The organism is Streptomyces sp. NPDC043952 (assembly GCF_056435325.1).
In genome coordinates this window covers 76,936-132,009 of the sequence record NZ_JBWKES010000001.1, presented here as the reverse complement: position 1 = coordinate 132,009, position 55,074 = coordinate 76,936, and the positions used below count along the sequence as shown (strand labels likewise).

Here is a 55,074-nt window from a genome sequence, read left to right as displayed (position 1 = left end):
CCGTCACAACGGACGTGTGCGTCATCGGCGCGGGCCCCGCGGGCCTGGCCCTCGCGCTGCTGTTGCTGCGTTCGGGGTGCCGCGTCACCGTGGCCGAGCGCTCGGCTTCGTTCGAGCGTGAGTACCGCGGCGAGATCATCCAGCCGGGCGGCCTGCGGATCCTCGACGAGATCGGCGTCCTGTCCGCGGCGCGGCAACGGGGCTCGCACGTCCTGGAGCGGTTCCGCCTCACGGAGGGCAGCCGCGTCCTCATGGACATCGACTACGGCCGGCTGCCGCCACCCCACGATCACATGCTCAGCCTTCCCCAGCGCCACATCCTGGAGGAACTACTCAAGCGATGTGAGGAGTTCGAGGGGTTCCGGCTGCTCTTGGGGAGCCGTATCTCGGGCCTCGTGATCGAGAATGGTGCCGTCGTCGGCGCCGTACTCGACGGCCGGGCGGGTGTCGACCGCGTGCGGGCCCTGTGTGTCGTGGGCGCCGACGGCCGCTACTCGAAGACACGGTCCCTGGCCGGGCTCAAGCATCGTCGAAGCGAGGACTTCGCCCTCGACGTGCTGTGGTTCAAGCTCCCCGCCCTGGAGCGGCCAACGCGCATGGCACGCATCCATCGGTCGGAGGCGGGACCGGTTCTGGTGTACGACTCGTACCCCGACGCGGTGCAGATCGGCCTGACTCTTCCGCACCAGGGTTACCAGCGGTTCGCTCAAGCCGGTTTCCCGGCGGCCAAGGCGGCGGTCAAGCGCGCCCTGCCGGAGTACGCCCACCTGGTGGACGATGCCATCCGCTCGCTCAGGGATCTGACCCTCCTCGACGTGTTCGCGGCCCAGGCCGGCCAATGGGCCAGAGACGGGCTGGTGCTGCTCGGCGACAGCGCGCACACCCACAGCCCGTTGGGGGCCCAGGGGATCAATCTCGCCCTCCAGGACGCGGCCGTGCTCCATCCCGTGCTCGTGGCGGCGGTCCGGTCCGGAGAGGCCGGCAAGAACCGCCTCGGTGAGTTCCAGCGAGCCCGCTCCGCCGCTATCCGCTCGGTCATGCAGACCCAGATCAGGCAGAGCCGCGGGATGCTGGCACAGTCGGGAGTCGCATCCTTCCTCCAGCCCAGGCTCGCCGGTCTTTTGGCGCGGACTCCCCTCGGAGCCCACATGACCAGGCGTATCGCCCTCGGCGGCGAGAACGTGCGGGTTCACTCCGAACTCTTCGCCGCCTCCTGACCTCTCCTCAACACGGTTGATCGCTCGAAGGGATCGCCATATGCGCTTGATCGACCTGTCCACCTCCATCGATGCGTCGAGCTGGGAGCCCGAGCCGGTCTCGCACGAGGTCACCACGCCCGCCGAGGGTGCCCGGCACATGGCGAAGGAGATGCGGGAGCACTTCGGGACGGTCTTCGACCCGGCCGATCTTCCGGACGGGGAACTGCTGTCGATCGACACCCTGTCGCTGACCACACACACCGGCACGCACGTAGACGCCCCTTCCCACTACGGCTCGCGCGCGAGCTACGGGGACGGCCGCCCGAGGCACATCGACGAGCTCCCGGTGCACTGGTTCTTCCGCCCCGGCTTCCTGCTCGACATCAGCGGCGCGGACGGACACGTGGTCGACGCCGAGTTCCTGGCGAAGGAGCTTCAGCGTATCGACTACCGGCCCCAGCCGCTCGACATCGCGCTGCTCACCACCGGGGCCGAGAGCCGAGCCGGCTCCATGGGCTACTTCACCGACTTGGTGGGTCTCGACCGATCGGCCACCGACTTTCTGCTGGACCTTGGCGTGCGGGTTATCGGAACCGACGCGTTCAGCCTGGACGCGCCCTTCCCGGACATCCTCAAGCGGTACGCGGAAACGGGTGACAAGTCCGTGCTCTGGCCCGCCCATTTCCGAGGCAGGGAGCGCGAGTACTGCCAGATCGAACGACTGGCCAATCTCGGGTCCCTGCCCAGTCCGCACGGCTTCCAAGTGTCCTGCTTCCCCGTGAAGATCCGAGGCGCCGGCGCCGGTTGGACCAGGGCTGTCGCTCTGCTCGACATGTGACCGGGTCTTCGCGCCACTCCCCATCCCAGGAGGAAACACGATGACAAACCTGACCGAACTTCCGGCGGACCGCCAGACGTTCGCCGAGGTCTACACGGAAGTCCAGCAGTTCTACGCGCGCCCTTTCCACTTGCTGGACAGCGGCCGGGCGGACGAATGGGCGGCCACGTGCACCCCGGACGGCTGCTTCGCGCCGGAGACCCTCCCGGAGCCGGTACGGGGCCGCGAAGCCCTTGCGGCCGGGGTCGCCAAGAGTTATGCGGAGCTCGTCGCGGCGGGTGAGCAGCGTCGGCACTGGCACGGGATGGTGGCCATCGACGAGGTCGCCGACGGTTCGCTGCATGTGCGTTGCTACGCGCTGATCTTCGCCACGAAGCTCGGCGGCCGTCCAGAGCTCCGACTCACCTGCGTCTGCGAGGACGTCATGGTCAAGGTCGACGGCGAGTGGTTGGTGCGCTCGCGCCATGTGACTCGTGACGACCTGGCGCCGAAAGGGGGGCGATCGCAAGCATGATCTCGGCCGCCGCCGTACCGGAACCCGTCCGGGCCGGTCGGCGGGCCGCTGCGTCCGTCCGGGCTGTCGACCAGCCCATCACAGAGCGCCCCCGGCAGGACTCGAACCTGCGGCCAAGCGCTTAGAAGGCGCCTGCTCTATCCGCTGAGCTACGGGGGCCTGGTGGCGCGTTCAAGGATAAAGCTCCCTGCTCGCCGACCCTGTCGCTTCGCCTCCGTGGCTCGATGTGGAGGTTCGGTGAAGCGGTCCTGATAATCGCAGGCAGGTGCGAATCGTGCAGCGCTTTTGGCGTCCGGCGCCGCCGGGTGTTGTGCACTCGTTATGCCTGGCCCGCGCCCATGTCCCAGTCGCCCCATCCGCCCTTTCTGTTCCGTCGGCGCGCAGACATGTCCATATGCTTCAGAATTCCCCTAAAATTGGGCATTCTTCACATGTGGTGACCTTGGACGTACGGCCTCAGCTGCTCGACACACTCTCCGCTCTGCGCGACCGTGTCGCCGCCGCACGCTTTCCGCTGCCCCTCGCCGGTGCCCCACGCGCGCGTGCCAACCGCGACGAACTCCTCGCCCAGCTGGACGACTACCTCATGCCCAGGCTACGGGCCCCCGAGGCGCCGCTGCTGGCCGTCGTCGGCGGCTCCACCGGCGCCGGGAAGTCGACCCTCGTCAACTCCCTCGTCGGGCGCCGGGTGAGCGAGGCGGGCGTGCTCAGGCCGACGACCCGCACCCCGGTGCTGGTCTGCCATCCGGCGGATCACCACTGGTTCAGCGGCATGCGCGTCCTGCCCGACCTGGCGCGCGTCTGGATGCCGCACCACGCCTCCCGCGACGACGACCTGCTGCTCCCCGGCGAGCAACCCGGCGACCAGCCCGTGCGCGCCCTGCGCATCGAGACCGCCGACACCCTCCCGCGCGGCCTCGCCCTCCTCGACGCGCCCGACGTCGACTCCCTGGTCGCCGAGAACCGCGTCCTCGCCGCCGAACTGCTCTGCGCCGCCGACATCTGGGTCATGGTCACCAGCGCGGCCCGCTACGCCGACGCCGTCCCCTGGCACCTGCTGCGCACCGCCAAGGAGTACGACGCCACGCTCGTCACCGTCCTCGACCGCGTGCCCCACCAGGTCGTCTCCGAGGTCTCCCGGCAGTACGCCGCCCTGCTCACCAAGGCCGGCCTCGGCGACGTACCCCGCTTCACCGTGCCCGAGCTGCCCGAATCCGTCTGGAGCGCGGGCCTGCTGCCCGCCACCGCCGTCGCGGCCCTGCGCACCTGGCTCATCCAGCACGCCCAGGACCCCGGCGCCCGGCAGTACGCCATGGCCCGTACCGCCCACGGCCTCCTCGACTCGCTGCGCACCCGTATGCCCGAGCTGGCCGCCGCGGCCGCCGCCCAGTACGCGGCGGCGCTCCGGCTCACCACCGCCGTGGACAGCGCGTACGACAGGGAGCACGCGCGGCTGCGCCACCGCCTCCAGTCCGGTGCCGTACTCGCCGGGGGCGCCCTCAAGCGCTGGCGCGCCTTCCCGCTGGACTGCACCGCCGGTGAACTGCTCGACGCGCTCGTGGAGAGCCTCGGCGCGCTGCTGCTGTGCGCCGTCACCGCCGCCGACGAGCGGGTGGCCGAGGCCTGGCGCCGCGAACCCGCCGCACAGGCTCCGGGCCTCGCCGGGTGCGATCCCTCGCCGGAGAGTACGGAGCACCGTATCGGCCTCGCGGTCCGGCGCTGGCGGCGCGAGCTGGAGGAGTACGCCGAGGACGAGGTGCGGGAGCTGGACCGCAGCGTCGCGCCCGACTCCGAGGCCGTGGCCGCCCTCGCCGCCACCGCCCTGCTGGGCGGCCGCCGGGCACGCCACGCCGGCGAACGGCTCGCCGACCGGGTCGGCGCCCATGGCGCGCTGCGCCTGCGCGACCGTGCCGAACGGCTGCTCACCGAGCACGTGGACCGCGTCGTCCACCGCGAGCGCGAGCGCCGGCTCGCCCCGCTCGACGCCCTCGACATCCATCCCGAGCCCCAGGCCGAGCTCATCGCCGCCCTGTCCGTACTGCAGAAGGAGAGGTGACCGGTGGCCGCCGTCACTGACCAGGAGCACATGGACCACACCGATCGCGTCGAGGCCACGCCCATGGATCACGTCGAGAGCATCGACCCCGTGGATCACAGCGACAACGGCGACCACGGTGACCACGCCGGACGCAGCGGCCGCAGTAGCCGCTCCGGTGACAACGGCCGCACGCGGGCGGACGCGCAGACCATCGACATCGTCAAGCAGGGGGAGAGGTCCCAGGTGGCCCAAGGAGTGAGAGAAGCCCAGGGGGGCCAGGGGGCGGCGGAGGACGACGGGGGGGACGGAGACGGTACGACGATCACCCCGGCCCCCGCCGCGGGGGACCGGGGCGAGGAGGGGGCGCCGATGCCGGGTGCGGGCGGGGTCGTAGCGGAGGACGGGGTACGGGAAGGCGGTGGCGACGGGCGGAAGGCCGCTCCGGGTCCGGCGGGAGAAGAGGGAAGCGGGGACGGCGAGCCCGGCGGCGGACCGGCGCGCGCCCCCCGCGCCGACCGCGCCCCCCGCGCCGACCGCACCTCCCGCGCCGACCGCACCTCCCGCGCCGAGCGCCCCTCGGCCCCCGCACCGGTGGCCCCCGCGCCCGCCCCCTCCGCGGCCCCCGCACCCGCCGCACCCGCCGCCCCCTCCGCGTCCCCCGCCCCCTCCGCGGTTCCCGAGCCCTCCCGCTCCGCCCGCTCCTCCGAGTCCGCCGACTCCTCCGGTGCCTGGGACGACGGCCTCATCGCCCGCCGCATCGCCGACGCCGCCGCGCTCGCCGCCCCCCTGGAGCCGGTCCCGGCCCGCGGCGGGGCCCGTACGATCGTCCCGCTCGCCTACGAAGGCCCCCTGCGTGCCCGCCTGGACGCCCTGCGGGAACTCGTCGGGCTCTCCCGGACGCGGCTGGACGGCCAGACCCTCGCCGAGGCGAGCCGGGTCCTGGACGAGGCCGCGGACCGGCGCAAGCTGTCCGGACGGCACACCGTCGTCGCGATCGCGGGCGCCACCGGCAGCGGCAAGTCGCAGTTGTTCAATTCACTCGCCGGAGTGGCCATCTCGGAGACGGGGGTACGGCGCCCGACCACCTCCTCGCCGATCGCGTGCAGTTGGAGCGACGGCGCCGCGGGCCTCATCGACCGGCTCGGCATTCCGGGCCGGCTGCGCCGCCGTCCGCTGCACCACCCGGAGTCGGAGGAGCAGTTGCGCGGGCTGGTCCTGATCGACCTGCCCGACCACGACTCCGCCGCCGTGCAGCACCGTGAACAGGTCGACCGGATCCTGAAGCTGGTGGACGCGGTGATCTGGGTGGTCGACCCGGAGAAGTACGCCGACGCCGTGCTGCACGAGCGCTATCTGCGGCCCATGGCCGGGCACGCCGAGGTCATGTTCATCGTCCTCAACCAGGTCGACCGGCTGCCCGGAGAGGCCGCCGACCAGGTCCTGGACGATCTGCGGCGGCTGCTGGACGAGGACGGCGTGGCGCTCGGCGAGCACGGGGAGCCCGGCGCCACCGTGCTCGCGCTGTCCGCGCTCACCGGCGAGGGCATCGGCGATCTGCGCGAGGCGCTCGGCGAGTTCGTGGCCGAGCGGGGCGCGGCGGCCCGCCGGGTCGCCGCCGACGTGGACGCGGCCGCGGCCGGACTGCGGCCCGTCTACGCCGCCGGGCGCCGGGTCGGGCTCAGCGAGGAGGCGCGCGAGGAGTTCGCCGCGCGGCTCGCGGACGCGGTGGGCGCCACCGCGGCGGGCGAGGCCGCGGAACGCGCCTGGCTGCGCAACGCCAACCGGGCCTGCGGCACCCCCTGGCTGCGGCTGTGGCGCTGGTACCAGAGGCGCGGTACGGCACCGACCGGCCGCCATCAGGTGAACGCCCAGCCGGACGAGGAGGCGACGGCGCGGCAGCGCGTGGAACAGGCGGTCCGTACGGTGGCCGACCGGGCCTCGGCCGGGCTGCCGGTGCCGTGGGCGCAGGCGGTGCGCGAGGCCGCCGTACGCGGTGCGCAGGGGCTGCCGGAGGCGCTGGACGAGCTGGCGGAGCGGGCCGGGGGTCCTTCCGGGCGCCCGCCGCGGCCGGGCTGGTGGCCGGTGGCGGTGCTGGTCCAGGCGGCGATGACGCTGCTCCAGATCGCGGGCGGGCTGTGGCTGGCCGGGCAGATCGCCGGGGTGATGGCGCCTGATCTGGGCGTTCCGGTGCTGCTGATGGTGTGCGGGATCGTCGGTGGGCCGCTGGTGGAGTGGGGCTGCCGGATGGCCGCGCGGGGGCCGGCCAGGCGCTACGGCCAGGACGCGGAACGGCGCCTGCGCGAGTCGGCCGCGAGCTGCGGCCGGGCGCGGGTGCTGGACCCCGTGGCGTCGGAGTTGCTGCGGTACGGGGAGGTGCGGGAGCAGTACGGGAGGGTGGTGCGGCCGGAGGCCGGGATGGAGGAGTCGGGGGTGTACCGGGTGAGTTGACGGGGTGCCGGGTGGGGTGGTGCCGGGTGAGGCGGTGCCGGGTGGGGCGGGGGCCGTACGCCGTGGGCGGGCGCTGTACGCCCTGGCAGGTGCCGACGCCGGCCGGTGCCGAACGCCGTAGGCCGGTGCCGTACGTCTTGGATCGGTGCCGTGGGCCGGGGTGGCTCGCCGGTGGTGCTCACTCGTGTGGGTGGCGGAGTTTTCCACAGGCGCGGGGGCCGTCCACAGCGCTCGGCGGGACCGGTCCGGCGCGGGCACTCTGAGGCCGTGGCAGACGCCGCCGTACGGGACGGACCCGTACGTCCGCCCGCCCGGCCGAGCGCGCCGGGCGGGGGAGGGGAGCGAGACGATGAACGAGACCGTGATCTGTGTGGTGGGCAACGTGGCGACCGCGCCGGTGTACCGGGAGCTGGCGGCGGGGCCGTCGCTGCGGTTCCGGCTCGCGGCCACCGCGCGCTACTGGGACCGGGAGAAGAGTGCCTGGACGGACGGGCACACCAACTTCTTCACGGTGTGGGCCAACCGCCAGCTCGCCGCCAACGCGATGGCGTCGGTGGAGGTGGGGCAGCCGCTGGTCGTGCAGGGCCGGCTGAAGGTGCGGACGGACGGGCGCGAGGGACAGCAGCAGTGGGCGTCCGCGGACATCGACGCCACGGCCATCGGCCATGACCTCTCCCGTGGTACGGCGGTCTTCCGCCGCGCGGCCAAACCGGAGCCCCCCGCCGCGGCGAACCGGGCCGAGCCCGACTGGGCCACCCCGCGTCCACCGGACACCGGCGAGAGCACCGACCACCAACAGGTTGCGGAACCGGCCACGGTGACGTGAAGTCAGCCTTCCAGCCGGGTTGATTTATCGATAAGTGCTGCTCAAAGGCGGTCCGGCGATAACGATTCCGGATCGGAAACGCCATCGGATCATCCGACCGGCCAGGGAGGCAGGGCCCGAGTCCATAGGATGCCGGGCGTGCCCCTCGGGGCCGCCGATTCTGCTGGTGGGACCCGTCCCCCACATCCAACGGGTCCTGCTCGAAGGGGAATTCTGTGCTTGCTGCGCTCTCTGGGTTCTGCCGGTCCACCGCCGTGTCCCGCCTGGCCGCCACCGCCGCGGTGTCCGGGCTCGTGGCGGCCGGTGTGCTGTCCGGCGCGGGTACGGCCGCGGCCGATGTGGCGCCGCAGACCGAGGGCGGGGCGAGCGCCACCCTGGACGGCCTGAAGACCTTCGGCGAGGCCGTGGTCCATGGGACCGGCGGCGACCAGCGCGTGTCCGCGGGGCTGTTCGAGATGTCGGTGGACGGCGGCGGCACCCTCCAGACGTACGGCGTCGACCTGCACAGCCCGGTGCAGCGCGACGCCCGCTACCAGGAGACGTCCTGGAGCGGCACCTCGCTCGGCACCAACCGGGACGCGGGGAAGATCCACTGGATCGTCCAGCACTCCTACCCCCAGGTCAACGACCTCGCCGCGCTCGCCCACCAGGCCGGTGTACGGACCCTCACCGAGCAGGACGCGGCGGCCGGCACCCAGGTGGCCATCTGGCGCTACTCCGAGCACGCCAGGATCGACGCCGTGGCGCCGGAGGCCGAGAAGCTCGCCGACTACCTCCAGCGCAGCGCCCGCGGCAGCGCCGAGCCGGGCGCCTCGCTGACCCTGGACCCGCCCGCGGTCTCCGGCCGCCCTGGCAGCGTGGTCGGCCCGGTGACCGTGCACACGAATGCGGGCCCGGTCGCGGTGATACCGCCTGCGGACGCGGCCACCAGCGGGGTGCGGATCACCGACAAGACCGGCAGGGCGCTCACCACGGCGAAGGACGGCAGCCGGCTCTACTTCCGGATCCCGCGGGACGCGGCGGACGGCTCCGCCCAGCTGAGCGTGCAGGCGTCGACGACCGTCCCGGTGGGCCGCGCCCTCTCCTCCGACAGCCGCGGCCAGACCCAGATCCTGGCCGGCTCCAGCGAGTCCGCGGTCTCCGCGAGCGCGACGGCCGACTGGGCCGCGCGCGGCGCGATACCGGCGGTGTCGGCCCACAAGGACTGCGCCAAGGGCACCGTGGACATCACGGCCTCCGACAAGGGCGACCAGCCCTTCACCTTCAGCCTGATGGGCACCGGGCACACCGTCCCGGCCGGCACCACGCGCACCATCCCCGTCCCCCTCCAGGAGGACCAGGGCTACGACTTCACGATCACCGGCCCGAACGGCTTCACCCGCCGCTTCACCGGCGTCCTGGACTGCAAGATACAGGGCACGATCGTCGCCAAGACCGCCGTCCAGACCGTCGGCGAGCCGACTCCCCTCACCACGCCCGCCCCCGACGACACCGACCTCGCCGCCACCGGCGGCTCCGCCCTCACCCCTCTGATAGCCGGCGCCGCAATCGGCCTGGTCGTCATCGGCGGCGCGGTGCTGGTCGTGCTGCGCAAGCGGGAACAGCCCGGCGAGTGACCCCGGCGCGCGGCGGACGGGTCAGCGGTCTGCCCGGTGCCACGCCCCTGACGAGCGTGCAGACGAGGACGGTGGCGGCCAGGCTCCCGAGCGTGACCATGGCCACCCCGATCACGAAGAGACCGGTGGAGTCGTCGGACCAGTCCCACCAGGCGGCGCCGGCCAGCCCGGCCGTCGTCCCGGCCACCGGTCCCACGACCTGCCGCCGCGAGGCCGCCCAGCAGACCGGCATCAGCAGCGTCAGCACCAGCCCGGCCACCTGCCACACCGCGTACGGCCCGCTCCCCGTACCGTCGGCCCGCACGTCCTGGTGCTGATCCCACCCCAGCCACCCGGCCCAGAGCCCCGCCGCGACGACCCCCATCCCGAGCACCCACACCGACCGCCCGGCCGCCTTCTTCCACAGTCCTCGACGCATCCCCCGAGCGTGGCCCCGCCCACCCGGCCTCGCCCAGAGCACACGTACTCACTTCGGCCCGGTACTTCTCCTCACTGTCCGAGATCCACAGTCGCGGCCCGATCTCGGGAGGGTGACAGGCGAGCCGCGGCGGCCACCCGCGAAGCCCCAGGTCACAGCCCCCCCGCCCCGACGGGTTTCCGCGCAGGGGTGGCCGTACGGCAAGATGGGGTGTATCTGCCCACTGCCAGATTTCAAGTTGCCGGACGGTTTCTCTTGGCTGAGTTCATTTACACCATGCGCAAGGCGCGCAAAGCGCACGGCGACAAGGTGATCCTCGACGACGTCACCCTGAACTTCCTGCCGGGTGCCAAGATCGGCGTCGTCGGTCCGAACGGTGCCGGCAAGTCGACCGTGCTGAAGATCATGGCTGGGCTGGAGCAGCCGTCCAACGGCGACGCGTTCCTGTCGCCCGGCTACACCGTCGGCATCCTCCTCCAGGAGCCCCCGCTCGACGAGGACAAGACGGTCCTGGAGAACGTCCAGGACGGCGTCGCCGAGGTCAAGGGCAAGCTCGACCGGTTCAACGAGATCGCCGAGCAGATGGCGACCGACTACTCGGACGCGCTGCTGGAGGAGATGGGCAAGCTCCAGGAGGAGCTGGACCACGCCAACGCCTGGGACCTCGACGCCCAGCTGGAGCAGGCCATGGACGCGCTCGGCTGCCCTCCGGGCGACTGGCCGGTCGTCAACCTCTCCGGTGGTGAGAAGCGCCGCGTCGCGCTCTGCAAGCTCCTCCTGGAACAGCCCGACCTGCTGCTCCTCGACGAGCCCACCAACCACCTCGACGCCGAGTCGGTGAACTGGCTGGAGCAGCACCTGGCCAAGTACCCCGGCACCGTCGTGGCCGTCACCCACGACCGGTACTTCCTGGACAACGTCGCCGGCTGGATCTGCGAGGTCGACCGCGGCCGCCTGCACGGCTACGAGGGCAACTACTCCAAGTACCTGGAGACCAAGGCCGCCCGCCTCAAGGTCGAGGGCCAGAAGGACGCCAAGCGGCAGAAGCGCCTCAAGGACGAGCTGGAGTGGGTCCGCTCCAACGCCAAGGGCCGCCAGGCCAAGTCCAAGGCCCGCCTCGCCCGGTACGAGGAGATGGCCGCCGAGGCCGACAAGATGCGGAAGCTGGACTTCGAGGAGATCCAGATCCCGCCGGGCCCGCGCCTGGGCAACGTCGTGGTCGAGGTCGACAAGCTCAACAAGGCCTTCGGCGACAAGGTCCTGGTGGAGGACCTGTCCTTCACGCTGCCGCGCAACGGCATCGTCGGCGTCATCGGCCCGAACGGCGCCGGCAAGACCACGCTGTTCAAGATGATCCAGGGTCTGGAGACCCCCGACTCCGGCACCATCAAGGTCGGCGAGACCGTCAAGGTCTCCTACGTCGACCAGGGCCGCGCCAACATCGACCCGAAGAAGACGCTGTGGGAGGTCGTCTCCGACGGGCTCGACTACATCAACGTCGGCCAGGTCGAGATGCCCAGCCGCGCCTACGTCTCCGCCTTCGGCTTCAAGGGCCCCGACCAGCAGAAGCCGGCCGGCGTCCTGTCCGGCGGTGAGCGCAACCGCCTCAACCTGGCGCTCACCCTGAAGCAGGGCGGCAACCTGCTGCTCCTCGACGAGCCCACCAACGACCTCGACGTCGAGACCCTGTCCAGCCTGGAGAACGCGCTCCTGGAGTTCCCCGGCTGCGCCGTCGTCGTCTCCCACGACCGCTGGTTCCTCGACCGGGTCGCCACCCACATCCTCGCCTACGAGGGCGACTCCAAGTGGTTCTGGTTCGAGGGCAACTTCGAGTCGTACGAGAAGAACAAGGTCGAGCGCCTCGGTGCGGACGCCGCCCGTCCGCACCGGGCGACCTACAAGAAGCTGACGCGGGGCTGATCGGTCTTGCGCCACATCTACGCGTGCCCGCTGCGCTGGTCCGACATGGACGCCTACGGCCATGTCAACAACGCGGTCTTCGTCCGCTACCTGGAAGAAGCCCGGATCAACTTCATGGTCCGACCGGACAAGGAGTTCCAGCAGGGCTCCGTGGTGGCGCGCCACGAGATCGACTACAAGCGCCAGCTCGTCCACCGGCACCACCCGGTGGACATCGAGCTGTGGGTCACCGAGATCCGGGCCGCGTCCTTCACCATCGCCTACGAGGTGAAGGACGCGGACGCGGTGTACGTGCGGGCCTCGACCGTGGTCGTACCGTTCGACTTCGAGGCGCAGCGGCCGCGCCGGATCACCGCTCAGGAGCGGGAGTTCCTCGGGCAGTACCTGGAGCAGGCCGGAGCCGAAGAGGGCGAGGCCGTCGCCGCATGACGGTGCTGCACCTCGTGGACGAGACGGAGGCGGCGGACCTCGCCGCCTTCCTCGCCCGGCTGCTCCACTACGACCGCGGTGCCGCGGTGCGCCTCCAGGCGGCCGGCACCGCACTCGCCGTCTTCGGCCAGCCGCCGTCCTTCGAGGTGCTCGCGGTACGCGCGGTACGGCTCGCCAAGCCGTACGAGAACGGCCTCGACGTCACCCTCGACGCCACCGTCTCCGCGGGCGAGCTGCTGGAGTCGGTGGACGAGCGGGCCGCCACCGCGGCCGTGCCGGGCACGGTCACCGGGCCGCCCTGGGCCGGTGTGCTGCCGCCGCGCGGCGGCTGGCGGCCCGAGCCGGGGCTGCCGGCGCCGGACGCGCTGCGGGCGACCGTCGCCGCGGCGGTCGGTGAATTCCGGGCGCGTACCGAGGAGTTGCCGCCCGAGGGGCGTACCCGCGCGGAGCTGGACCGGATCGGGCGGGACATCTGGTCCCGCGAGATCGGGCACACCCAGCTGCCCGTGCGGGCCGTGCACGCGGCGCAGTCCCTGGGCTTCCTGCGGCCGGGCACTCGGGCGGCCGACACCGGGCTGCTGTCCTCGGGCGCGTGGCTGCGGCTGCGCACGCCGTACGGCTCGATCGCGGTACGGCGGGCGGGGGCGCCCGGCTCCCTCGGGGCGCTCGGCGTCAGCGTGGGCGGCTGAGCCGCCGGCCGCCCGAGGGCGGGCTCAGTCCGGGGTGTTGACCATCGACGCGGCGGCGTACGTCAGGTAGTTCCACAGCGTCCGCTCGTGCTCCTCGGACAGGCCCAGGTCGTCCACGGCCGCCCGCATGTGCCGCAGCCAGGCGTCGTGCGCCGCCCGGTCCACCGCGAAGGGGGCGTGCCGCATCCGCAGCCGGGGGTGGCCGCGGCGCTCGCTGTAGGTGGTGGGGCCGCCCCAGTACTGCATCAGGAAGAGCGTCAGGCGCTCCTCCGCCGGGCCCAGGTCCTCCTCCGGGTACATCGCCCGCAGCTCGGGGTCCCCGGCTACCCCCTCGTAGAAACGGTGGACGAGCCGGCGGAAGGTGTCCTCCCCGCCGACCTGCTCGTAGAAGGTCTGCTCCTGAAGCGTGCCGCGCCGAATCTCATTCACCCGTCCATGGTCTCAGACCGGGCGGCCCGGGTCTCCAGGCTTAGGACCGTCCTCGCCGGTGCTTACCGTGGGGGTATGGGCGGTGACGACGCACGGACCGGGGCACTGGCCGCCGCCGCGCGGGCCGGGATGGTGCGGGAGATCGCGGCGGAGGGTGCCTTCGCGGCGGACCCGCGGTGGCGGGAGCCGTTCGAACAGGTGCCCAGGCAGCTGTTCGTGCCGTACTACTTCGTCGCCGGGCCGCGCGGCTACCAGCGGCGCTGGGGCGAGAGCCCCGACCCGCGGGAGCGCGAGCGCTGGGTGCGCGGCGCCTACGCGGACGAGCCGCTGGCCACCCGGCTGCGCGACGGCGAGCTGCTGTCCTCCAGCAGCCAGCCCTCCCTGATGGCCCGGATGCTGGCCGCGCTGGAGGTCGAGGACGGCGACCGGGTCCTGGAGGTGGGCGCCGGCACCGGATACAACGCGGCCCTGCTGGCGCACCGGCTCGGCGACGACCTCGTCACCAGCGTCGAGCTGGAGCCGGAGATCACCGAGGCCGCGCGGGCGCATCTGGCCGCGGCCGGGTACCGGCCGGTGGTCGTCACCGGGGACGGGGCGCGCGGGGTGCCCGAACGCGCCCCCTTCGACCGGATCATCGCGACCTGCGCGCTGCCCACGGTGCCGCGCGCCTGGCTCGCCCAGTGCCGCCCCGGCGCCCGCGTCCTGCTCCCGCTGGCGACCGGACTGCTCGCGCTCACCGTGCGGGACGCGGAGCACGCCGAGGGCCGATTCCTCGCCACGGCCGCCTACTTCGTGCCGCTGCGCGGGCAAGGCCGGGCGGAGCCGGCGCAGACCGGCTTCGCGGGGCTGCCGCGCCGGGCCCGCGAGCAGGACACCTTCCGCTTCCTGCGGGCACTGAGCAGCGGCACGCTGGACCCGCAGGAGGCGTACGCGCTGTGGCAGCGCGAGGAGGAGCCGGAGCGCGACCGGTACGGCGTCACGCTCGCCGGCGGTCGCGGCTGGGCCTGGCTGGACGACCCGGAGGGGCCGTACGCCTGGCCCCTCCCGTGACCGCTTTGCCGCCGGAACTCAGCTCCGGCGGACGGTGATCGTCGTCCAGGCGCCCACGTGCACCCGGTCGCCGTCGCGCAGCGGAACCGGCACGAACGGCTGGATCGGCTCCTCCGACATGTTGACCGTGGTGCCGTTGGTCGAGTTCTGGTCGACCACCGCCCAGCTGCCGTCCGGCTGCTGCACCAGCATCGCGTGCTGGTGCGAGACGCCCGGATCCTCCGGCGGCACGGCCAGGTCGATGTCCGGGGTGTCGCCGGTGGAGTGCCGGCGGCGGCCGATCGTCACCTGGTCGCCGGTGAGGGTGCGCTGCTGCTCGGGGGAGTACGCGGGCAGGTTCAGGCCCGTGGCCTCGGGGCCGGAGCGCTGCATCATCGCCATGAAGTACTCGCGGTCCGGGCCGATGGTGGCGGTCCAGGTGGACTGCCCCGGCGCGTCCGGGAAGCCGGGGCCCGCGGGGGCCTTCTGGAAGCCCGGTCCCGAGGGGGTCCGGGTGTCGCCGGGCTGGGGGTAGCCGTAGCCGCCGCCCTGGCCGGGGCCGGAGGGGTCGGCGGACGACGGCGGGGAGATCACCCAGTCGTCGTCACCGCCGCCGAAGGAGGGACCGCCGGGCGGGCCGCCCGCCGGGGGACGGCCGGTCTCCTGCGGGAACGCGGGGGGCGCGGGCGGGCCACCGGCCGACGGGAACGCCTGCGGGGCGCCACCGGGACCGCTGGGGCCACCGGGACCCTGTCCGGGACCGCCGGGGCCCGCGGGACGGGAGGGGTCGCCGCCGAAGGGGCCCTGGCCGGGACCGCCGCCGAAGGGGCCGCCGGCCGGAGCGCCGGGGCCCCGGTCGCCGAAGCCGGGCGGCGGGGGCGGGGTCTGGGAGCTGCCGGGCTGGGGGTAGCCGTAGCCGCCGCTTTGGCCCTGGCCGCCGGGACCCTGGCCGGGACCCGAGGGACCGCCCGCCGGACCACCGGCGCCCGGACCCTGGCCCTGGCCCGGAGGGTTGCCGAAGGGGGAGGGGCGGCCGGCCGGAGCGCGGTCGCCGCCGAAGCCGGGCGGCGGGGGCGGGGCCTGGGTGCCACCGGGCTGGGGATAGCCGTAGCCGCCGTTCTGGCCCTGGCCGCCGGGACCCTGGCCGGGACCCGAGGGGCCGCCTGCCGGACCGCCGGCCGGAGCGCCGGGGCCCCGGTCGCCGAAGCCGGGCGGCGGGGGCGGGGACTGCGGGTTGCCGGGCTGGGGGTAGCCGTAGCCGCCGCCGGGGCCCTGGCCGGGGCCGGACGGTGCGCCGGGTGCGCCCTGGCCCGGAACCCGGCCGAAGGCGGGCGGGGCCGGCGGGCCGGGGGAGGTCGGAGGGCTCGGCGGGGTGCGGTCGAACGGGGTCGGGCCCGACGGCTCGCTGCCGAACGGCGGGATCGGCTCGGCGGGACGGTTCACCTGCGAGGGCCGCGAGCCCTGGTACTCGTACCCGTCACGGCCGCCGAACGGCGTGCTCGGCGGCTGGAAGTGCGGGCCGCCCGAGGGCCGCGGGGCCGCCGGGGTGTACGAGGTCGCGGTGTTGGTCAGGAAGTTCCACCGGCACTCCTCGCAGAAGGGCGCGCCGCCCTCGCGGGGCGTACGGCACTGCGGGCACAGCTCGGCCTCCCCGGCCGCGGCCGGGGGGCGCCCGCCCTGCCGGTCGCCGCTCGGGGGCGGGAAGCCGTAACCGCCGGGCGGCGGGGGCGGCGGGGGCGGAGGTACGGCACCGGCCATGCGGTGACCGCAGACCTCGCACCAGTCGTCGGAACCCGACTGGTGTCCGTTCGGGCAGGTCGGCATGTCGGTGCTTCCCCTTCTTCCTTTACGGGTCCAACTGGATCGCCAGGGACGCTTCCAGGGTCACTTCTTTACACGAACAGTCTTTGTGGACCGGGTCTCCAGAGTCATCTCGTCCGCCTCCGCGACCCTCGTCTTCAACCGCACAGTACCTGTCGCGGCGTCGACCACGTCCACCACCTTCGAAAGCAGTTTCGCAGTATCCGCGTTCCCCGAGGCGCTCGCCAGCTGAACCGCCCGCCCCAGTTTGGCCGTTGCGCCGTCGAAATCGCCCGCTTTGCGCAGATCGAGCCCTTGTTTAATGACATGTGCCAGTTCGGCCTGGCCGGTGTAGTGGGCGACCTGGGGGCTGATCGCGGTGGAGGCCGCCATGTCGTCGGTCCACACGGCCCGTACGAGGCCCTGCGCGCCGAGGTTCTGTGCCGTACCGTCCGCTTGCGGGACCACCAACGACACCCGCGCGGCCAGCATTTCGCGGCCCAGGCCGGCCGGGGGGACCTCCACGCACAGGTGGTAGTCGCGGGACTCGTCGCCCCAGGAACCGGTCGGGTAGTCCCCGGCGCGTGGTCCGGCCTCGGCGCGGCGGCCGGTCAAGTCCTCGACGGCCGGGGCGACTTGCTTGAGGAAGCGGATGGCGGTGCCGACCGGCGTCCACACCCGCAGGGCGACGTCGGCGACCTCCTTGCCCATCGCCGTCTCCATCATCCGCGTGAAGTCGGCGGCGAGGCCGGCCGGATCGGCGACGATGTCGGCGGTGCCGAGGAGCGCGGAGGCGAGCCCTGTGACTTCTTTCACTTCCCAGTCGGTGCCCACGCCCCGCGCGTCACAGGTGAACCGCCCGGCGCAGGCGTCCAGGGCGGCGCGCAGCTCCTCGGGCGACTCGTGCTCGTTGCGCCCGTCGGTGAGCAGGATGCCGTGCCGCAGGGTGGCGTCCGCCGAGGACAGCAGCCGGTCGGCGAGGCGCAGCCAGGTGCCGATGGCCGTACCGCCGCCCGCGGTGAGGCGGCTCAGCGCCTGCTTGGCCGCCGCACGGGTGGCGGGGTCCGCGATCGCGAGGCGGCCGCCGCCGGGATAGACCTCGGTGGCCACATGGGTGCCGGCGATCACCGCGAAGTGGGTGCCGTCGCGCAGGGTGTCCACCGCGGCGGCCGTGGCGTCCCGCGCGTTGCGCATCTTCGTCGGCGGGTAGTCCATGGAGCCCGAGCAGTCGACCATGATCGCCACGGCGGCGGAGGGTCGCCCCGCGGCGGCCGGGACCAGGCCCCCGCCCAGCGTGCCGCCCCCCGTCGCCGTCACCGTGACGATGGCGTTGACCTCGCGGCCGCCCTCGGGCAGGTACTCGTTCTGGTACACGTCCACCGAGAACCGTGGCACGCTCGGTTTCGCAAAATTGGCCATACGAACTCAAATCCCCCTCCACCACCCCGCTTACGCGCGGCGGTGCCGTGTACGGGCCGGTCCCCTCCGGCCCGTGGCCCCGTGGCCTCAGGCCGATCCTGCCCCCCGCGGCGGTGCCGGGAACGGCAGCACGGCCACTGTTACGTTGTCGTGGCCCCCGCCGTCCAGGGCGTGACCGACCAGGACGCGGGCGCTGTGCAGCGGCCGGACGGCGGCGTCCGCCGGGATCGTCTCGGCCATCTCCTGCGCCGTCTCGGCGTAGTTCCACAGCCCGTCGGTGCACACCACCACCACGCCGGGCCGGTCCGGTTTGAACGACGCGGTGTGCGGGTCCAGTTCATAGGCGTCCGCGCCGAGCCAGCCGGTGATGGCGTGGGCGCGCTCGTCGGCGTACGCCTGGGCCTCGCTCATCAGTCCGGCGGCGACCATCTGCGCGGCCCAGGAGTCGTCCTCGGTCAGCCGGGCGGGCGGCGCGCTGCGGTCGTCCGGCACCCAGTAGGCGCGGCTGTCGCCGACCCAGCCGACCACCAGGAGCCCGGCGGCGACCACGGCGGAGACGATGGTGCAGGCCGGGGCGTTGTGGTGCGGGTCGTGCTCGCGGGCCGCGTCCGGTTCCCCGGCGAGCGCGTCGACGGCCTGCGCGGCGGCGACGATCGCCTCGTGCATGGCCGCCTGCGGATGTGTGCCGCGCGGCAGGGCGGCGAGCAGGATGTCGCCGGCCGCGCGCGCGGCGGCGGCCGACGCCTCGTCGGGGCGGGTCGCGGAGGAGACGCCGTCGCAGACGACGGCGTGCGTGGCGGGGCTGCCGTCGGGCAGCGTGGTGTGGCCGAGGGCGAAGAAGTCCTCGTTGCGGTGGTGGCGCAGCCCGCGGTCGCTGACGGCGGCGGCCGGGCCCGACTCCCGCTCCATGTGGTCGCGTTCGCGGGGCTGGGCATGCCCGCAGTTCTCGCAGTAGCCGTCGCTGTCCACGCGGCCGGCGCGGCAGGCGACACAGGTCGTGGCGGGCGGCGCGGGCTGCTGCTCGGGCGCGGGGGTCTCGTCCGCCGCGCGGGGGTCGGGGGCCTGCAAGGGGTACTCCTCGGGTTCCGCCGGGCGGTCGAAGCGGACGCCGGACGCGGGCTGACCCGCGGGTGCCTCGGGCGCGCCGGGGTGCAGCGGGTGGCCGCCCGAGTCGGTGCCGGGCAGGTCGGTCGGCAGATGCGTCGTGGGGGAGGCGGAGTCGGAGCCGGGGGGCTCGGGGGCGGGCCACTCCACGTCGTCCCCGGCGGCCGGGGAACCGGGGCCCGGCGAACTGGGGTCCGGCGAACCGGAGTTCGGGGTGCCCGAGTTCTGGGCGCCGGGGGCGGACGGGCCGGGGCCCGGAGCGCCGGGGGCGGGGGAGTGGGGCGCGGCGGGGCCGGGACCGGGCGTGACGGAGGCCGGCGCGGCGGGGCCGGGCGTGTTGGGGGTGCCGGGTGCCGGAGGGGTGGGCGTCGCCGGTCCGGTCATGGGCAGCGTGGGGTGGTCCTGCGGCGGCGCGGGCACCACCGAGAGGTCGTGACCGCACGCACCGCAGAAGAGGTCGTCCGGTTCGACGGGCTCCGCGCAGCTCGGGCACGTGGCCGGTGCGGCCTGCTGGGGCATCTGCGACATCAACTACACCCACGTCCGGGGGCGGTAACGGTTGGCCCGTTCCACCAGTTCGATCCTCTCCTGGCCGCCGGGGGCCAGCCGGGCCAGCGCGCGGTAGGCGCGCTCCAGGCCGAAGCGCAGGCCCCGCTCGTCCAGTCCGCTGCCCAGCAGCACCCGCCCGCCGGCGGCCGGCCGGGCGGTGTCCTGGCCCCCGGAGAGTATCCAGTCCAGCGCACAGCCGAGCACTTCCGCCGACAGCACCTCGCGCCGCGCCGGGTCGAGCCCGTACGCCTGGAGCGCCTCGACCTGCCCGGCGGCGGCGGTCAGGTCCTCCAGGAACGGTACGTCACCCGCGCCCGCGACGCGTCCTCTGAGCCGGGCCCGTACGGCGGCGATCCGGGCGGCCGTGTAGTGGATGGACGACTCGGGCACCGACTCCAGCGCCCGCACCGCGCCCTGCCGGTCCCCGGCGGCGAGCCGCACCCGCGCGAGCCCGAACGCGGCGCTCACATAGCTGGGATCGGTCGTCCACACCAGGTGGTAGTAGTCGGCCGCGTTGTCCAACTGGCCCAGCACCTCGGCGCAGGCGCCCAGCGCCAGCTTGGGCGCGGCCTCGCCGGGGAAGGCGTCGTAGACCGCGTCGAAGGCGAGCGCGGCGCCCTCGAAGTCGCCGGTGGCCAGCGCGGCCAGGCCCCGGTACCAGACCACCCGCCAGTCCTCGGGCCGCTCCTCGTCCAGCGCGGCGAGCCCGGTCGCGGCGGCGTAGTGGTCCCCGGTCTCCAGCCGCGCCCGCACCTGCCGCAGCCGCGTCTCCACGCTCTGCGCGGGCACCGCCGTCAGCGCCCCGAGCAGTTCCGCGGGCGCGGACGCCACGAGGCCCGCGAGGAACCCGGCGTTGGGATCGGCCGGATCGACCAGGGGCACGGGCAGCGCGAGGGCCGCGGCGGCGACGTCGAGCGGCTTGACCAGGGCGGCCGGCACCGGGACGGTCGGCGCCGGAGCGGCCGGTGCCGGAGCGGTCGGCCCCAGGGCGGTGGTCGGCGCCGGGGTGGTCGCGGTGGCGGGACGGCCGTACCGACCGCCTCTCCGTGCCGGGATCGTGCGGGCCCCGAGGCGGGACACCTCCCCGTACAGGCGGGGGAACAACTCCGTGTCCGTGACCCGCATTTCGGGCCCGAACAGGGTCGACAGGGCGGGCCGCGCCCGGCCGCTGCGCAGCGCCACGACCTCCCGCAGCACCCCCGTCAGCTGCTCCGCCATCTCCCGCGCGGAGCCGAAGCGGCGGGCCGGGTCGGGGTCGGTGGCGCGCACCAGGAGCCGGTAGAAGGACTCGTAGCCGCGGAAGACGTCGACGGTCTCGGGGTCCGGCAGCGAGTCGGCGTAGACGTTGGTGTAGCCCTGGAAGTCGAAGGTCAGCACCGCGAGGGTGCGGCCCACGGTGTACAGGTCGCTCGCCACCGAGGGGCCCGTCTCGGCGACCTCGGGGGCCTGGTAGCCGACCGTGCCGTAGATCGCGGACTCGTCGTCGTCCATGCGGCGCACCGCGCCCATGTCGATCAGCTTGAGCTGGTCCTCGGTCTGGATGGCGTTGTCGACCTTGAAGTCGCAGTACAGCAGGTTGCGGCTGTGCAGGTGGCCGAGCGCCTCCAGCGCCTCGATGCCGTACGCGCACGCCTGCTCCACCGGCAGCGGATCGCGCCTGCCCTCCGGGGTGCGGCGGGCGTTGGCGATCTCCTTGAGGGACTTGCCGCCCACGTACTCCATGACGATGTAGCCGTCGAGGGAGCCGGTGCGCTGGTCCAGGTGCTCCACGAAGTTGTAGATCCGCACGATGTTGGCGTGCTCGATCTCCGCGAGGAAGCGCCGCTCGGAGATCGCGGCGGCCATCGCGTCCTGGTCCCCGGTGTCCAGCAGGCCCTTGAGTACCACCCAGCGGTCCGAGACGGCCCGGTCCACGGCGAGGTAGACCCAGCCCAGGCCGCCGTGCGCGAGGCAGCCCGCGACCTCGTACTGGCCGTGCACGATGTCCCCGGCCTTCAGCTTGGGCACGAAGGAGTACGGGTGGCCGCACTTGGTGCAGAACCCCTCGGTGCGGCCCGGCCGGTCGCCGCGGGCCCGGCCGACCGGCGCCCCGCAGTCCGAGCGGGAGCAGAACCGTTTGCGTTCGGGCACCTCGGGGTTGTCCAGGACCATGGTCTGCGGGTCGGGCCGCGGCACCTGCGGGACGTCCACCAGGCCCGCGCCGAGCCGTCCGCGCCCCGAGGACCCCGACGCGGAGCCGGAGCTGCGCACCGACACCGAGCGGGCGGTGGCGGCGCCCCCCGACAGGGACCGCGAGAGCCGCCCGGACACCGAGCGCCGGGACCTGGACGACTGCGAGGAGGTGCGGGCGCTGCGGGCGCTGCCGGAACCCCGGCTGTCGGCGGCACCCCGCGTCACACCGGTGGGCGGCGAGCCGACCATCCCGGTCGCCGACACCACGGGCGCCAGTCCGCAGGTGCCGCAGTACAGCTCGCCGCCGCCGACGTCCTCGTACGACCCCTCGCAGCCCGGCCGCTGACAGGCCCGCCCGGCCCCGCTCATCCCTGCTCCCCCCTGCGCTCCTCGGGCGCGCCCTCCAGCAGTTCGGCCGCCGCCCGCTGGTAGCGCAGCACCGCGCTCTCGGCCACCCGCAGATCGCAGGGCGCGCTCCACAGCATCCGCCGGGCGGCGTCGTACCGCTCCACCAGGAACGGGTCCTCGGCCAGTCCGTGCCGGGCGACCTTCGCCTTGTAGGCGTCGAGCCGGCCGCGCAGTTCGGCGCGGACCGCGAGCGGCGCGGTGACCGCGGTCAACTGCTCGCGGGCGCGCAGCAGTTCGTCCTCGGCGCGCTGCTCCAGGGACTCCAGCAGCGGGGACAGCCGGTGCCACTGGGCGCTGCGCCGGTACTCGGCCGCCGTCGCCAGCTGCTCCTGGAGCACGGTCGGCGGACCGCTGACCACCGGCACCTCGGTGGCGGCGATCTTCGCCAGCACCTCGCCGCGCGCGGTGCGGGCCTCGGCGAGGGTGCGGTCCGCGCGCGAGAGGACGTCCCGCAGCCGGATCAGCCGGGCCTCGGCGTCCTGGCGCACGGTCAGCACCGCGTCGATCTCCCGGCGCACGTCCTCCAGGGCGCGCGCCTCGCGGTCGTACACCGTGGTGTCCGGGCGCCCGCCGCCGGGCGCGGAACTGCCCTTGGCCGGCACCCAGAAGGCGAGCGGGTCGCGGATCACGTCCGCGCGCAGCCGGGTCAGGGTGCGGGTGATCCGCTCCAGGTCGTCACCGGCCGGGTGCTCGCCGGGGCGCACGCCGACGGAGTGCGCGAGCTGCCGGGTGCGCTGAAGCTCGGCGGCGAGGAGGTCGATCCGCGCGGGCAGTGCCGACCAGACCGCGTCGGCGGCGACGACCAGGTCCAGGCTGGTCGCGTACATCTCGTTCATCCGGTCCACCAGCTCGGCCAGCGAGAAGCTCTCGCTGAGCCTGCCGTTGCCGGGGCCGGCGACCGTCACGGAGGTGCCGCGCAGCAGCCCGGTCAGCTCGGCCAGGTCCTCCCGGCTGGACCAGCGGCGCCGGGCGCGGATCTCGCGGGCGCCGCGCAATGCGGCCGTATACGCGTCGAAGTACGACCACAGCAGGGTGATCCGCGCCTCGGTGGCCTGCCAGCGCTCCCGTGTGACGCCGGACAGTTCGGCGCCCTCCAGGAGTCGGCGGCCCGCGTGGTCCTGGAGGGCGAGCAGCGAGGTCTCGATCGCCTCGTGCTCCTGGCCGAGCCGCGCCAGCGCACGGTCCACCTCGTCCCGGTCCATCACCGGCCCGGCGGGGTCCGTGACGCCCATCGATCACCTCTCGCTTGCTGTGTGTTCCGTCGGCCGTGGTTCAACTGGTGCGCAGATACCGCGGTGCGGGCGGCCTGGACGCCGAGGAGTCCTTTCCCAGTGTGGCCGACAGCCATGTGTCGTACGACGCCTGCCAGCCGCTCGCGCGGTAGGCGACCAGGACCCGGTTGACCCGGCGCACCAGATCGGAGGCGTCCTTCTTCATCGCCACTCCGTAGTACTCGGTCGTGAACGGCGCGCCCTTGAGTTCCACGGTCGGGTCCTGCGCGGCCTGGCTCGCGGCGAGGGCGCCGTCGGTGACCACCGCGTCCACCTCGCCGAGCTGGAGCCGCACCAGGCAGTCGAGCTGGTTGGGCACGGTGGTGGAGATGTCGGTGGAGGCGGGCAGGGTCCCGGCCTTCTTGTCCGCGGCCAGCTTCGCGTACCCCGTCGAACCGGAGGCCGTGCACACCTTCTTGTGCGCCAGCGTGCCGTTGTACCCGGTGATCGGCGACGACTTGGGCGCGAGAACCTGCTGCCCGGTCTTGAAGTACGGCGCAGAGAACGCCACTTGGCCGAGCCGCTCGCAGGTGATCGTCATCGTACGGACCACCATGTCCACGCGGCCGTCCTGGATCGCCGAGATGCGCTGGCTGGTCGGTATCGCCTTGAACTGCACCGCGTCCGGGTCGCCGAGGATGTCACGGGCGATGCGGTGCACCAGATCGATGTCGAAGCCCTCCAGCTGGGCGCCCTCGGTGTTCGGGTTGCGGTACCCCCAGCGGTAGCTGTTCTGGTCGACGCCCACGATCAGCTTGCGCCGGGCCCCCTGGCGGGCCTTGATCGCGTCGATGGTCGGGCCGTCGGCGCCGGACGGGGCGAGGGTCTGCTGCTGCGCCTCGGAGTCCTGGCAGGAGCCGGCGCGCACCTGGCTGCCCTCGGCGAGCTGCTGCCCGGCCCGGTCCGGGGCGCGGTGGTGGTGCGCGGCCTGGGTGCACGGCAGCAGCAGGACGAAGGCCAGCGCCAGGGCGCACAGGAGCGCCATCGTGCCGACCCCGCCCCAGCCGCGCAGCCGGCTCGCGTCCATCGCCCCGCCCCTTCTCACCGGTACTCCGAAAGCCTGCGGCCGATCCCCGCGAGCGCGCCCGCCGCGCCGAGCACCGCCAGGGCGGCGGCGCCGACGGGCAGCCCGGTCATGGCGTCCCGCCCGCGCGCGGCGGCCCGCTGGAACTCGGCCTGCTCATGGCCTATCGCGCGGGCCAGGTCGCTGTCGACACCGTCGAAGCACTCGCCGGTGGTGCCTTTGGCGCCGATCACCTTGTCCAGCGCCTGCTGGTAGTCGCCGTTCTCGTCCTCGGTGCGGGCCGCGGTGTGCCGCTGCTTCCACAGCGCCGCGCCGGCCTCGGCGGCCTTGACGGGGGCGGTGCCGCCGGAGTCGTCGGCGAGCCGCTCCGCCCGGCCCAGTCCCTTGCCGAGCACGGCCATGTCCTTGTCGAAGTCGTAGTAGTACGTGTCGTACTGCTTGCCGCCGACCGTGATGGTCTCGGCGCCGCGCGCGACCAGGCTCAGGTTCTCGTTGCCCCGCGCCTTCAGGGAGGCGATGCGGGCGTCGTGCAGGACGGTCAGGGAGCGGATGCCGTGGTCGTACGAGCCGGTCAGCTCGGAGCGGGCGACGGTGTGGCCGACGGTGAGCCACAGCAGGGCGACGACGGTGGCGGAACTCGCGGCGACCAGGCCGTGGTTGAGGACGCGGTTGGTGCGCCGGTAGTCGCGGCGCTGCGCCCAGCCGAGGCCGGCCAGGGTGAGCACGCCGAGCGCGATGGCCGCCCAGGGGTACGGCGTCGCGTCCCCGTAGTCGGCGTCCAGACGCGCGTTCTCCTTGGTGTAGAGGTCTTCCGCGGCCGGGAGCATCTGCGTCTGCATCTTCTCGTTCGCGTACCGCAGATACGCGCCGCCGACCGGGTAGCCCTGCCGGTTGTAGGTGCGGGCCCGCTCGACGAGGCCCTTGTACTCGGGCAGCAGCCGGTTCAGCCGGGCGATGGTGGCCTCGGAGGCGCTGCCCGGCTCGGCGTTGGCGGCGGCCGTGACCAGGCCGGAGGCGGCGGCGCTGATGTCCTTCTCGTACCGGTCGCGGGTGGCCGCCGGTTCCTGGCCGCCCGCGAGGAAGCCGCTGGAGGCCGCGGTGTTGGCGTCGGCCAGCGAGCGGTAGATGTCGGCGGCGCCGGAGCTGAGGGGCTGGCTGCGGTGCAGCACGTCGTCCGCGGCGGCTGCGCGCTCGCTGCTCTGCCAGGCGGTGACCGCGCCGAACGCCACGACCAGCAGGGCGAGTACGGCCCCGATGACGCGCAGCCGGCCCGGCTCGGTGCTCGCGGCGGCCCGCAGCTTCCCGGCGCCCTCGGCGAAGGCGGTCCGCCGCGAGTGCGGCCCCTGGGGCGGCTGGGGTGCGCGGGGCGGCGCCGGGGACGGCCGGCCGGGCTGGGCGGGGATGCCGGGGGCGGCGGGCACGGCGGAGCCCGCGACCGGCGGTGCTGCGCTCTGCGGCGGGTGTGTCACTCGACCTCCCCCATGGTCATCCGTACGCAGCCAAGTATCGCCGCACGGACTGACATTCCGCACCGGCCTTCACTGGATCTTGTGGATACCAGTGTGCGCTGCCCCTATACACGCCGGGATCAGGTGTTCGGTTCCTCGGGGCGGGGCATGCGCCGGACCGTGCCACCACCCGAGGAAACCGTTTCTCCACAAGGGAGTTCAGAGCGCCTCCCAGTACCTCCGCGCCCGCTCCTGCGCCTCCGCCGGCGCCCCGAGCCGGTCCAGCCCGAGCAGGGCGGCGCCGAGCACCGGGCGCGCGGTGACGACGCGCACGGCGGCCTTGGGGGCGCGGGCCGCCAGCCGGGCCCGGATGCCGTCGTCGAGCTGGGCGTGCCCGGCGGTCAGCACGCTGCCGCCGAGCAGCACCGGCACCGGTTCGTCCAGCAGTTCCAGGCGGGTGAGCGCGACCGTGGCCAGCACCGCCACCTCGTCCGCGAGCCGGTCCACGAGCGCGCGGGCCACCGGGTCGCCGCCGGCCGCCGTGGCGAACAGCACCGGCGCCAGCTCGCCCCGCCGCTCGGGCGCCAGGTGCTCCAGGTGCAGGGCCTCGATCAGCGCGTACATGGAAGGCAGCCCGAAGTGGGCGGGCAGGTCGCGGGCCAGCGCCGTCGCCTCGCCCCGGCCGTCCTCCGCCCGCGCCGCGCACCACAGCGCCTCCTCCGCGAGGCCCCAGCCGCCGCCCCAGTCACCGGAGATGCGGCCGATGGCCGGGAAGCGGGCGGTACGGCCGTCGGGCCGCATCCCCACGCAGTTGATGCCCGCCCCGCAGACCACCGCCACGCCCCGCGGCTCGGCGACGCCCGCGCGCAGGATCGCGAAGGTGTCGTTGCGCACCTCCACCGAGCCGCCCCAGCCGCGCGCGTGCAGCGCGGCCGCCAACCGCTCCTCCTCCACGGGCAGATCGGCGTTGGCCAGACACGCGGACACATGGGTGACGCGGTCCAGGCCCGCCTCCGCCAGCGCCCGCGCCACCGGCTCGGCGAGCGCGTCGAAGGCCGCCGCCACCCCCACCGCCGGGGGCCGGAACCCGCCGCCGCGTGCCGTGCCCAGCACCTCGCCCGCGGCGCCGACCACGGCCACGTCGGTCTTGCTGTTGCCCGCGTCGATGGCGAGCACGCTCGCGGTTCCGGTCGAGGTCAGGCCCACGCGAGATGCTCCCGGTTGTGTGCGATCAGTCTGTCGGTCAGGGTCTCGGCATAGTCGTACTGTCCGATCAGCGGGTGCGCGAGCAGGGCGCGGAAGACCCGGTCCCGGCCGCCGCGCAGCGCCGCCTGAAGTGCCAGCTCCTCGTACGCCGTCACGTTGGCGATCAGCCCCGCGTACAGCGGGTCCACCTCCGGCACCGGCAGCGGCGCGGCACCGGTCGGGCCGACCGCCGCCTGCACCTCGATCACCGCGTCGTCGGCGAGGAACGGCAGCGTGCCCCTGTTCAGCGTGTTCACCACCTGGTACGGGCTGCCGCCCCCGCCGAGCAGCGCCGCCGCCAGGTCCACCGCGGCCTCCGAGTAGTACGCCCCGCCCCGCTTGGCGAGCAGCGCCGGCTTCTCGTCCAGGGCCGGATCGCCGTACATCGCCAGCAGCTCCCGCTCCATCCGCGCCACTTCCTCGGCCCGTGAGGGCTTGGTGCGCAGCTCCCGTACGACCTCGTCGTGGGCGTAGAAGTAGCGCAGGTAGTACGAGGGGACGACGCCGAGGCGGTCGAGGAGAGCGCGCGGCAGGCGCAGGTCGTCGGCGATGGCGTCGCCGTGCTCGGCGAGCAGCTTGGGCAGCACGTTCTCGCCCTCGGGCCCGCCGAGCCGCACCGCGGTCTCCCAGGTGAGGTGGTTGAGCCCCACGTGCGCGAGGTGCACGTCCCGCGGGGTCACCCCGAGGCGGTCGGCGAACGTGCGCTGGAGCCCGATCGCCACGTTGCACAGGCCGACGGCGCGGTGTCCGGCGTGCAGCAGGGCGCGGGTGACGATGCCGACCGGGTTGGTGAAGTCGATGATCCAGGCGCGCGGATTGCCGCGCCGGACCCGCTCGGCGATGTCCAGTACGACGGGTACGGTGCGCAGCGCCTTGGCGAGGCCGCCCGCGCCGGTGGTCTCCTGGCCGACGCAGCCGCACTCCAGCGGCCACGTCTCGTCCTGCTGCCGGGCCGCCTGCCCGCCCACGCGGAGCTGGAGCAGCACGGCGTCGGCGCCCTCGACGCCCGCGTCCAGGTCGGCGGTGGTCACGATCTTCCCGCCGTGCCCCTGCTTGGCGAAGATCCGCCGGGCGAGGCCGCCGACCAGTTCGAGACGTTCGGCGTCCGGGTCCACCAGGACCAGTTCCGCGACGGGCAGGGTGTCCCTGAGCCGGGCGAAGCCGTCGATCAGTTCGGGGGTGTAGGTCGAGCCGCCGCCGACCACGGTGAGTTTCATACAGAGATCAACCCTTCACTCCGGTGAGCGTGACGCCTTCGACGAATGCCTTCTGGGCGAAGAAGAACACGACGATCACGGGGGCCATGACCAGGACCGTCGCGGCCATGGTGAGGTTCCAGTCGGTGTGGTGCGCGCCCTTGAAGGACTCCAGGCCGTAACTCAGCGTCCAGGCGCCGGGGTTCTCGGAGGCGTAGATCTGGGGCCCGAAGTAGTCGTTCCAGGCGCTGAAGAACTGGAAGAGGGCCACGGCGGCGATGCCGGGCCTGGCCATCGGCAGCACCACCCGGACGAGGGTGCGCAGTTCGCCGCAGCCGTCCACCCTGGCGGCGTCGACGTACTCGTCCGGGATCGTCGTCAGGAACTGGCGCAGCAGGAAAACGGAGAACGCGTCGCCGAACGCCATCGGGATGATCAGCGGCCACAGCGTCCCGGACAGGCCCAGCTGTTTCGCCCAGAAGAGGTACATCGGGATGACGACGACCTGCGGGGGCAGCATCATCATCGAGATCACCAGCATCAGGGCCAGGTTGCGGCCCTTGAAGCGGAACTTGGCGAGCGCGTACGCCACGGGGATCGAGGACACCACGGTCAGTGCGGTGCCGAGACCGGCGTAGAGCAGCGTGTTGCGCCACCAGGTGAGGAAGCCGGGCGTGTCGAAGACGGTGCGGTAGTTGCCCCATTCCCAGGTGTCCGGGATCAGGTCGCGGCTCAGTGCCTGGCTGTCGCTCATCAGCGAGGTCAGCAGCACGAACACGAAGGGCAGGACGAAGAAGAGGGCGGCGGCGACGCCGAGGGAGTGCACCGCGATCCACTGGAGCAGTTCCTTGCGCCGGGCGGTCCGCCGCGCGGTCGCGGACGCCGGCGCCGACTCGGCGGGCTTGGCGAGCACTTGGGTCATGGTCAGTCACCTGCCTGGATCAGACCGCCCCGGCGCCGCATCAGGAGCGCGGTGAACGCCATGGACAGGGCGAAGAGTACGAGGGCGACGACGCACGCGGAGCCGTAGTCGAAGCGCTGGAAGCCGAGGTTGTAGACGAGCTGGGGCAGGGTGAGCGTGGACTTGTCCGGGTAGCCGGGCTCGAACTGGGCGCCGGCGCCCTGGATCACCCCGGAGGCGACCTTCCCCGCGACCAGCGGCTCCGTGTAGTACTGCATGGCCTGGATCACGCCGGTGACGACGGCGAACAGCACGATCGGGGAGATGTTCGGCAGCGTCACGTACCGGAACCGCTGCCAAGCGGAGGCGCCGTCCAGCTCGGCCGCCTCGTACTGCTCCTTCGGCACGTCGAGCAGCGCGGCCATGAAGATCACCATCAGATCGCCGACGCCCCACAGCGCGAGCAGGGTCAGCGCCGGCTTCGACCAGTCGGGGTCGTCGAACCAGCCGGGCGCCGGGATCCCGGCCTTCTCCAGGAGTGAATTCACCGGCCCGGTACCGGGGTTGAGGAGGAACGCGAAGGCCATGGTGGCGGCGACCGGCGGGGCGAGGTAGGGCAGGTAGAACAGGGTACGGAAGACGCCCGTACCCGTCTTGATCTTCGTGATGAGCATCCCGATGCCGAGCCCGAAGGCTACGCGCAGGGTCACCATCACCACGACCAGCCACAGGGTGTTGCGCAGCGCGGGCCAGAACAGCGGGTAGTGCTCGAAGACGTAGGCCCAGTTCTTGCCGCCGCTCCACGTGGGTGGCCGGAAGCCGTCGTAGTGCATGAGGGAGAAGTAGACGGTGGAGATCAGCGGGTAGGCGAAGAACACCGCGAAGCCGATCAGCCAGGGCGACAGGAAGGCGAGCGTCCGCAGGGCCGACCGGCGGCGCTTGGCGGCGAGAGTGACCGTGCTCATCGGCTACTGCGCCTGCGCGATGTCCGTGTCGATCTGCGCGGCGGCCTTCCTCAGACCGGCCGCCAGATCCGTGACCCTGCCGCTCTCGTAGTCGTAGCCCAGCTGCTGGAGCGTCACCAGGTACTGGCCGCCGTTGGGGGAGGCCGGCGTGGTGGTGGAGTCGGGGTCGGCGGCGATGTCCAAGAAGGTCTTGAAGCGCGGATCGTATTTCAGCTTGGGGGACTTGAGGGCGGCGAGGGTGGACGGCACGTTGTGGATGTCGTTGGCGAAGCCGACCACGGCGTCCGTGTCCGTGCTGATGTACTTGACGAACTCCCAGGCGGCGTTCTGCTTGTGGCTGGTGGCGGCGATGCCGGTGATGGTGCCGGTGAGGTAGCCCTTGCCGTACTGGTCCTTCTGGTCGTCCGGTACGGGCAGCGGCGCGACGCCTATCGCGAACTTCGGCTTGGCCTGCTCGGCCATCCCGAGCCGCCACTCGCCGTCCAGCTGCATCGCCACCTGCCCGGTGTGGAAGGGGTGTCTGGCGCCCCACTCGTCGCCGAGGGTGGCGCGGAACCGCTCCAGCCTCCGGAATCCGCCGAGTTCGTCCACCAGCCGCTTCTGGAGCGTGTAACCCTCCTTGAAACCGGGGTCCTTGGCGACGTTCGACTTCCCGTCCTTGGTGAAGTACGTCGGCGAGAACTGGCCGAAGTAGTGCTCGGTGGTGGTCTCCCAGCCGTGGTAGTCGGGCATGAACCCGAGCTGTCTGTACGAGTCCCCGTCCGGGATGGTCAGCTTCCTGGCGTCGGCCTCGAACTCGCTCCAGGTCTTCGGGGGTTGCCCGATCCCGGCCTTCGCGAATGCCGTCTTGTTGTAGTACAGCCCGTACGCGTCCCCGAGCAGCGGCACGGTGCAGCGGTCGCCGTCGAACCGGGTGTACTCGTTCATCGCCTTCGGGAAGGTCCGCGCCGGATCGATGCCCGACTTCCTCAGGAAGGGGTCGAGGTCGATCAGCGCGCCCGAGGAGCAGAACTTGCCCACGTTGTTCGTGGTGAAGGAGGAGATCACGTCCGGGGCGTCGACGCCGCCCGCGCGCAGCGCCTGGTTGATCTTGTCGTCGGTCATGTTGCCGACGATGTGCACATGGATGTTGGGGTGCGCCCTCTCGAACCCGGCGACCAGCGACTTGACCGCCGCGACCTCGTTCGGCGCGCTCCAGGCGTGCCAGAAGTTGATCGTCGTGTCCTTGGTGGGGTCGTCCGTGGCGCCCGCGCCGGACTGCCCGGTGCAGCCGACGGCCAGCAGCACGGCACAGGCGGCGAGGGCGGAGGCGGCGGTGCGGGTGGCTCTGGTGACTGCGGGTGCTGCGGTGGGCATGGCGGGATCTCCCAGGACGGTCGGGTCGGAGTGGGGAGGGCGCGGCGCGGGCGGTACTCGGGGGTGTGGCGGTTGGCGGTGTGTTCTCGGGCCGGGGCTCGGGGCTCGGGGGCCGGTCAGCGGGAGGTGTCGAAGACCTCGTCGCGGGTGGTGGCGAGCGCGGCCTCCAACGCGCCGCGCAGGACGGGGTGTTCGCGGATGTCGCCGAGGACGAGCCGGGGCCGGGCCGCCGCCAGCTCCTCCAGCTCGGCCTGGATCAGGGCGCGCAGCACCTCGCCGCCGGCGGTGAGGGCGGAGCCGCTGAGGACGACGAGTTCCGGGTCGAGGACCGAGACGAGGGCGGCGAGACCGGTGGCGAGGCGGGTCGCGTACGTCTGGAGCAGCTCCCGGTGCGGGCCGCCGCCCGCGTGATCGGCGGCGCGCGCCAGCAGCTCGCGCGCCGCCTCGGTGTACGGCCCCGGCGGCACGTCCGGGACGCCGAGTTCACGGGCCAGCTTCGGCAGCTCCTGGGCGCCGGCCAGCTCCTGGTAGCCGCCGCTGTTGGCGCGGGTCACCTGGCGCACCAGGGGCGTGCCCGGCACCGGCAGGAACCCGACCTCGCCGGCGCCGCCGGTCCAGCCGCGGTGCAGCCGCCCGCCGAGGACGAGGGCGGCGCCGATGCCCTCCTCGTTCCACAGCAGCACGAAGTCGCCGTGGCCGCGGGCGGCGCCGAGGCGCTGTTCGGCGAGGGCGACGAGGTTGACGTCGTTCTCGTACTCCACCGGCATCGGCAGCGCGGCGGCCAGCTCGTCGAGCAGCGTGGGGGAGTGCCAGCCGGGCAGGTGCGAGGCGTAGCGCAGCCGGCCGGTGTTCGGGTCGAAGGCGCCGGGGGTGCCGATGACGACGCGGTGCAGCTCGCCGCGCGCGAGCCCGGCGGCCTTCACCGCGCCGTCGAGGGCGTCGGTGACCTGCCGTACGACGGGCTGCGCGGGCCTTCTGCCGGGGGTGGGCAGCTCGTACTCGCCGATCGTGCGGCCGGTGATGTCGGCGACGGCGGCGCGGATGCGGTCGGGGGCGACGTCGAGGCCGGCGGCGTAGGCGGCACCGGGATTGACCGCGTACAGCTGGGCGCTGGGCCCCGGCCGGCCCTCGCTGGTCCCGGTGACCCGGACCAGCCCCGCGGCCTCCAGACGGGCCAGCAGCTGGGAGGCGGTGGGCTTGGACAGCCCGGTCAGATTCCCGATCCGGGTACGGGACAGCGGGCCGTGCTCCAGCAGCAGATCGAGTGCGGCCCGGTCGTTCATCGCGCGCAGCACGCGCGGCGTCCCCGGCGTACCGGCCGCTCCTGTCATGGTTCCCGCCACCTGCCTCACTGTTAGGAAACTTTCCTATTGCGCCCGAACGTAAGCCCGCGGGGGAGGGGGCGTCAATACGCGGGAGCTGTGAGGCAACAGAGTCGTTACCTCGGGGCCTCAGGCCTCAGGCTTGGCGGAAGGGGCTGGTGTCGAGGGTGGGGTACGGCGCGGGGAGGGGGAGGGGGTCGCCGAGGTGGACCTTGATGTCGTTCTCGTGGGAGGCGTCGGGGGAGCCGGTGCCGGGCGGAACCGGATCCGTGAAGCAGTGGGCCGTCCTGGTGTTGCGGTTGATGAGGACGTAGACGGGGATGCCGGCGGCGGCGTAGGCGCGGAGTCTGGGACCGCTGTCGGTTTCGTGGTCGGTGGAGGTGACCTCGCCGACCAGGTCGATCATGTCGCCGGGGTACCAGCCCGGATATCTCGCGTAATGGACCTCGTCCGCGCTGGTCGCCTCGCGGTTCAGGACGTAGATGTCGGGGGCGAGCAGCGCGGCCGTGGCGCCGGTCCGGTCGGTGAACCGGTATCCGTTGCCCGTGCTGGCGTCCGGGACCGCTGCCGACCGGAACTGGAGGAGCAGGTTCATGACCGCGCCGGCGTGCCCGTGGTCGGGTGGTGACTGCGGCAGGCGGGCGCGGCCTTCGAGGAACTCGGGGCGTACGGGCATGGGCGACACCGCCTCGTACGCCGCCAGGAGGCGGTCCGGCTCCAGCCGCGCCATGAGGTCCGAAGGCGCAGCACCGCTGATGTCCATGGACACAACGATGGGGCACCCCGAGCGCCGCCGCGCCGGGATGCCCCGCCTCTTCACTCGAACGAGTGTGCTGGACCGTTTCGCTACTTCCGCGGCGGAGCCGTCCGCTGGGTCGTGAGCGGGGTCGTCGCCACCGACTGCGGGGAGTCGGCGTTGGCGAAGGCGGAGGGGGCGGCCACCGCGGCCGTCGGGTCGGGGGCGTCCTCCACGTCCTCGGCCGCCGTCGCGCCGCCCACGATCCGGATGTGCGCGGCGTCGAACGCGCGCTTGATGCGCCAGCGCAGCTCACGCTCGACGGCGACGGACTTGCCCGGCATGGTCTTGGCGGAGACCCGGACCACCATGGAGTCGATGAGCACGGAGTCCAGGCCGAGGACCTCGATCGGGCCCCACAGCAGCTCGTTCCAGGGCTCCTCCTTGCTCGTCTTCTCGGCGACCTCGTCCAGCGTCGCCTTGACCTTGTCCAGGTCCTCGCTGGCCCGCACGGTCACGTCGACCCCGGCCGTCGCCCAGCCCTGGGACAGGTTGCCGATCCGCTTGACCTCGCCGTTGCGGACGTACCAGATCTCGCCCTCGGCGCCGCGCAGCTTCGTCACCCGCAGACCGACCTCGATCACCTCGCCGGTGGCCACACCCGCGTCGATCACGTCGCCGACGCCGTACTGGTCCTCCAGGATCATGAACACGCCGGACAGGAAGTCCGTGACCAGGTTCCGCGCGCCGAAACCGATCGCGACACCGGCGACACCGGCGGACGCCAGCAGCGGCGCCAGGTTGATCTTGAAGGTGGACAGCACCATCAGCGCCGCCGTACCGAGGATCAGGAAGCTCGCCACCGAGCGCAGCACGGACCCGATCGCCGCCGACCGCTGCCGCCGCCGCTCCGCGTTGACCAGCAGCCCGCCGAGCGCGGTGCCGTCCACGGCCTGCGCGGTGCGGGCCATCCGCTCTATCAGCTTGGTGATCGCCCGCCGCACGATCGAGCGCAGCGCGACCGCCACCACGATGATCAGCAGGATCTGGAGCCCCATGGCGAGCCACGTCGACCAGTTCTGCTCGACCCAGCTCGCCGCGTTCGTCGCGCTCTCCTGCGCGTCCTGGAGCGTCGGCACCGCGGGCGCCGTACCGGACGGCGAGGGCGATGGCGACGGGGACGAGGACGGTGACGCACCGGCGGCCAGCAGAACCACGGGCAAGGACGACACGGCAGGTACCTCCAGGTGCTGCACGGTCCGTACCGGTGGGGCGGGCAGGGTCTGCGAAGGTCACGAAAAGATCACCGGACGGCCAGCACCACCACACTAACGGGGCATTGTGCGTGCCTTGTGCGGATCCGCCAAGGAGGGACGCAGGAGAGACACGGCTCACCCTGGCTTGAACAGGCCGTGATCGCGGGGATGTATCACCTGTGGTCGAAAACACTCCCAGCCCGTTACCGGGACATGGTGGCGCCACCACCAGGCATGAGGGGAGACTGGCCGCAGATCGTCCCGGCGCGAGCCACGCGCCGCCGACGCCCAAGGAGGCACCCGTGCCGCATGTCCTGGTCCTCAACGCGTCGTACGAGCCGCTCGGCGTCGTACCGCTCCGCCGCGCGCTCATCCTCGTCCTGGAGAACAAGGCCGTCTGCCTGGAGGAATCCGGCGCCTTCATGCACAGCGCGACCGTCACAGTCCCCGCACCCAGCGTGGTCCGGCTCAAGCGATTCGTCCGGGTCCCCTACCGAGGGCCCGTCCCGCTCACCCGCCGTGCGCTGTTCGCACGGGACGGGGGCCGGTGCATGTACTGCGGTGGCGTCGCAACCAGCGTCGACCACGTCATCCCGCGCAGCCGCGGGGGCAAGCACGTCTGGGACAACGTGGTGGCGTCCTGCCGCCGCTGCAACCACGTGAAGGCCGACCGCCACCTCGTCGAACTGGGCTGGCGCCTGCGCCACAAACCGGCCCCGCCCACCGGTCTGGCCTGGCGCATCATCGGCACCGGTCACAGGGACCCGCGCTGGCTGCCCTACCTGCAACCGTACGGCGCGGACGACGCCATGGCCCGGATCGACGGCATCTCCGCCTGACCATCCGGGCCTCCGCGTCCCGGCCCCGCCCCTCGGGCCGCGGGGCGCCCCGGCGTGCGCCGCCGCGTCGTGGCGGGTTACGACGCCTCGGTCCCGGATCCGCCGGCGTCCATCGCGAGCAGCAGCGCCGAGTCCGCATGGAGCGTGATGCGCACCGGTGTGAAGGCGGTGGCGTCCACCGGCGACTGTCCGGTGCCCGGATTGCGGGCGTAGCGCGGATGGGCGCCGCCGCTGATCTGCCAGCGTATGCGGTGGCCGGCGGCGAACCGGTGGGCGGTCGCGCTCATCGGCACGGTGAGCCGCGAGGGCTCCTGCCCGCCCGTCCGCAGCCGGCCCAGCCCGTCGCAGACGTTGACGGAGCGGCCCTGTGCGTCCACGTCGCACAGGCGGGCGAAGACGTCGGCGTGCCCGGTGTCCGCGGAGACGGTCAACCGCGCGAAGACCGGCCCGAGGACGTCCACCGGCTCGGCCAGCGCTCGCGCGGACCGCGGCCGCGCAGTCCCCCGACCGGGCCGCGGCCGAGGCCCGCTACCTGGCCGCCGTCGCCGCGGACGGCCGCCACCCCGAACTCGCCGAGGCCCTCTCCGCCCCCACCCGCCCCCTCACCCCCGAAGCCACCTTCACCCGCTTCCTCAACCGCCTGATCGACGGCTTGGACAGCGGCTGATCCGTCCCGCGCCCACGAGGGTGCCACCGCCGGCAGGCGGCAGGGCGGCGGCGCCCTTCTCCCGTGCTCGGTGACCGTCCAGCCAGAAGGCGGCGACGGACGGCTCGTCGATCCCGGCGGTGGAGCCATCGTGGGGCAGGAGCTCCGTCGGGGCGATGTACCCGTCACCCGGTTCGAGGCGGATACGCAGGCAGCGCAGCGGGTGTCCCGCGGCGGCGTACCGGCGTACGTCCTCGGTGTGGGGGTAGTGCCGCTCCAGGTCGGCGTCCGTGTAAAGGGTGCGGCAGATTTCCTGGACGTCGTGGTCGCAGACGAGCAGGTATCGCGCACCTGGGCCGAGGTTGAGACAGAGCCGTCGGCGGCCCTGGTGGCGGCGGGCATAGGACAGCCGGTCGAAGTTGTCGACGTGCAGGCCGATACGGCGGTCGGCGGTGAGGTCCTCGGTGGTGGTGAGCCGGTTCTCCGGGCTTGACACGCAGCCCAGGAGCGCGGCGGGCCAGCGGCCGTCCAGGGGGACGAGGAGTGCGGCGGCCCGGCGACGGCCCGCCAGGTCGTCCGGTTCGAAGTCGGGTAGTGGTTGGCGCACGAGTTCGATCAGGGTGCTGCCCGGTGTCGTGTTGTCGGCGCGAAGGTGCTCGGCGTCGTCGGTGGTCATGGGTGACCAGTGGCGGCCGGGGACGAGAGCGTTGTCGTCATAACCGGGCGTGTCGCGGATCTGCCTGACCGATGCGGTGTCGCACCGGCCGCGTAGGTCATCGAGCGTCCGGAACAGGAGTCGGGGCCCCATGGCCGGCCTCCCAGGGTGGGTGGGGTGTTATCCGTCGAGGTCTTCGCCGTAGGTGACGTCGAGCTCCGCGGCGAGCGCCTCGGCCAGCTGCGGCACCTGTCCGTGGTCGATGATCACCTGCCTGAGCGAGGCGAGGCCCCGGAGCCGGGAGAGGTCGTTGCCGCGCAGATCCAGGCCGCGGAGCTTGCCACCGCTGAATTCGGTCAGCCGCAGCTCGCAGTCGTCGAACGCGGCCCCGCTCAGGTCCACCGCGGCGAATGCGGTCTCCCGCAGGGAGCACCGGGTGAAGATCACGGGCCCGGCGGCCCGGACACGGGTAAGGGTGCCGTAGTCGAGCTTGCAGTTCTCGAACAGGACGTTGTCGAGGGTGACGTCCTCCAGGACGGCGCCCATGAGCTTGCAGTCGCGGAAGACCGTGCGGGTGACCTTGGAGCCGGACCAGTGCAGAGAGGTCAGGTCGCAGCCGGTGAACTCGACCGAGTCGGTACGGACCTCGTCCAGCCGGGCGCGCTGGGTCCTGAGCTCGGCGACGCGTCCGTTGATCAGGTGCGTGTCTGCCAGGTCCAGGGCACGCAGGTCCATGTCGCCGTAGTGGAACTCCGTGACCCTGCCGCGTCCGCCTTCGAGGGAGGCCACGTTGGACAGGTACAGACCGGGCTCGTCCAGGGAGGGCAGGGTCACACTCGTGCGGCGGATCGTGCGGTTTCCCATCGAGGTGCCTTCCAGCGAGGTGGATCTGTACGGCGTCGGGGGCGCGCCCTCGCGCGGGCGTGCCCCCGACGGTGCGTGTCACTTCTTGTTCCAGTTGTCCCACGTGGGCCTGTTGTCGAAAGGAGCCGGACTCTTCTGCCAGTTGTCCCACGTGGGCCTGTTGTCGAAAGGAGCCGGACTCTTCTGCCAGTTGTCCCACGTGGGCTGGTTGTTCCACGCCCCGCCAGCGGTCACGGGGGCCGGAGCGACATGGGTGGAGAGCAAGTCCATCACGGCGGGCGCGTCGGAGGCGGCCAATCCGTCGAGGAGTGTCATGCCGCATTCTCCGTGGCGGGAAAGCTGGACAGGGCCAGGACAAGGGCCTGCCGGGAGACCCGGCAGTAGTTGGTCTCCGTGGACTCGAAGCTGCCGTTCTCGAAGTAGCGGTTGGCAGCCTGCGCGCCGCGGCAGAAGCCGAAGACCTCGCACTCCGTCTGGCAGCGCTCCAGGCCAGTGAGGAAGTCGCGGACGTACCTCACCTGGTGCGCGCCGTTCATGAGGTCGGCCAGGGAGTCGTGGAGGACATTGCCTACGCGGAAGTCGTCGTACGCGGCGTCGCTGGTGTCCCCGAGCTCGGGGGAGAGCAGCACCACGTCACCGGTGACGGAGACGGTAGGGATCGGATCGAGGCGCCGCTGGTTCCATACGGCGCGTTGTCCGGATCGGACCAGGTGTAAGTACTCGGCGAGACGCTCCAGTTCTCGAACCCGCAGGCGATCGTGGTGGGTGCGGCTCCAGGTGAGGGTACGGCGCCAGAAGTCCTCGGCCTGTTCGAGTGTGGGCACCTGTCGTCCGGTGTTGACGCCTTCGACCTCCTCGACGTTGAAGCCGGCCGACCGGCAGCCCAGCTCCGCCAGGAATTCCAGCAGAGCTTCGGGCCTGCCGATGGACTCGGCGGTGACGACCGAGATCGCGGAGAACGGGATGCCGTGCTCGCGCAGGCGCCGGATGCCGAGGAGGGTCCGGTCGAGAGCGGGCTTGCCGTGCGGGTCGATCCGGTCGTGGTTCGCGGAAGCGGGGCCATCGATGCTCACGCCCACGCAGACGTCGTACGCGGTCAGCAACTCGCACCAGGCGTCGGTGAGCAAAGTGGCGTTGGTCTGCACGTAGTGGCGGACACGGCCCGCACGGCGCAGGTCCTCGAAAGGAGCGAGGAGCGCTCGGAACCTGTGCGTGCCGGTCGCGAGGGGCTCTCCGCCGTGCCAGACGACCCCGATCCGAGGGCCGCCGTCGGTGGTCAGCTGGGCGATCGACGTCGCCAGGGCGGCGGCGACCTCCGGGCGCATCTGGCGCTTGAGCTTGCGGAAGGGCAGGTAGCAGTAGCGGCAGTCGAGGTTGCACCAGGTCGTGGGCTGGACAACCACGGTCTGCGGAGTGGCGAACCACCGGTCGTAGCGGGCCCGTCGGCTGGAAGTGCGCGCAGGCATCGCCGTCCTTTCCCTCGTCGGACTGGATGTCGCCCGCCGCGGCTTGCTCGGGCGACGGGCACACAGCCCACCCTCCGTCCTGTCACGGCGTATCCGCGATGACACCGCGATGTCATCGTCGATGACGTGTCATCGCCAGTCGGATGACAATCCACTCAAGTCCACGAATTCGCGGGCCAGTTCGGGGCATGGCAGGTGAGCTATCGTGGCGGTGTGCCTCGCTCGATTCTGATCCATGACGGCCGGACCACTCGTGACGTCGGCCTGGTGTACATCTGCTCGGGCTACCTCGTCGAGCGCGGCAAAGTCCTGCTCGTGCACCACAACCGCTTCGACAAGTGGGTTCCTCCCGGCGGGCACATCGAGCCCGGCGAGTCGTTCGCGGGCACCGCGGTACGGGAGTTCAAGGAGGAGACCGGCCTCCTGGTCGAGGCGATCTCCAGTCAGCCCGCCATCCACCCGCCCGACGACAACGCCACCCCCGAGCCGGTGCCGTTCTACACGGACATCGAGCGGGAGGGGTTCGCCACTCCGGCGCTGGTCCAGTTCTTCTACGTGCGCCGCCGGGAAGGCACCGGCGAACAGGCCGTGGAGGCCCAACTGGAAGAGGTACACGAGGCCAGGTGGTTCGGTCTGGAAGACCTTGCCGCGTTGCCGACTTTCGAACAAGTCCGCTCCCTGGCACGCTTCGCCCTGCTGAACTACCCGGTCGCCTTCGAGCGGGCCCAGGCGTAGCCGCCGGCGCCGTTCACGTTCACCGCGTGCAGCAGCCGGGCCGGGGCACCGCCGAGGACCGCGGACACCGCCTGGTTCAGGCGCTGGACGTACTTGGGCACCGACGACGGCGCGACAAACAGGGCCTGAGCGATCCGCTCGGTCGGCAAGCCCTCGCGGGGGCCGTCGTGCACGGCCTTCGCCAAGTCGAACAGTCGCTGCGACAGCTCACACCGCACCGGGACACCGCTGTCCGGTGTCGTCAGCAAGCCGTGTGCGCCGCGGCGAGTTCCGCGCTCACGAGGGGCGTCTCGGCCGTGATCTCGTCGGCCGACACGGACTCCTCGCCGAGGCCGATCCGCGCGAGACGGCCGCGCGCCTCCTGGCAGGCTGAGACCGTGGAGTAGGCCGCGCGGATGGTGGCGCGCCTGCCAGAGGCCCCTGGTTCGTTCCACATCGCGGCTTCGGGGTCCCACAGGTCGTTGATTAACTGCCACGCTCTGGCCAGCCGGGGGTCGCGGGGGTCGGTCCCGGCCCGGACGGCGGCCTGCGTGCAGAGTGCGTACGCCAGGTGCTCCCACGCTGTGCCCTGCACGTCCTTGTCGTCCTCGACGAAGGTCTCCCAGCGGTGGCGGTTGCGGACCAGCCACTGACCGGCGTCGATGACCACCTCGGACAGCCGTTTCCTGTGCGCCGGGCCGTGGACGCCTCCCGTGTCACGGGGCACGTCCCGGTACGCCGGTTCGCCCTTCGGACCGGTACCGGAGGCGACTGCGGAGAGGGCGAGCAGACACAGCGCCGTCTTGCTCGGACTCGGGTCGGTGTCCACGTAGGTGCGCCACCCCCAGGCCCCGCCGGCCCGCCGGTGGTAGAGCAGACCGTGGACACCGTGGTCGATCAGCGGCTCGACGCGCTCCAGCATGCTCGTCGTGTCGACCCCGCTGGCCAGGACCAAGCCCGGACCGAGCTCATGGAGGCAGTCCCTCAACTGGGCGAGCGCGTGCACGGTGAGAGCGGTTTGGTGCAGCGAGGTGTCGTCGAGCCCGAGCACCTCCGGCCAGCCATGGTCGACGCGGTGGTCGGCGAGCCAGCCGACGCACCAGGCCACGGCCTCCGCCACACCTTCTTGATGGAAAAAACGGGGGTGTGAGAGCAGACCGGCCAGGCCGAAGGCCACGAAGCGGGTGTGCTCGCCACGGCCACCCTTGTGACGAGGTCGGCAGTGTTCCGGAATGGCACAGGTCAGAAAGCCGAGCGCTCGGCGTACCGGCTGTCCCGCGATGCCGGCGACCCGTAAGACGGGAAGAACCTCACTGGTGTTGACGATCGACGACACCGAAGTGAGGGTCAGTCCCCATCCGCCGTCGTGACCTTGGTGGCGCAGCAGGGTCCGCGCGGCTACCGTCGCTCTCGTCTCGAACGCCAGTAGCCCGGCGCGCGCCTTCCTCATGACTCGCCCCCACCGTCAAGTCCGGATAGCCCCGGTCGAACCGTACCCAGCGCGGCCGGGGTGGACGCGCGTTCCTGGCGGGGCGCCCTGGTGGTGGCGGGCGGTGCTTCCGTCACCGGGGTGAGGCCGAGGTTCCACTGGGCCCAGACCGTCTTGCCGACGCCGGTCCGCGGGGCCGCGCCCCAGTCGTCCGTCAGTGCCTCGACCAGCAGCAGACCCCGCCCGAACTGGTCTTCGCCATTCACCGTACGGAGGTTCGGGCGCCGCTCGCCGCGCGGGTCGCTGACCTCGACGCGGAGCGCGGCGGCCGTGGTGACGGTCCGCAATCGGATGAGCCGGCCGCGCAGGCTGCCGTGCAGCAGGGCGTTGGTCATCAGCTCGCTGACGACGAGCCCGACGTCATCGGTGAGCGCCGCGTATCCCCACTCGCCGACCAGGCGCACGGTGCGGTGCCGGGCCAGCGTGACGCTGCGCAGGACGGGGGTGTAGTCGAGCTGGTCCTCCCGGAGGAGCGGGGCGGGGGAGGGGGTGGCGTCGGGCATGGGGAGCCTCCGGTGACTTCGCAGGGTGGCGATGCGCGACTGACCGTAGCGACGCGTTTGGCTTGAGTTCAAGCGGCTTGGGGACAATTGGCTCGTCCGTGTGACGCTCCCTCCCCTAGGGAGGCAGAATCCTCACGTGAACCGATCCGCACCAACGGGTAACCGAGCGTCAACTGTCCTGGGTCGCAGGCTTGGTGGAGAGCTGCTGCGCCTGCGTGACGCCGCTGGACGCACCCAACAGCAAGCTGCCGACGTCCTCAACGCGACCAACTCGAAGATCGTGAAGATGGAGCGAGGCTGGGTGCCGATGCGGGACGTCGATGTCCGGGCATTGTGCGAGTTCTACGGCCTTGACGACGCCAAAGCCGTGACCCGACTGCTGAGTTTGGCCAGGCTGGACCGTGAACGCCGCAAGGCCAAGGGCTGGTGGCAGGACTCGCCTCACCCAGGCGCGCTCACGGAGTACATCGCGCTGGAGGACGCCGCCAGCCGCGTGAGAACGTGGGAACTCTCTTTGATCCCCGGCCTGTTCCAGACCGAGGAGTACGCCCGTTCGCTTGCCGTGAGCGAAGGCGCCGGAGTCTGGGAGGACCCCGATGAGATCGAGCGCCTTGTCGAGATCCGCATGCGCCGCCAGGTCCGCCTGCACGACGAACGCCCGCTTGAGGTGTACGCCATCGTCTGGGAGGCGGCTCTGCGGCAGTTGGTCGGGGGTCCCCACACCATGCGCGCCCAGCTGGAACACCTGCTGGAGGTCGCCAAGTTGCCGAACGTGCGCCTTCAGGTGCTGCCCTTCCGGGCGGGTGGACACCCTTGCATGCCGGGGGCTTTCACGGTCATCTCGTTCGCCGAGGCCGAGGCGGCGGACGTCGTCCACGTCGATACCATCTCGTCTACCCTGTGGGTGGAAGACCCGAGCGAAAGCACGGCGTATGCCACGTACTTCGAGCGCACAGCACGCCTCGGCCTTGCGCAGCGCGACTCGGCCCTGCTGATCGACACCATTCGCCAGGAGATGTAAGACATGCGCGAGTTCGACTTCGTCAAGTCCAGCTACAGCAGCACCTCGGGGCAGTGCGTCGAAGTCGCCCTCAACGTCCCCGACGCCGTAGCCGTCCGTGACTCCAAGACCCCCGACGGGCCGCTGCTCCGTCTCGACCCCCGGACCTGGACGGAGTTCACCGCGTCGCTCGGCTGAGCCCCCCCGCCCGGCCCCGGAAGCCCCCCGCGCCTCCGGGACCGTGCGGTCTCACGCGTACCGCAGCTCTCCCGGATGCGCCGAGCGGTGCAGGAGGGGGAGGGCGGTGGCGGCCGAGGCCAGGCAGCAGGCGTAGATCAGGGCCGGGACCAGCAGGGCGACGTACGGGACGGTGACCGCCCCGCCGGTCAGCGTGGCGCCGCGCAGTGCCGGTGTCCTGCCGTGCGTCTTGACGAGATCCAGGCCCGCCAGCAAGGGCGGCGTGCCGCTCATCGTGTCCCCCCTGTGGTTCATGTCGGTGCGACCTCCGAGGTCAAAGTGGTCAGCCGGGCCCCCGTGGTGGTCATCCAGCGCAGGTCGGCGTCGAGGTGGTTCAGGGCGTAGTCGGCCGAGAGCACGGTCGCCAGGTCGGCGGCCGGGTCGGTCTTCACCGCCGTCAGCTCCCGCATCCGCGCCTTGTGGGCGGCCTGCTGGGCGCGCAGGTAGGCGGCTGGATCGCCGCCGGCCAGGATGCAGACGACGACCTTGGCGAAGATCTCGTTCGCCACGAACGGCGCGGGCGGGGCGATCTCACCGGCCCAGCGGGCCAGTTCCCGCGCGCCGGCGGCCGTCGAGCGGTACAGCGTGCGCTCGGGGCCGCCGTCCGCGTCCGTCCCCTCGATCTCCGCCAGACCGTCCCTGACCAGGCGTTGCAGCGTCGTGTAGACCTGCCCGTAGGCCAGCGGGCGGGCCCCCGGAAAGCGTTCGTCGTGGCGGCGTTTGAGGTCGTAGCCATGGCTCGGCCCCGCCTCCAGCAGGCCCAGGAGGATGTGCCGGGTGCTCATGGTGATCAGTATGCATCAGCTACATGTACTGAGTGAATAGTGAGTGCGACGGCGTTCACGGGGTAGGGCTGCGATGACCCCCGAAGACCCAGACAAGGGAGGCTCCCGTGGCCGCACCGGCCCGCACCCCGATCCCGGCCCAGTGGAAACACGGCCGGATCGGCGCCCCGCGCAAACCCCTGGCGGAGACGTCCGCCGAGACCATCGAGTCGATCGAGTCCACCGAGACCGGCGAGATCAGGCTGTACGCGTTCAACGCGGAGGCCGCCGCCACCACGGCACCGCTCACCAGCGAGCCCCCGCTGCCCGCCGCCGAGCCCCTGACCAGCGAGCCCCCGCTCGCCGACACCAGCACCCTGACCAGCGAGTCGGACGCCTACGCGGCGGGGTCGTAGATGACCGGGGCGCGCACGGACGAGCTCTCCCGGCTCGCCGAGCTGCACGGGGTCGCCGTCTCCTACAGCCCCGCCCCCGACCGTACGGTCACCGTCCCCGCCTCCGCCGTCACCGCCGCCCTGCACGCCCTCGGCGTCGACGCCGCCACCCCCGAAGCGGTCCGTGCCGCGCTCGCCGACCGGGAGCGCGGCCTGCGCGAACGCCTGCTGCCGCCGACCGTCGTCCACTGGGCCGGCGACCCCCACGACCCCGCCGCCCTCACCGCCCTGCCGCCCGGCACCCGCCTGCGCGTCGAGACGGAGCAGGGGGAGGAGCGGGAGGAGGAGGTGCCGGGGCCGGACGGGACGGGCGTGCCGGGGCCGGGCGACGCGGGCGCACCAGGGCCGGGACCGCGGCCGGAGGCCGGCGCGGGGCGCGGGCAGGAGTCGTACCCCGCGAGCGCGACCCTCGTCGCCGGGCTCCCGCTCGGCGTCCACCGGATCACCGCCCACGCCCCCGACGGCCGCACCGGCCACGCCCACCTCGTCGTCGCCCCCGACCGGCTGCCCGCGCCGCCCGGACGCTCGTACGGACTCCTCGTCCAGCTGTACTCGCTGCTCTCCCGCCGCTCCTGGGGCATGGGCGACCTCGGGGACCTCGCCGAGCTGGCGGGCTGGGCCGGAAGGGTCGCCGGAGCCGGGTTCGTGCAGGTCAACCCGCTGCACTCGGCGGTGCCCGGCGCGCCCACCGACCCCTCGCCGTACCGGCCGTCCTCCCGGCGCTTCCCCGACCCCGTGCACCTTCGCGTCGAGGACGTCCCCGAGTACGCGTACGTCGAGGACCGCGAGCGGCTCGCCGGGCTCCTGGAACGCGCCGCCCGGCTGCGCGCCGCCGTACTCGACAAGGGCGCCCTCATCGACCGCGACGCGGTGTGGGAACTCAAGCGCGAGGCACTGGAGACGGTCCTCGCCGTCCCCCTCGGCCCCGGCCGGCAAGCCGCGTACGACGCCTTCCGCGCCGCCCACGGACAGGCCCTCGACGACCACGCCACCTACTGCGCCCTCGCCGAGTCGTACGGCCCCGACTGGACCACCTGGCCCGGCGGCCTGCGCGACCCCCGCTCCGGGGCGACCGCTCGCGCCCGCGCCGAACACGCCGACCGCGTCGCGTTCCACACCCGCCTCGCCTGGCTCACCGACGGGCAGCTGCGGGCCGCGCAGCGCGCCGCGCGGGAGGCCGGGATGCCGGTCGGGATCGTGCACGACCTCGCCGTCGGCGTGCACCCCACCGGCGCCGACGCCTGGGCCCAGCAGGACGTCTTCGCCGCCGGTATGACCGTCGGCGCGCCCCCGGACGCCTTCAACGCGCGCGGCCAGGACTGGGGCCTGCCGCCCTGGCGCCCCGACCGCCTCGCCGCCTGCGGCTACGCCCCCTACCGCGACCTCCTGCGCGCCCTGTTCCGCTACGCGGGCGCCCTGCGCATCGACCACGTCATGGGCCTGTTCCGGCTCTGGTGGATCCCCGAGGGCAGCCCGCCCACCGAGGGCACGTACGTCCATTACGACGCCGAGGCCATGCTCGCCGTCCTCGCCCTGGAGGCCGGGCGCGCCGGGGCCGTCGTCATCGGCGAGGACCTCGGCACCGTGGCCCCCGGCGTCCGCGAGACCCTGCAGCGGCGCGGCGTCCTCGGCACCTCCGTGCTCTGGTTCGAACGCGACTGGACCGGCGACGGCCGCCCGCTGCCCCCCGAACGCTGGCGCGCCGACTGCCTGGCCACCGCCACCACCCACGACCTGCCGCCCACCGCCGCCCGCCTCACCGGCGACCACGTCGAGCTGCGCGACCGGCTCGGGCTGCTCACCCGGCCCGCCGCCGAGGAACGCGCCGAGGCCGTCGCCGACGCCGCCGAATGGCTCGCCCTGCTGGGCAGCCTCGGGCTGGTGGACAGTACGGCGACCGGGCCGCCCGGCACCGACGAGGAGGCGGAGGTGCGCGCCGTCCACCGGTTCCTGCTGCGCACCCCGGCCCGGCTGATCGGGGTCTGGCTCCCGGACGGGGTGGGCGACCGCCGCCCGCAGAATCTGCCGGGCACTTGGGACGAATACCCCAACTGGCGGTTGCCGATCGCGGACCGTTCGGGCAGGGCGGTGCCGCTGGAGGAACTGACGGCCGCTCCGCGCCTGCGCGCGCTCCTGGAGGTGTTCGCCCAGCTCAGGGGAGGGTGAGGAGCCGCTACGGTACCCCGCGCGCGCGTCCTTCCGGGTGATTCGCTAACTTGAGATCGTGGACAAGAAGAACGCCCTGCGCGCCGGCACCCTGGGCGCCGGTACGACGCTGATGATGCTGCTCATGTCGTCCCCTGCGCTCGCGCTGATCCGCGACGACGGCGACGACCCCGGTCCGGGCCTCAGCGTCGTCCAGACGCTGGGTCTGTACGTCCTGCTCCCGCTGGTCATCTTCGGGATCATCGCCGGTCTGGTGATGGTGCTGGACAAGTCCCGCGCCAAGGGCAAGACCACCTCGTCCAACATCAACGTCAAGCCCGACGCCCAGGCCAAGGCCTGATCGCCGGAACAACGGTTTCCACGCCGGGGGCGCCTGTCCTCCCGCCGGTACGTGCGTGTCGCGTACGCGGGTGAGGTCGGCGCCCTCGGCGTTTTCGCTGGTGGGGGCCGGGGCCGGGGCCGGGGCCGGGGTCGGGGTTAGGGGTGCGGCGCGGTGAGGTACCGCTGCACGGTCGGGGCCAGCCACACCACCAGCTCCTCCCTGGTCAACGCCTGTGTCGCCGGCATGCGGAGGATGTAGCGGGTCAGGGCGAGGCCGAGAAGCTGGGCGGCGCACAGGGCCGCGCGCGCCGGGACCTGCTCGGGGTCGGGACACACCTGCCGGGCCACGGGCAGCAGCTGCTCCCGGAAGATGTCCCGTATCCGCTCGGCCCCGGCCTGATGGGCGACGCCGACCCGGAGCACGGCCCGCAGCTGATCGTTCCCCTCCCACAGGTCCAGGAAGTGCCCGACGAGGGCCCGGCCGACCTCCTCGCGGGGCACCGGCGTGAGGTCGGGGAAGCGCAGATCGACCTCGATGGCGGCGGCGAACAGGGCGTCCTTGCTGCCGAAGTAGCGCATCACCATCGACGGGTCGATCCGTGCGTCCTTGGCGATGGCGCGGATGGTGGCCCGGTCGTAGCCGTCGGCGGCGAAGCGTTCGCGGGCGGCGGTGAGGATGGCGGCGCGGGTGGTGTCGGAGCGGCGGGGTGGGGTGGGCGGTGCCGGTGACGGCGGAGCCGATGGGGTGGGCGCCGGGGTCGGTGGGGTCGGTGGGGTCGGTGGGGTCGGTGGGGTCGGTGGGGTCGGTGGGGGATTTTCGGTCATGTCAACGATCGTAGGCCCACATGTGTAGGCCAACAAGTGTTGACCACCCGATCGGGTGGGGATTACCGTTGTCAACGAGCGTTGGCCAACTGGTGTTGGCTTTGCTGGCAAGCGTTGGCCGCGACGAGTTGCCAGCCGCGACGAGTGTTGGCAAACGCTCGTTGACCTACAGCTGTTAACCCACAGCTGTTAACCCACGGCTGTTGGCCCACAAACGTTGACCCACGGGCGTTGGCACCCGCAGGAGGCCACCATGACCCACACCGACACCGACACCGACACCAGCACCGGCACTGACACCGGCACCCTCCCCACCCCCGCGCAAGTGATCGTCGTCGGCTCCGGCCCCACCGGCCTGCTCCTCGCCGGTGATCTCGCCACCGCCGGCATCCCGGTCACAGTGCTGGAGAAGCGCCCCCGGAAGATCAGCAACCTCTCCCGCGCCTTCGTCCTGCACGCCCGTACTCTCGAACAGCTCGACGCCCGCGGACTCGCCGACGAGCTGGAGGCCACCGGCCGCACCCTCGACCGGCTCCGCCTCTTCGGCCGCCTCACCATCGACCTCACCGACCTCCCCTCCCGCTTCAGCCACCTCCTCGTCATCCCGCAGTACGAGGTCGAGAAGGCGCTGACACGGCGGGCCGTCGAGGCGGGGGCCGAGTTCCGGTACGACACCGAGCTGACCGGGCTCGCCCAGGACGCGGACGGGGTGACGGTCGAGGCGCGTGGCCCGCAAGGCCGTACGGACACCCTGCGGGCCGCGTACGTCGTCGGCGCGGACGGCATGCGCAGCGCGGTGCGTGACGCGGTCGGGCTGCCGTTTCCGGGGAAGTCGGTGATCAGGTCCGTCGTGCTGGCCGACGTGAAGCTCGCCGAACAGCCGGAGGGGCTGCTCACGGTCAACGCGGTGGGCGACGCGTTCGCGTTCCTCGCGCCGTTCGGGGACGGGTACCACCGGATGATCGGCTGGCACCGCGGCCGCGACGTGGCCGACACCGAGCCGCTGGACCTGGCCGAGATCAAGGAGGTCACCCGGCTCGCGCTCGGCCGTGACTACGGGATGCACGACGCCCGTTGGATGTCCCGCTTCCACAGCGACGAGCGGCAGGCGCCGGCGTACCGGGTCGGGCGGGTGTTCCTCGCCGGGGACGCGGCGCATGTGCACACCCCGGCCGGCGGGCAGGGCATGAACACCGGCCTCCAGGACGCGGCCAACCTCAGCTGGAAGCTGGCCGCGGTGCTCGCCGGGCACGCGGACCCGGCCCTGCTCGACACCTACCAGGCCGAACGGCACCCCGTCGGCACGTCGGTGCTGCGCAGCAGCGGCGGGCTCGTGCGGCTGGCCATGGTCAAGCACCCCTGGAGCCGGGCCGCCCGCGCCGCGCTCACCGGGCTCCTGAACACCACCGGCCCCGTCCGCCGCAAGGTCACCGCCCAGATCACCGGCATCGGCTACCGCTACCCCGCGCCCCGCGGCGCCCACCCGCTCACCGGCACCCGCGTCCCCGACCTCCGCCTCGCCGGCGGCACCCGCCTCTACGAGGCCCTGCGCGGCGGCCGTTTCGTGCTGATCACCCCGGCCGACGAGCCCCCGGCCCCGGCTCGCTCCGACCGCCTGACCACGGCCCACTGGTCGAGCCCCTGCCGCACCACCCTTTTGGTCCGACCCGACGGCTACGCGGCCTGGGCCACGGACACGCCCCCCACCCCGTCCACCCTCGAAGCCACCCTGACCGCGTACCTGGGCGGCACGACCCCGACCGCGGCCCTGACCCCGACTCAGACGGCCCGGACCCGCTGATCCTCGGGCTTTCCCCGAGTTCCCCGAGCGCGGTCAGTCTGCGGTGAACTCGTATTGCAGCTCGTAGAGATGACCGGCCTTGACCATGACGGTGGCTTCGATGGGGCGATCGCCGTCGCCGTAGACCACGCGCAGGGTCCGGAGGACCGGGAGGTCGCTGGGCAGACGCAGCGCCTGGTACTGCTCCTGCGTGGGTACCCTCGCGGAGACGCGGTCCACGCTTCGACGCGGTGGGAAGCCGAGTTCTGCGAGCAAGGTGGGCGTACCGCCCCTGATCTTCCGCCTTTCCGTGAGTGCGGTTCCCTGGGCGATGGCCATGGGGTAGTAGGACTTGACCAGTTCGACGGGTTCGCCATCGAGGGAGAGAACCTGGTGCCGTAGCAAGGCCGTCCCGTCAGCGGCGATACCCAGGGCCGCCGAGACATCCGCAGGAGGACGCGCCTCGGTTACGTCGAGCAGGGTGCTGTGAGCCTGAGAGCCCGGTTTTGGGGTCTCCGTCAGCCAGCGGTACGGCTTGCCGGGCTCGGCCGGAGCCATGGTGGCGGCCGGCCGGATGGTCCGCTGACGGTGTTCGCGGACCGTGACCGCCGCACCGGCACGCCCGACCACGAGCCGCTCGTCCTTGAGCAGTTGAACGGCCTTCTGGATGGTGGCATTCGAGGCGTCGAAACGGGCCTTGAGCTGGACGGTCGAGGGTAGGCTCGCGCCCGGCGCCAGATCGCCGCTCATGATCTCGTCGCGGAGGTCGGCGGCGATCCGCTCGTGCAAGGATCGCCGGTCGCCGGCGCTGGAGCTGATGTCGGTGGTGGGCACGGTCATCCGATCCGCATCTCGTAGCGCAGTCGCTGCCGGTGAGCCGGCATGACCATCAGGTCGACCTGGATGGGCCGGTCGTCGCCGTCGAAGGTGACCCTGTTCAGTTCGAGGACCGGCTCGTCCGGTGGGAGGCACAGGGTGTCGCGCTCCTCCGGGCCGGGCAGCCGGGCGGTCACGTCCTCCCGGACGCGCGCGCCGACGTGACCGAGCCCGGCGAGAAGGGTCACGGCCCCGCCGCGGATCTTTCCCGTCCCGGCGAGAGGAGTTCCCCGCGCGATGTCGGCGGGGTAGTACGTGTCCGTCAACTCGCACGGTACGCCGCCCAGTTCGATGACCCGGCGCCGTACGACGACGACCTCTCCGGTGGCCACCCCGAGCAGGGCGGCGACGTCCCGAGGAGCGGGCACCTCCCCGGCCCGCACGATCCGCTGACTTCCCTTGCCCCCGCGCGCCGCGGCCTCGGCCGCCCACGCATCGGTCTGCCCCCGCTCCCGTGGTGTCAGGTACGGCATCGAGCTACTGACCCACGTGCTGTCGCTCAAGGCATCCTCCAAGGCGCCCTCCGCTCACTCGCCATCGCCGCCACCGTAGACGCCCCGCCGCGGGCAGTCCCCACACCGAGCCGACGCAGTGACCGCACGGGAGCCGGCCGCAGTTCCGGCGGGGGGCGATGTCTAGACTCCCGGCATGGCGTTTCTGAGCACTCCGCACCACTGCTTCCTCTGACCGGAGGTCGGTGAGGGCGGTGCCGTAGGGCATCGCCCTCCTCGGTGTGCCCGGTGGGTGTGAACCGCGGGCACCGTTCCCCTCCCCGCCCGGTCCGCCAGGAGTGCCCATGCCGTATCCGCCTGCCCTCACGCCCTTCCTCGACCTGCTGCGCTGCCCCGCCTGCCGCGCGCCCCGACTCCGCCCCGCCCCCGGCGCCCTGCGCTGCCCGGCCGGGCACGCCTTCGACATCGCCCGGCCCGGCTACGTCGGCCTCCTCACCGGCGCCCGCGCCACCAGCGGCGACGACGCGCCCATGGTCCGCGCCAGGGAACGCTTCCTGGCCACCGGCGCCTACGCGCCCCTGCGGCGGGCCGTGGCCCGGCTGGCCGCCGCCGGCCGGCCGGAGCGGGCCACGGTCGTGGACGCGGGCTGCGGCACCGGCTACTACCTCGCCGGTGTCCTCGACCGGCTGCCCGGCGCCCGCGGCCTCGGCCTGGACTCCTCCGCCCGCGCCCTGCGCGCGGCGGCGCGGGCCCACGACCGGGCCGCCGCCGTGAGCTGGGACGTCTTCCGGCCGTTCCCGCTGGCCGACGGCGCCGCCGATGTCGTCCTGGACGTGTTCGCCCCGCGCAACCCGGCCGAGTTCCACCGGGTGCTGCGCCCGCGCGGCCGGCTGGTCGTCGTCCGCCCCACCCCCGCGCACCTCGCCGAACTGCGCGAGCGGCTGCCCGGCATGGTCGCCGTCGACCCGGACAAGGAGCGGCGGCTGTACCGCGCGCTGGACCCCTTCTTCGAGGCCGCCGGCACCGAAGAGGTCGAGTACCGGCCGGCTCTGCGCGCGGCACAGGCCCTCGACCTGGTCGCGATGACCCCGAGCGCCCGCCATGTGGAGCCCGCGGGGGCGGCCGGGTGGGTCACCGTCTCCGCTCTGGCCGGCGTCTACCGGCGCCGGGACCGGCCGGTCATGCCCGGCGGACCTTGTACAGGAAGCACCCGTACTCCACCGCCCGCACCTGGACGAACGCCACCTCCGGGTCGCTGAGGGCCCGTGCGAGGGCCGACGGGAAGTCCTCGCTCACCAGTTCCCCGCCGAGGATGTGCCCCTGTGCCGCGTAGCGGCGCAGGACGCGGTGGGCGTTGGTGAAGGGCAGCTCCGGGCCGGCCGGACCGGAGCAGCCGTCCGCGTGGACGAAGACCGGGCCCTGCTCGTCGTAGGCGCCGGGGCGGGCGCCGGTCCCGGCCGCCCAGCGGCGCAAAGGGGCGTACGAGACCAGGGCGATGTGCTCCCCGCGTGCGCTGCGGCGCAGACAGCAGCGCAGCGGGGCGCCGCCCTCCGGGTCGGGGTAGGGGGCCGCCGGGTCGCCCGCGTCGTCCTCGGTGAGCAGGGCGGTGCGAACGGCGGCGGGAATCGGGCACACGGTGTAGGTCGTCATGAGTCCACCTTCCGGCGGCGCGGCCCACGTCACCGGCGGGAAACGGACATCGCGTTTCCGCCGGACGGCATGGAAGGATGGCGCAACCACACATAAACGAGGAGATGACCGCGTGCCTGGCACAAACCTGACTCGCGAAGAGGCGCAGCAGCGGGCTGAGCTGCTCAACGTTGACTCGTACGAGATCGATCTCGACCTCTCCGGCGCGCAGGAGGGCGGTACCTACCGGTCCGTGACCACGGTGCGCTTCGACGTCGCCCGCGGTGGGGCGGAGTCCTTCATCGACCTGGTGGCCCCGGCCGTCCACGAGGTCGTGCTCAACGGCGACCGGCTGGAGCCGGCCGAGGTGTTCGCGGACTCGCGGATCACGCTGCCGGGTCTGCTGGAGGGCCGTAACGTCCTGCGGGTCGTGGCCGACTGCGCGTACACCAACACCGGTGAGGGCCTGCACCGGTTCGTCGACCCGGTCGACGAGCAGGCCTACCTGTACACCCAGTTCGAGGTTCCGGACGCCCGCCGCGTCTTCGCCTCCTTCGAGCAGCCGGACCTGAAGGCCACCTTCCAGTTCACCGTGAAGGCCCCCGAGGGCTGGACGGTCGTGTCGAATTCGCCGACGCCCGAGCCGGTCGGCAACGTCTGGACGTTCGCGCCGACCCCGCGCATCTCGACGTACATCACCGCGCTGATCGCCGGCCCGTACCACTCGGTGCACAGCGCCTACGAGAAGGACGGCCAGAGCGTGCCGCTCGGCATCTACTGCCGGCCCTCGCTCGCCGAGTTCCTCGACTCGGACGCGATCTTCGAGGTCACCCGGCAGGGCTTCGACTGGTTCCAGGAGAAGTTCGACTACGCGTACCCCTTCGAGAAGTACGACCAGCTGTTCGTGCCCGAGTTCAACGCGGGCGCCATGGAGAACGCCGGCGCGGTCACCATCCGCGACCAGTACGTCTTCCGGTCCAAGGTGACCGACGCGGCGTACGAGGTGCGGGCCGAGACGATCCTGCACGAGCTGGCCCACATGTGGTTCGGCGACCTGGTCACCATGGAGTGGTGGAACGACCTGTGGCTGAACGAGTCGTTCGCCACCTACACCTCCATCGCCTGCCAGGCCGCCGCCCCCGGCTCGCGCTGGCCGCACTCGTGGACCACGTTCGCCAACTCCATGAAGACCTGGGCGTACCGGCAGGACCAGCTGCCCTCCACGCACCCGATCATGGCGGACATCCGCGACCTGGACGACGTCCTCGTCAACTTCGACGGCATCACGTACGCCAAGGGCGCCTCCGTCCTCAAGCAGCTGGTGGCCTATGTCGGCGAGGACGAGTTCTTCAAGGGCGTGCAGGCGTACTTCAAGCGGCACGCGTTCGGCAACACGCGCCTGTCCGACCTGCTGGGCGCCCTGGAGGAGACCTCCGGCCGCGACCTGAAGACCTGGTCGAAGAAGTGGCTGGAAACCGCCGGGATCAACGTCCTGCGGCCCGAGGTCGAGACGGACGGGGACGGGGTCATCACGTCCTTCGCCGTACGCCAGGAGGCCCCCGCGCTGCCCGCCGGTGCCCAGGGCGAGCCGACCCTGCGCCCGCACCGCATCGCGATCGGCCTGTACGACCTCGACGCGGCCGGCAAGCTGGTGCGCACCGACCGGATCGAGCTGGACGTGGACGGCGAGCTGACCGCCGTACCGCAGCTGGCCGGCCGGACCCGCCCGGCCGTGATCCTGCTCAACGACGACGACCTGTCGTACGCCAAGGTCCGCCTGGACGAGCACTCCCTCGCGGTCGTCACCGAGCACCTCGGCGACTTCGAGGCGTCCCTGCCGCGCGCCCTGTGCTGGGCCTCGGCCTGGGACATGACGCGGGACGCCGAGCTGGCCACCCGCGACTACCTCTCGCTGGTGCTCTCCGGCATCGGCAAGGAGTCCGACATCGGCGTCGTGCAGTCGCTGCACCGCCAGGTGAAGCTGGCCCTCGACCTGTACGCCGACCCGGCCGCCCGCGAGTCCCTGCTCACCCGCTGGACCGACGCCACGCTCGCGCACCTGCGCAGCTCCGAGGCGGGCAGCGACCACCAGCTGGCGTGGGCGCGGGCCTTCGCGGCGACCGCGCGCACGCCCGAGCAGCTGGACCTCCTGGAGGCCCTGCTGGACGGCACCCAGACCATCGAGGGCCTGACCGTGGACACCGAGCTGCGCTGGGCGTTCGTGGAGCGGCTCGCCGCGGTCGGCCGGTACGACGAGGCGGAGATCGCCGGCGAGTACGAGCGGGACAAGACCGCCGCCGGTGAGCGGCACGCGGCCACCGCCCGCGCGGCCCGGCCGACCGAGGAGGCGAAGGCGGAGGCCTGGTCCTCGGTGGTCGACTCCGACAAGCTGCCGAACGCCGTGCAGGAGGCCGTGATCGGCGGCTTCGTGCAGACGGACCAGCGCGAGCTGCTGGCGCCGTACGCGGAGCGGTACTTCGAGATCGTCAAGGACGCCTGGGACTCCCGGTCGCACGAGATCGCCCAGCAGATCGCCATCGGTCTGTACCCGTCCCTCCAGGTCAGCCCCGAAACCCTGGAGCGGACGGACGCCTGGCTGGCCTCGGCCGAGCCCTCCGCGGCCCTGCGCCGCCTGGTCTCCGAGTCCCGCGCGGGCATCGAGCGGGCGCTGAAGGCTCAGGCCGCGGACGGCGCGGCCCAGTAGCACCGGACACGGGGAAGGGGGGGCCGGGGAAAAGTCAGGGGACCCTTCGTATTCCCTGGGTCCGGGGGAAAACTCCCCCCCCCCCCCCTCCCCTAGCCTCACCGCGTTCCGCGGGGTGCCCTTT

At 72.7% G+C, this 55,074-nt stretch carries 52 protein-coding genes, 1 tRNA gene and 2 pseudogenes (1 of these 55 only partly in view); 23 read left to right on the top strand and 32 right to left on the bottom strand.

Annotated features, from left to right (window positions below):
• The 3 genes in view from AC069R_RS00595 to AC069R_RS00585 are tightly spaced (at most 40 nt apart) and all read left to right on the top strand, a layout consistent with a single transcriptional unit that may run on beyond the window.
• Positions 1-1,217, top strand: partial view of an FAD-dependent monooxygenase gene (locus AC069R_RS00595; RefSeq protein ID WP_478763296.1) — the 3' portion only. The gene continues 7 nt to the left of window position 1, outside the view; the window shows 1,217 of its 1,224 coding nt (coding positions 8-1,224); its start codon lies off the left edge, out of view; it ends in the stop codon at positions 1,215-1,217.
• Positions 1,218-1,257: 40 nt separating this feature from the next.
• Positions 1,258-2,037 carry a cyclase family protein gene (locus AC069R_RS00590; RefSeq protein WP_478763294.1) on the top strand — a complete coding sequence of 260 codons (780 nt, stop codon included), beginning with the start codon at positions 1,258-1,260 and terminating at the stop codon, positions 2,035-2,037.
• A 40-nt stretch (positions 2,038-2,077) separates the two neighbouring features.
• Positions 2,078-2,551, top strand: a complete 474-nt coding sequence (locus AC069R_RS00585) for a nuclear transport factor 2 family protein (RefSeq protein WP_478763292.1) — start codon at positions 2,078-2,080, stop codon at positions 2,549-2,551.
• An 86-nt stretch (positions 2,552-2,637) separates the two neighbouring features.
• Here AC069R_RS00585 and AC069R_RS00580 read toward each other — a convergent pair.
• Positions 2,638-2,710 (bottom strand) — tRNA-Arg (locus AC069R_RS00580).
• Positions 2,711-2,984: 274 nt separating this feature from the next.
• Here AC069R_RS00580 and AC069R_RS00575 point away from each other — a divergent pair.
• From AC069R_RS00575 to AC069R_RS00560, 4 genes are all read left to right on the top strand, one after another.
• On the top strand, positions 2,985-4,607 hold the full coding sequence (locus AC069R_RS00575) for a dynamin family protein (RefSeq protein WP_478763290.1): 1,623 nt from the start codon (positions 2,985-2,987) through the stop codon (positions 4,605-4,607).
• A 351-nt stretch (positions 4,608-4,958) separates the two neighbouring features.
• Positions 4,959-7,037: a YfjP family GTPase gene (locus tag AC069R_RS00570; RefSeq protein ID WP_478763681.1), complete on the top strand. Its 2,079-nt coding sequence runs from the start codon at positions 4,959-4,961 to the stop codon at positions 7,035-7,037.
• Positions 7,038-7,386: 349 nt separating this feature from the next.
• Positions 7,387-7,863 carry a single-stranded DNA-binding protein gene (locus AC069R_RS00565; protein WP_478763288.1) on the top strand — a complete coding sequence of 159 codons (477 nt, stop codon included), beginning with the start codon at positions 7,387-7,389 and terminating at the stop codon, positions 7,861-7,863.
• 215 nt (positions 7,864-8,078) lie between these two features.
• On the top strand, positions 8,079-9,479 hold the full coding sequence (locus AC069R_RS00560; RefSeq protein WP_478763286.1) for a TQXA domain-containing protein: 1,401 nt from the start codon (positions 8,079-8,081) through the stop codon (positions 9,477-9,479).
• Here the strand turns inward: AC069R_RS00560 and AC069R_RS00555 are convergent.
• The gene (locus AC069R_RS00555) at positions 9,424-9,897 is read right to left on the bottom strand and encodes a hypothetical protein (RefSeq protein WP_478763284.1); all 474 of its coding nucleotides are present in this window, start codon (positions 9,895-9,897) and stop codon (positions 9,424-9,426) included. The genes AC069R_RS00560 and AC069R_RS00555 overlap by 56 nt on opposite strands.
• Positions 9,898-10,152: 255 nt before the next feature.
• Here AC069R_RS00555 and ettA point away from each other — a divergent pair, with 255 nt between their 5' ends.
• From ettA to AC069R_RS00540, 3 genes are read left to right on the top strand one after another with little or no spacing between them, the layout of a single operon-like run.
• Complete coding sequence (gene ettA / locus AC069R_RS00550) at positions 10,153-11,817, top strand: energy-dependent translational throttle protein EttA (RefSeq protein WP_397985894.1); 1,665 nt, start codon at positions 10,153-10,155, stop codon at positions 11,815-11,817.
• A 6-nt stretch (positions 11,818-11,823) separates the two neighbouring features.
• Positions 11,824-12,246 (top strand): acyl-CoA thioesterase, encoded by a 423-nt coding sequence (locus AC069R_RS00545; RefSeq protein WP_478763282.1) that lies wholly within the window; start codon positions 11,824-11,826, stop codon positions 12,244-12,246.
• Entirely contained in the window at positions 12,243-12,935 is a 693-nt protein-coding gene (locus AC069R_RS00540; RefSeq protein ID WP_478763280.1) for a DUF8185 domain-containing protein, read from the top strand. The genes AC069R_RS00545 and AC069R_RS00540 overlap by 4 nt, the downstream gene beginning before the upstream one ends.
• A 24-nt stretch (positions 12,936-12,959) precedes the next feature.
• On the opposite strand, the gene AC069R_RS00535 is transcribed toward AC069R_RS00540, so the two are convergent.
• Positions 12,960-13,364, bottom strand: coding sequence for a globin (locus AC069R_RS00535; RefSeq protein ID WP_397985897.1), 405 nt, complete (start codon positions 13,362-13,364; stop codon positions 12,960-12,962).
• 75 nt (positions 13,365-13,439) lie between these two features.
• Here AC069R_RS00535 and AC069R_RS00530 point away from each other — a divergent pair, with 75 nt between their 5' ends.
• On the top strand, positions 13,440-14,414 hold the full coding sequence (locus AC069R_RS00530) for a methyltransferase domain-containing protein (protein WP_478763279.1): 975 nt from the start codon (positions 13,440-13,442) through the stop codon (positions 14,412-14,414).
• 18 nt (positions 14,415-14,432) lie between these two features.
• Here the strand turns inward: AC069R_RS00530 and AC069R_RS00525 are convergent, their stop codons facing one another.
• The 4 genes from AC069R_RS00525 to AC069R_RS00510 all read right to left on the bottom strand — a co-directional run bounded on the left by AC069R_RS00525 (position 14,433) and on the right by AC069R_RS00510 (position 21,521).
• Complete coding sequence (locus tag AC069R_RS00525; RefSeq protein WP_478763277.1) at positions 14,433-16,217, bottom strand: FHA domain-containing protein; 1,785 nt, start codon at positions 16,215-16,217, stop codon at positions 14,433-14,435.
• Between the two features lie 60 nt (positions 16,218-16,277).
• Positions 16,278-17,612, bottom strand: a complete 1,335-nt coding sequence (locus AC069R_RS00520; protein ID WP_478763276.1) for a vWA domain-containing protein — start codon at positions 17,610-17,612, stop codon at positions 16,278-16,280.
• Positions 17,613-17,699: 87 nt separating this feature from the next.
• Positions 17,700-19,244: a PP2C family protein-serine/threonine phosphatase gene (locus AC069R_RS00515; protein ID WP_478763274.1), complete on the bottom strand. Its 1,545-nt coding sequence runs from the start codon at positions 19,242-19,244 to the stop codon at positions 17,700-17,702.
• A gap of 3 nt (positions 19,245-19,247) precedes the next feature.
• Positions 19,248-21,521 (bottom strand): serine/threonine-protein kinase, encoded by a 2,274-nt coding sequence (locus tag AC069R_RS00510; protein ID WP_478763272.1) that lies wholly within the window; start codon positions 21,519-21,521, stop codon positions 19,248-19,250.
• A gap of 10 nt (positions 21,522-21,531) precedes the next feature.
• Between AC069R_RS00510 and AC069R_RS00505 the strand changes: the two genes are divergently transcribed.
• Complete coding sequence (locus AC069R_RS00505) at positions 21,532-21,783, top strand: hypothetical protein (protein WP_478763270.1); 252 nt, start codon at positions 21,532-21,534, stop codon at positions 21,781-21,783.
• A 19-nt stretch (positions 21,784-21,802) separates the two neighbouring features.
• On the opposite strand, the gene AC069R_RS00500 is transcribed toward AC069R_RS00505, so the two are convergent.
• The 11 genes from AC069R_RS00500 to AC069R_RS00450 all read right to left on the bottom strand — a co-directional run bounded on the left by AC069R_RS00500 (position 21,803) and on the right by AC069R_RS00450 (position 34,541).
• Positions 21,803-23,077, bottom strand: a complete 1,275-nt coding sequence (locus AC069R_RS00500) for a coiled-coil domain-containing protein (RefSeq protein ID WP_478763269.1) — start codon at positions 23,075-23,077, stop codon at positions 21,803-21,805.
• A gap of 40 nt (positions 23,078-23,117) precedes the next feature.
• Entirely contained in the window at positions 23,118-24,143 is a 1,026-nt protein-coding gene (locus tag AC069R_RS00495) for a glutamate ABC transporter substrate-binding protein (RefSeq protein ID WP_478763267.1), read from the bottom strand.
• A 14-nt stretch (positions 24,144-24,157) separates the two neighbouring features.
• Positions 24,158-25,609, bottom strand: coding sequence for a hypothetical protein (locus AC069R_RS00490; protein ID WP_478763265.1), 1,452 nt, complete (start codon positions 25,607-25,609; stop codon positions 24,158-24,160).
• 198 nt (positions 25,610-25,807) lie between these two features.
• Complete coding sequence (locus AC069R_RS00485; protein WP_478763263.1) at positions 25,808-26,794, bottom strand: N-acetylglucosamine kinase; 987 nt, start codon at positions 26,792-26,794, stop codon at positions 25,808-25,810.
• Positions 26,785-28,050 carry a 6-phospho-beta-glucosidase gene (locus AC069R_RS00480; RefSeq protein WP_478763261.1) on the bottom strand — a complete coding sequence of 422 codons (1,266 nt, stop codon included), beginning with the start codon at positions 28,048-28,050 and terminating at the stop codon, positions 26,785-26,787. The genes AC069R_RS00485 and AC069R_RS00480 overlap by 10 nt, the downstream gene beginning before the upstream one ends.
• 7 nt (positions 28,051-28,057) lie before the next feature.
• A complete protein-coding gene (locus AC069R_RS00475) occupies positions 28,058-28,951 on the bottom strand; it encodes a carbohydrate ABC transporter permease (RefSeq protein WP_478763259.1) in 894 nt (297 codons plus the stop codon).
• Between the two features lie 2 nt (positions 28,952-28,953).
• Positions 28,954-29,895, bottom strand: a complete 942-nt coding sequence (locus AC069R_RS00470; protein ID WP_478763258.1) for a carbohydrate ABC transporter permease — start codon at positions 29,893-29,895, stop codon at positions 28,954-28,956.
• A gap of 3 nt (positions 29,896-29,898) precedes the next feature.
• On the bottom strand, positions 29,899-31,251 hold the full coding sequence (locus AC069R_RS00465; protein ID WP_478763257.1) for an ABC transporter substrate-binding protein: 1,353 nt from the start codon (positions 31,249-31,251) through the stop codon (positions 29,899-29,901).
• A 116-nt stretch (positions 31,252-31,367) separates the two neighbouring features.
• Positions 31,368-32,582 carry an ROK family transcriptional regulator gene (locus AC069R_RS00460; protein WP_478763256.1) on the bottom strand — a complete coding sequence of 405 codons (1,215 nt, stop codon included), beginning with the start codon at positions 32,580-32,582 and terminating at the stop codon, positions 31,368-31,370.
• A gap of 127 nt (positions 32,583-32,709) precedes the next feature.
• Positions 32,710-33,336: a Uma2 family endonuclease gene (locus AC069R_RS00455; RefSeq protein WP_478763254.1), complete on the bottom strand. Its 627-nt coding sequence runs from the start codon at positions 33,334-33,336 to the stop codon at positions 32,710-32,712.
• Between the two features lie 83 nt (positions 33,337-33,419).
• Positions 33,420-34,541 carry a mechanosensitive ion channel family protein gene (locus AC069R_RS00450; protein ID WP_478763252.1) on the bottom strand — a complete coding sequence of 374 codons (1,122 nt, stop codon included), beginning with the start codon at positions 34,539-34,541 and terminating at the stop codon, positions 33,420-33,422.
• 326 nt (positions 34,542-34,867) lie between these two features.
• Between AC069R_RS00450 and AC069R_RS00445 the strand changes: the two genes are divergently transcribed.
• Positions 34,868-35,404, top strand: a complete 537-nt coding sequence (locus AC069R_RS00445) for an HNH endonuclease (protein ID WP_478763250.1) — start codon at positions 34,868-34,870, stop codon at positions 35,402-35,404.
• A 77-nt stretch (positions 35,405-35,481) separates the two neighbouring features.
• Here AC069R_RS00445 and AC069R_RS00440 read toward each other — a convergent pair.
• Positions 35,482-35,877, bottom strand: a pseudogene (locus tag AC069R_RS00440) (CocE/NonD family hydrolase); the annotation flags it as partial.
• 2 nt (positions 35,878-35,879) lie between these two features.
• Between AC069R_RS00440 and AC069R_RS00435 the strand changes: the two are divergent.
• A pseudogene (locus tag AC069R_RS00435) lies at positions 35,880-36,071 on the top strand (TetR/AcrR family transcriptional regulator); the annotation flags it as partial.
• Here AC069R_RS00435 and AC069R_RS00430 read toward each other — a convergent pair.
• From AC069R_RS00430 to amcB, 4 genes are all read right to left on the bottom strand, one after another.
• The gene (locus AC069R_RS00430; RefSeq protein WP_478763249.1) at positions 36,037-36,726 is read right to left on the bottom strand and encodes a hypothetical protein; all 690 of its coding nucleotides are present in this window, start codon (positions 36,724-36,726) and stop codon (positions 36,037-36,039) included. The pseudogene AC069R_RS00435 and the gene AC069R_RS00430 overlap by 35 nt on opposite strands.
• A 159-nt stretch (positions 36,727-36,885) precedes the next feature.
• A complete protein-coding gene (locus AC069R_RS00425; protein WP_478763248.1) occupies positions 36,886-37,569 on the bottom strand; it encodes a pentapeptide repeat-containing protein in 684 nt (227 codons plus the stop codon).
• 78 nt (positions 37,570-37,647) lie between these two features.
• The gene (amcA, locus tag AC069R_RS00420; protein WP_478763246.1) at positions 37,648-37,884 is read right to left on the bottom strand and encodes a multiple cyclophane-containing RiPP AmcA; all 237 of its coding nucleotides are present in this window, start codon (positions 37,882-37,884) and stop codon (positions 37,648-37,650) included.
• On the bottom strand, positions 37,881-39,035 hold the full coding sequence (amcB, locus tag AC069R_RS00415) for a cyclophane-forming radical SAM peptide maturase AmcB (RefSeq protein ID WP_478763245.1): 1,155 nt from the start codon (positions 39,033-39,035) through the stop codon (positions 37,881-37,883). The genes amcA and amcB overlap by 4 nt, the downstream gene beginning before the upstream one ends.
• A 213-nt stretch (positions 39,036-39,248) precedes the next feature.
• On the opposite strand from amcB, the gene AC069R_RS00410 reads away from it, so the two are divergent.
• Entirely contained in the window at positions 39,249-39,770 is a 522-nt protein-coding gene (locus AC069R_RS00410; protein WP_478763243.1) for an NUDIX hydrolase, read from the top strand.
• Here AC069R_RS00410 and AC069R_RS00405 read toward each other — a convergent pair.
• The 3 genes from AC069R_RS00405 to AC069R_RS00395 form a co-directional block, all read right to left on the bottom strand.
• Positions 39,737-40,018 (bottom strand): hypothetical protein, encoded by a 282-nt coding sequence (locus tag AC069R_RS00405; protein ID WP_478763242.1) that lies wholly within the window; start codon positions 40,016-40,018, stop codon positions 39,737-39,739. The genes AC069R_RS00410 and AC069R_RS00405 overlap by 34 nt on opposite strands.
• Positions 40,012-40,869 carry a hypothetical protein gene (locus AC069R_RS00400; RefSeq protein ID WP_478763240.1) on the bottom strand — a complete coding sequence of 286 codons (858 nt, stop codon included), beginning with the start codon at positions 40,867-40,869 and terminating at the stop codon, positions 40,012-40,014. The genes AC069R_RS00405 and AC069R_RS00400 overlap by 7 nt, the downstream gene beginning before the upstream one ends.
• Positions 40,870-41,195: 326 nt before the next feature.
• Complete coding sequence (locus tag AC069R_RS00395; protein ID WP_478763239.1) at positions 41,196-41,741, bottom strand: ATP-binding protein; 546 nt, start codon at positions 41,739-41,741, stop codon at positions 41,196-41,198.
• Positions 41,742-41,877: 136 nt separating this feature from the next.
• Between AC069R_RS00395 and AC069R_RS00390 the strand changes: the two genes are divergently transcribed.
• Both AC069R_RS00390 and AC069R_RS00385 read left to right on the top strand, forming a co-directional pair.
• Complete coding sequence (locus AC069R_RS00390; RefSeq protein ID WP_478763237.1) at positions 41,878-42,762, top strand: helix-turn-helix domain-containing protein; 885 nt, start codon at positions 41,878-41,880, stop codon at positions 42,760-42,762.
• 3 nt (positions 42,763-42,765) lie between these two features.
• The gene (locus tag AC069R_RS00385) at positions 42,766-42,939 is read left to right on the top strand and encodes a DUF397 domain-containing protein (RefSeq protein WP_478763236.1); all 174 of its coding nucleotides are present in this window, start codon (positions 42,766-42,768) and stop codon (positions 42,937-42,939) included.
• 51 nt (positions 42,940-42,990) lie between these two features.
• Here the strand turns inward: AC069R_RS00385 and AC069R_RS00380 are convergent, their stop codons facing one another.
• The gene (locus tag AC069R_RS00380) at positions 42,991-43,233 is read right to left on the bottom strand and encodes a hypothetical protein (RefSeq protein WP_478763235.1); all 243 of its coding nucleotides are present in this window, start codon (positions 43,231-43,233) and stop codon (positions 42,991-42,993) included.
• Entirely contained in the window at positions 43,230-43,763 is a 534-nt protein-coding gene (locus AC069R_RS00375) for a PadR family transcriptional regulator (RefSeq protein WP_478763233.1), read from the bottom strand. Before AC069R_RS00375 ends, AC069R_RS00380 begins: the two co-directional genes overlap by 4 nt.
• 107 nt (positions 43,764-43,870) lie before the next feature.
• Between AC069R_RS00375 and AC069R_RS00370 the strand changes: the two genes are divergently transcribed.
• From AC069R_RS00370 to AC069R_RS00360, 3 genes are read left to right on the top strand one after another with little or no spacing between them, the layout of a single operon-like run.
• The gene (locus AC069R_RS00370) at positions 43,871-44,158 is read left to right on the top strand and encodes a hypothetical protein (protein WP_478763232.1); all 288 of its coding nucleotides are present in this window, start codon (positions 43,871-43,873) and stop codon (positions 44,156-44,158) included.
• A complete protein-coding gene (gene malQ / locus AC069R_RS00365; RefSeq protein ID WP_478763230.1) occupies positions 44,159-46,363 on the top strand; it encodes a 4-alpha-glucanotransferase in 2,205 nt (734 codons plus the stop codon).
• Positions 46,364-46,421: 58 nt separating this feature from the next.
• A complete protein-coding gene (locus tag AC069R_RS00360; protein ID WP_397985917.1) occupies positions 46,422-46,703 on the top strand; it encodes a hypothetical protein in 282 nt (93 codons plus the stop codon).
• Between the two features lie 137 nt (positions 46,704-46,840).
• Here the strand turns inward: AC069R_RS00360 and AC069R_RS00355 are convergent, their stop codons facing one another.
• Positions 46,841-47,509 carry a TetR/AcrR family transcriptional regulator gene (locus AC069R_RS00355; RefSeq protein ID WP_478763228.1) on the bottom strand — a complete coding sequence of 223 codons (669 nt, stop codon included), beginning with the start codon at positions 47,507-47,509 and terminating at the stop codon, positions 46,841-46,843.
• 253 nt (positions 47,510-47,762) lie between these two features.
• Between AC069R_RS00355 and AC069R_RS00350 the strand changes: the two genes are divergently transcribed.
• Positions 47,763-49,310, top strand: coding sequence for an FAD-dependent monooxygenase (locus AC069R_RS00350; RefSeq protein WP_478763227.1), 1,548 nt, complete (start codon positions 47,763-47,765; stop codon positions 49,308-49,310).
• 33 nt (positions 49,311-49,343) lie between these two features.
• Here the strand turns inward: AC069R_RS00350 and AC069R_RS00345 are convergent, their stop codons facing one another.
• Both AC069R_RS00345 and AC069R_RS00340 read right to left on the bottom strand, forming a co-directional pair.
• Positions 49,344-50,129, bottom strand: coding sequence for a GntR family transcriptional regulator (locus tag AC069R_RS00345; RefSeq protein ID WP_478763225.1), 786 nt, complete (start codon positions 50,127-50,129; stop codon positions 49,344-49,346).
• Positions 50,126-50,668, bottom strand: a complete 543-nt coding sequence (locus AC069R_RS00340; RefSeq protein ID WP_478763223.1) for a UTRA domain-containing protein — start codon at positions 50,666-50,668, stop codon at positions 50,126-50,128. The genes AC069R_RS00345 and AC069R_RS00340 overlap by 4 nt, the downstream gene beginning before the upstream one ends.
• A 287-nt stretch (positions 50,669-50,955) precedes the next feature.
• Between AC069R_RS00340 and AC069R_RS00335 the strand changes: the two genes are divergently transcribed.
• Positions 50,956-51,876 (top strand): methyltransferase domain-containing protein, encoded by a 921-nt coding sequence (locus tag AC069R_RS00335; protein ID WP_478763221.1) that lies wholly within the window; start codon positions 50,956-50,958, stop codon positions 51,874-51,876.
• On the opposite strand, the gene AC069R_RS00330 is transcribed toward AC069R_RS00335, so the two are convergent.
• Complete coding sequence (locus AC069R_RS00330; RefSeq protein WP_478763219.1) at positions 51,797-52,267, bottom strand: DUF1203 domain-containing protein; 471 nt, start codon at positions 52,265-52,267, stop codon at positions 51,797-51,799. The genes AC069R_RS00335 and AC069R_RS00330 overlap by 80 nt on opposite strands.
• A 112-nt stretch (positions 52,268-52,379) precedes the next feature.
• Here AC069R_RS00330 and pepN point away from each other — a divergent pair, with 112 nt between their 5' ends.
• On the top strand, positions 52,380-54,950 hold the full coding sequence (gene pepN, locus AC069R_RS00325; protein WP_478763217.1) for an aminopeptidase N: 2,571 nt from the start codon (positions 52,380-52,382) through the stop codon (positions 54,948-54,950).
• Positions 54,951-55,074: the final 124 nt, after the last annotated feature.

What these genes read in the sequence shown, in the direction of transcription:
- AC069R_RS00590 (WP_478763294.1), top strand. Translation starts at nt 1,258, where the DNA reads ATGCGCTTGATCGACCTGTCCACCTCCATCGATGCGTCGAGCTGGGAG.
- AC069R_RS00585 (WP_478763292.1), top strand. Translation starts at nt 2,078, where the DNA reads ATGACAAACCTGACCGAACTTCCGGCGGACCGCCAGACGTTCGCCGAG.
- AC069R_RS00570 (WP_478763681.1), top strand. Translation starts at nt 4,959, where the DNA reads ATGCCGGGTGCGGGCGGGGTCGTAGCGGAGGACGGGGTACGGGAAGGC.
- AC069R_RS00565 (WP_478763288.1), top strand. Translation starts at nt 7,387, where the DNA reads ATGAACGAGACCGTGATCTGTGTGGTGGGCAACGTGGCGACCGCGCCG.
- AC069R_RS00555 (WP_478763284.1), bottom strand. Translation starts at nt 9,897, where the DNA reads ATGCGTCGAGGACTGTGGAAGAAGGCGGCCGGGCGGTCGGTGTGGGTG.
- AC069R_RS00540 (WP_478763280.1), top strand. Translation starts at nt 12,243, where the DNA reads ATGACGGTGCTGCACCTCGTGGACGAGACGGAGGCGGCGGACCTCGCC.
- AC069R_RS00530 (WP_478763279.1), top strand. Translation starts at nt 13,440, where the DNA reads ATGGGCGGTGACGACGCACGGACCGGGGCACTGGCCGCCGCCGCGCGG.
- AC069R_RS00525 (WP_478763277.1), bottom strand. Translation starts at nt 16,217, where the DNA reads ATGCCGACCTGCCCGAACGGACACCAGTCGGGTTCCGACGACTGGTGC.
- AC069R_RS00520 (WP_478763276.1), bottom strand. Translation starts at nt 17,612, where the DNA reads ATGGCCAATTTTGCGAAACCGAGCGTGCCACGGTTCTCGGTGGACGTG.
- AC069R_RS00515 (WP_478763274.1), bottom strand. Translation starts at nt 19,244, where the DNA reads ATGTCGCAGATGCCCCAGCAGGCCGCACCGGCCACGTGCCCGAGCTGC.
- AC069R_RS00500 (WP_478763269.1), bottom strand. Translation starts at nt 23,077, where the DNA reads ATGGGCGTCACGGACCCCGCCGGGCCGGTGATGGACCGGGACGAGGTG.
- AC069R_RS00495 (WP_478763267.1), bottom strand. Translation starts at nt 24,143, where the DNA reads ATGGACGCGAGCCGGCTGCGCGGCTGGGGCGGGGTCGGCACGATGGCG.
- AC069R_RS00480 (WP_478763261.1), bottom strand. Translation starts at nt 28,050, where the DNA reads ATGAAACTCACCGTGGTCGGCGGCGGCTCGACCTACACCCCCGAACTG.
- AC069R_RS00475 (WP_478763259.1), bottom strand. Translation starts at nt 28,951, where the DNA reads ATGACCCAAGTGCTCGCCAAGCCCGCCGAGTCGGCGCCGGCGTCCGCG.
- AC069R_RS00470 (WP_478763258.1), bottom strand. Translation starts at nt 29,895, where the DNA reads ATGAGCACGGTCACTCTCGCCGCCAAGCGCCGCCGGTCGGCCCTGCGG.
- AC069R_RS00465 (WP_478763257.1), bottom strand. Translation starts at nt 31,251, where the DNA reads ATGCCCACCGCAGCACCCGCAGTCACCAGAGCCACCCGCACCGCCGCC.
- AC069R_RS00460 (WP_478763256.1), bottom strand. Translation starts at nt 32,582, where the DNA reads ATGACAGGAGCGGCCGGTACGCCGGGGACGCCGCGCGTGCTGCGCGCG.
- AC069R_RS00455 (WP_478763254.1), bottom strand. Translation starts at nt 33,336, where the DNA reads ATGGACATCAGCGGTGCTGCGCCTTCGGACCTCATGGCGCGGCTGGAG.
- AC069R_RS00430 (WP_478763249.1), bottom strand. Translation starts at nt 36,726, where the DNA reads ATGACCACCGACGACGCCGAGCACCTTCGCGCCGACAACACGACACCG.
- AC069R_RS00425 (WP_478763248.1), bottom strand. Translation starts at nt 37,569, where the DNA reads ATGGGAAACCGCACGATCCGCCGCACGAGTGTGACCCTGCCCTCCCTG.
- amcA (WP_478763246.1), bottom strand. Translation starts at nt 37,884, where the DNA reads ATGACACTCCTCGACGGATTGGCCGCCTCCGACGCGCCCGCCGTGATG.
- amcB (WP_478763245.1), bottom strand. Translation starts at nt 39,035, where the DNA reads ATGCCTGCGCGCACTTCCAGCCGACGGGCCCGCTACGACCGGTGGTTC.
- AC069R_RS00395 (WP_478763239.1), bottom strand. Translation starts at nt 41,741, where the DNA reads ATGCCCGACGCCACCCCCTCCCCCGCCCCGCTCCTCCGGGAGGACCAG.
- AC069R_RS00385 (WP_478763236.1), top strand. Translation starts at nt 42,766, where the DNA reads ATGCGCGAGTTCGACTTCGTCAAGTCCAGCTACAGCAGCACCTCGGGG.
- AC069R_RS00380 (WP_478763235.1), bottom strand. Translation starts at nt 43,233, where the DNA reads ATGAACCACAGGGGGGACACGATGAGCGGCACGCCGCCCTTGCTGGCG.
- AC069R_RS00375 (WP_478763233.1), bottom strand. Translation starts at nt 43,763, where the DNA reads ATGAGCACCCGGCACATCCTCCTGGGCCTGCTGGAGGCGGGGCCGAGC.
- malQ (WP_478763230.1), top strand. Translation starts at nt 44,159, where the DNA reads ATGACCGGGGCGCGCACGGACGAGCTCTCCCGGCTCGCCGAGCTGCAC.
- AC069R_RS00355 (WP_478763228.1), bottom strand. Translation starts at nt 47,509, where the DNA reads ATGACCGAAAATCCCCCACCGACCCCACCGACCCCACCGACCCCACCG.
- AC069R_RS00350 (WP_478763227.1), top strand. Translation starts at nt 47,763, where the DNA reads ATGACCCACACCGACACCGACACCGACACCAGCACCGGCACTGACACC.
- AC069R_RS00345 (WP_478763225.1), bottom strand. Translation starts at nt 50,129, where the DNA reads ATGACCGTGCCCACCACCGACATCAGCTCCAGCGCCGGCGACCGGCGA.
- AC069R_RS00330 (WP_478763219.1), bottom strand. Translation starts at nt 52,267, where the DNA reads ATGACGACCTACACCGTGTGCCCGATTCCCGCCGCCGTTCGCACCGCC.